Source organism: Streptomyces sp. NPDC086989 (assembly GCF_044745505.1).
Taxonomy (GTDB): domain Bacteria; phylum Actinomycetota; class Actinomycetes; order Streptomycetales; family Streptomycetaceae; genus Streptomyces.
Map to the genome: position 1 here is coordinate 219,490 of NZ_JBIVAL010000001.1, position 54,737 is coordinate 274,226.

Annotated in this window: 52 protein-coding genes and 2 pseudogenes (1 of these 54 running past the window's edge); 27 read left to right on the plus strand and 27 right to left on the minus strand. The window is 73.1% G+C overall.

Annotated features, from left to right (window positions below):
* Positions 1 to 23 carry the 3' end of a DoxX family membrane protein gene (locus ACIPK4_RS01080; RefSeq protein ID WP_376196563.1) on the plus strand. The gene continues 430 nt to the left of window position 1, outside the view, so the window shows 23 of its 453 coding nt (coding positions 431-453); its start codon lies beyond the left edge, outside the window; the stop codon is at positions 21 to 23.
* Positions 20 to 445: a Zn-ribbon domain-containing OB-fold protein gene (locus tag ACIPK4_RS01085; protein WP_402308231.1), complete on the plus strand. Its 426-nt coding sequence runs from the start codon at positions 20 to 22 to the stop codon at positions 443 to 445. Before ACIPK4_RS01080 ends, ACIPK4_RS01085 begins: the two co-directional genes overlap by 4 nt.
* An 889-nt stretch (positions 446 to 1,334) precedes the next feature.
* On the opposite strand, the gene ACIPK4_RS01090 is transcribed toward ACIPK4_RS01085, so the two are convergent.
* On the minus strand, positions 1,335 to 2,030 hold the full coding sequence (locus ACIPK4_RS01090; protein ID WP_402308234.1) for a pyridoxal 5'-phosphate synthase: 696 nt from the start codon (positions 2,028 to 2,030) through the stop codon (positions 1,335 to 1,337).
* 105 nt (positions 2,031 to 2,135) lie between these two features.
* Here ACIPK4_RS01090 and ACIPK4_RS01095 point away from each other — a divergent pair, with 105 nt between their 5' ends.
* A complete protein-coding gene (locus ACIPK4_RS01095; RefSeq protein ID WP_402308236.1) occupies positions 2,136 to 2,666 on the plus strand; it encodes a hypothetical protein in 531 nt (176 codons plus the stop codon).
* A gap of 128 nt (positions 2,667 to 2,794) precedes the next feature.
* Here the strand turns inward: ACIPK4_RS01095 and ACIPK4_RS01100 are convergent, their stop codons facing one another.
* Positions 2,795 to 3,988 carry a thiolase C-terminal domain-containing protein gene (locus tag ACIPK4_RS01100; protein ID WP_402308238.1) on the minus strand — a complete coding sequence of 398 codons (1,194 nt, stop codon included), beginning with the start codon at positions 3,986 to 3,988 and terminating at the stop codon, positions 2,795 to 2,797.
* Between the two features lie 169 nt (positions 3,989 to 4,157).
* On the opposite strand from ACIPK4_RS01100, the gene ACIPK4_RS01105 reads away from it, so the two are divergent.
* A complete protein-coding gene (locus ACIPK4_RS01105) occupies positions 4,158 to 5,390 on the plus strand; it encodes an acyl-CoA dehydrogenase family protein (RefSeq protein WP_402308240.1) in 1,233 nt (410 codons plus the stop codon).
* On the plus strand, positions 5,390 to 5,863 hold the full coding sequence (locus tag ACIPK4_RS01110; RefSeq protein ID WP_402308243.1) for a nitroreductase family deazaflavin-dependent oxidoreductase: 474 nt from the start codon (positions 5,390 to 5,392) through the stop codon (positions 5,861 to 5,863). The genes ACIPK4_RS01105 and ACIPK4_RS01110 overlap by 1 nt, the downstream gene beginning before the upstream one ends.
* A 63-nt stretch (positions 5,864 to 5,926) precedes the next feature.
* Here ACIPK4_RS01110 and ACIPK4_RS01115 read toward each other — a convergent pair whose 3' ends face one another.
* Positions 5,927 to 6,574 carry a TetR family transcriptional regulator gene (locus tag ACIPK4_RS01115; RefSeq protein WP_030873289.1) on the minus strand — a complete coding sequence of 216 codons (648 nt, stop codon included), beginning with the start codon at positions 6,572 to 6,574 and terminating at the stop codon, positions 5,927 to 5,929.
* 351 nt (positions 6,575 to 6,925) lie between these two features.
* Between ACIPK4_RS01115 and ACIPK4_RS01120 the strand changes: the two genes are divergently transcribed.
* From ACIPK4_RS01120 to ACIPK4_RS01130, 3 genes are all read left to right on the plus strand, one after another.
* On the plus strand, positions 6,926 to 7,726 hold the full coding sequence (locus ACIPK4_RS01120; RefSeq protein ID WP_376196569.1) for a VOC family protein: 801 nt from the start codon (positions 6,926 to 6,928) through the stop codon (positions 7,724 to 7,726).
* A gap of 209 nt (positions 7,727 to 7,935) precedes the next feature.
* Positions 7,936 to 10,341, plus strand: coding sequence for a PQQ-binding-like beta-propeller repeat protein (locus ACIPK4_RS01125; protein WP_402308247.1), 2,406 nt, complete (start codon positions 7,936 to 7,938; stop codon positions 10,339 to 10,341).
* A 56-nt stretch (positions 10,342 to 10,397) separates the two neighbouring features.
* Positions 10,398 to 10,892: a peptidylprolyl isomerase gene (locus tag ACIPK4_RS01130; protein WP_054222446.1), complete on the plus strand. Its 495-nt coding sequence runs from the start codon at positions 10,398 to 10,400 to the stop codon at positions 10,890 to 10,892.
* 124 nt (positions 10,893 to 11,016) lie between these two features.
* On the opposite strand, the gene ACIPK4_RS01135 is transcribed toward ACIPK4_RS01130, so the two are convergent.
* The 3 genes from ACIPK4_RS01135 to ACIPK4_RS01145 are packed head-to-tail and all read right to left on the minus strand — an operon-like array spanning position 11,017 to position 13,387.
* Positions 11,017 to 11,502, minus strand: a complete 486-nt coding sequence (locus ACIPK4_RS01135; protein WP_402308250.1) for a hypothetical protein — start codon at positions 11,500 to 11,502, stop codon at positions 11,017 to 11,019.
* A 26-nt stretch (positions 11,503 to 11,528) separates the two neighbouring features.
* Positions 11,529 to 12,029: a hypothetical protein gene (locus ACIPK4_RS01140; RefSeq protein WP_402308253.1), complete on the minus strand. Its 501-nt coding sequence runs from the start codon at positions 12,027 to 12,029 to the stop codon at positions 11,529 to 11,531.
* Between the two features lie 38 nt (positions 12,030 to 12,067).
* A complete protein-coding gene (locus ACIPK4_RS01145; protein WP_402308256.1) occupies positions 12,068 to 13,387 on the minus strand; it encodes a hypothetical protein in 1,320 nt (439 codons plus the stop codon).
* A 248-nt stretch (positions 13,388 to 13,635) separates the two neighbouring features.
* Between ACIPK4_RS01145 and ACIPK4_RS01150 the strand changes: the two genes are divergently transcribed.
* Complete coding sequence (locus tag ACIPK4_RS01150; RefSeq protein ID WP_402308259.1) at positions 13,636 to 14,124, plus strand: hypothetical protein; 489 nt, start codon at positions 13,636 to 13,638, stop codon at positions 14,122 to 14,124.
* Between the two features lie 77 nt (positions 14,125 to 14,201).
* Here ACIPK4_RS01150 and ACIPK4_RS01155 read toward each other — a convergent pair whose 3' ends face one another.
* The 3 genes from ACIPK4_RS01155 to ACIPK4_RS01165 all read right to left on the minus strand — a co-directional run bounded on the left by ACIPK4_RS01155 (position 14,202) and on the right by ACIPK4_RS01165 (position 16,658).
* A complete protein-coding gene (locus tag ACIPK4_RS01155; RefSeq protein ID WP_402308262.1) occupies positions 14,202 to 14,981 on the minus strand; it encodes an enoyl-CoA hydratase/isomerase family protein in 780 nt (259 codons plus the stop codon).
* The gene (locus ACIPK4_RS01160) at positions 14,978 to 15,403 is read right to left on the minus strand and encodes a Zn-ribbon domain-containing OB-fold protein (RefSeq protein WP_402309051.1); all 426 of its coding nucleotides are present in this window, start codon (positions 15,401 to 15,403) and stop codon (positions 14,978 to 14,980) included. The genes ACIPK4_RS01155 and ACIPK4_RS01160 overlap by 4 nt, the downstream gene beginning before the upstream one ends.
* 103 nt (positions 15,404 to 15,506) lie before the next feature.
* A complete protein-coding gene (locus tag ACIPK4_RS01165) occupies positions 15,507 to 16,658 on the minus strand; it encodes a lipid-transfer protein (protein WP_402308265.1) in 1,152 nt (383 codons plus the stop codon).
* A gap of 86 nt (positions 16,659 to 16,744) precedes the next feature.
* On the opposite strand from ACIPK4_RS01165, the gene ACIPK4_RS01170 reads away from it, so the two are divergent.
* Entirely contained in the window at positions 16,745 to 18,367 is a 1,623-nt protein-coding gene (locus ACIPK4_RS01170; protein ID WP_402308267.1) for a FadD3 family acyl-CoA ligase, read from the plus strand.
* On the opposite strand, the gene ACIPK4_RS01175 is transcribed toward ACIPK4_RS01170, so the two are convergent.
* The 4 genes from ACIPK4_RS01175 to ACIPK4_RS01190 all read right to left on the minus strand — a co-directional run bounded on the left by ACIPK4_RS01175 (position 18,357) and on the right by ACIPK4_RS01190 (position 23,813).
* On the minus strand, positions 18,357 to 18,929 hold the full coding sequence (locus ACIPK4_RS01175; protein ID WP_402308270.1) for a Uma2 family endonuclease: 573 nt from the start codon (positions 18,927 to 18,929) through the stop codon (positions 18,357 to 18,359). The genes ACIPK4_RS01170 and ACIPK4_RS01175 overlap by 11 nt on opposite strands.
* 28 nt (positions 18,930 to 18,957) lie before the next feature.
* Positions 18,958 to 19,716, minus strand: a complete 759-nt coding sequence (locus tag ACIPK4_RS01180; RefSeq protein WP_402308273.1) for a class I SAM-dependent methyltransferase — start codon at positions 19,714 to 19,716, stop codon at positions 18,958 to 18,960.
* 335 nt (positions 19,717 to 20,051) lie between these two features.
* A complete protein-coding gene (locus ACIPK4_RS01185; protein WP_054222436.1) occupies positions 20,052 to 20,291 on the minus strand; it encodes a hypothetical protein in 240 nt (79 codons plus the stop codon).
* Positions 20,292 to 20,483: 192 nt separating this feature from the next.
* A complete protein-coding gene (locus tag ACIPK4_RS01190) occupies positions 20,484 to 23,813 on the minus strand; it encodes a BTAD domain-containing putative transcriptional regulator (protein ID WP_402308275.1) in 3,330 nt (1,109 codons plus the stop codon).
* Between the two features lie 132 nt (positions 23,814 to 23,945).
* Here ACIPK4_RS01190 and ACIPK4_RS01195 point away from each other — a divergent pair, with 132 nt between their 5' ends.
* Both ACIPK4_RS01195 and ACIPK4_RS01200 read left to right on the plus strand, forming a co-directional pair.
* Entirely contained in the window at positions 23,946 to 25,166 is a 1,221-nt protein-coding gene (locus tag ACIPK4_RS01195; protein ID WP_402308278.1) for an amidohydrolase family protein, read from the plus strand.
* A gap of 69 nt (positions 25,167 to 25,235) precedes the next feature.
* Entirely contained in the window at positions 25,236 to 26,063 is an 828-nt protein-coding gene (locus tag ACIPK4_RS01200) for a trypsin-like serine peptidase (RefSeq protein ID WP_402308280.1), read from the plus strand.
* A 72-nt stretch (positions 26,064 to 26,135) separates the two neighbouring features.
* Here the strand turns inward: ACIPK4_RS01200 and ACIPK4_RS01205 are convergent, their stop codons facing one another.
* Positions 26,136 to 26,576, minus strand: coding sequence for an NUDIX domain-containing protein (locus ACIPK4_RS01205; protein WP_054225977.1), 441 nt, complete (start codon positions 26,574 to 26,576; stop codon positions 26,136 to 26,138).
* A gap of 103 nt (positions 26,577 to 26,679) precedes the next feature.
* Positions 26,680 to 26,942 (minus strand): annotated as a pseudogene (locus ACIPK4_RS01210) (FtsX-like permease family protein); the annotation flags it as partial.
* A 91-nt stretch (positions 26,943 to 27,033) separates the two neighbouring features.
* Between ACIPK4_RS01210 and ACIPK4_RS01215 the strand changes: the two are divergent.
* Complete coding sequence (locus ACIPK4_RS01215) at positions 27,034 to 27,495, plus strand: sensor histidine kinase (protein WP_402308282.1); 462 nt, start codon at positions 27,034 to 27,036, stop codon at positions 27,493 to 27,495.
* Complete coding sequence (locus tag ACIPK4_RS01220; RefSeq protein ID WP_402308285.1) at positions 27,492 to 28,427, plus strand: L,D-transpeptidase family protein; 936 nt, start codon at positions 27,492 to 27,494, stop codon at positions 28,425 to 28,427. The genes ACIPK4_RS01215 and ACIPK4_RS01220 overlap by 4 nt, the downstream gene beginning before the upstream one ends.
* Here ACIPK4_RS01220 and ACIPK4_RS01225 read toward each other — a convergent pair.
* The gene (locus tag ACIPK4_RS01225) at positions 28,399 to 29,061 is read right to left on the minus strand and encodes a hypothetical protein (protein WP_402308287.1); all 663 of its coding nucleotides are present in this window, start codon (positions 29,059 to 29,061) and stop codon (positions 28,399 to 28,401) included. The two genes, ACIPK4_RS01220 and ACIPK4_RS01225, sit on opposite strands and share 29 nt — an antisense overlap.
* 219 nt (positions 29,062 to 29,280) lie before the next feature.
* On the opposite strand from ACIPK4_RS01225, the gene ACIPK4_RS01230 reads away from it, so the two are divergent.
* The 9 genes and pseudogenes from ACIPK4_RS01230 (at position 29,281) to ACIPK4_RS01270 (ending at position 39,657) form a co-directional block, all read left to right on the plus strand.
* The gene (locus tag ACIPK4_RS01230) at positions 29,281 to 30,228 is read left to right on the plus strand and encodes an LLM class F420-dependent oxidoreductase (RefSeq protein ID WP_402308290.1); all 948 of its coding nucleotides are present in this window, start codon (positions 29,281 to 29,283) and stop codon (positions 30,226 to 30,228) included.
* Between the two features lie 18 nt (positions 30,229 to 30,246).
* Positions 30,247 to 31,032, plus strand: coding sequence for an SDR family NAD(P)-dependent oxidoreductase (locus ACIPK4_RS01235; protein WP_402308293.1), 786 nt, complete (start codon positions 30,247 to 30,249; stop codon positions 31,030 to 31,032).
* Between the two features lie 117 nt (positions 31,033 to 31,149).
* Positions 31,150 to 32,271, plus strand: coding sequence for an LLM class flavin-dependent oxidoreductase (locus ACIPK4_RS01240; protein WP_402308296.1), 1,122 nt, complete (start codon positions 31,150 to 31,152; stop codon positions 32,269 to 32,271).
* Positions 32,272 to 32,596: 325 nt separating this feature from the next.
* Positions 32,597 to 34,339: pseudogene (locus tag ACIPK4_RS01245) on the plus strand (amidohydrolase family protein); the annotation flags it as partial.
* Positions 34,336 to 35,808, plus strand: a complete 1,473-nt coding sequence (locus ACIPK4_RS01250; RefSeq protein WP_402308299.1) for an aldehyde dehydrogenase family protein — start codon at positions 34,336 to 34,338, stop codon at positions 35,806 to 35,808. The pseudogene ACIPK4_RS01245 and the gene ACIPK4_RS01250, both read left to right, overlap by 4 nt.
* A gap of 284 nt (positions 35,809 to 36,092) precedes the next feature.
* Positions 36,093 to 37,679 carry an APC family permease gene (locus tag ACIPK4_RS01255; RefSeq protein ID WP_402308302.1) on the plus strand — a complete coding sequence of 529 codons (1,587 nt, stop codon included), beginning with the start codon at positions 36,093 to 36,095 and terminating at the stop codon, positions 37,677 to 37,679.
* A 120-nt stretch (positions 37,680 to 37,799) separates the two neighbouring features.
* Positions 37,800 to 38,090, plus strand: coding sequence for a hypothetical protein (locus ACIPK4_RS01260; protein WP_402308303.1), 291 nt, complete (start codon positions 37,800 to 37,802; stop codon positions 38,088 to 38,090).
* Between the two features lie 61 nt (positions 38,091 to 38,151).
* The gene (locus tag ACIPK4_RS01265) at positions 38,152 to 38,946 is read left to right on the plus strand and encodes a DUF4239 domain-containing protein (RefSeq protein ID WP_402308305.1); all 795 of its coding nucleotides are present in this window, start codon (positions 38,152 to 38,154) and stop codon (positions 38,944 to 38,946) included.
* Positions 38,947 to 39,252: 306 nt separating this feature from the next.
* Positions 39,253 to 39,657, plus strand: coding sequence for a PIN domain nuclease (locus ACIPK4_RS01270; RefSeq protein WP_402308308.1), 405 nt, complete (start codon positions 39,253 to 39,255; stop codon positions 39,655 to 39,657).
* A gap of 20 nt (positions 39,658 to 39,677) precedes the next feature.
* On the opposite strand, the gene ACIPK4_RS01275 is transcribed toward ACIPK4_RS01270, so the two are convergent.
* The 4 genes from ACIPK4_RS01275 to ACIPK4_RS01290 all read right to left on the minus strand — a co-directional run bounded on the left by ACIPK4_RS01275 (position 39,678) and on the right by ACIPK4_RS01290 (position 42,850).
* Positions 39,678 to 40,214, minus strand: coding sequence for a hypothetical protein (locus ACIPK4_RS01275; RefSeq protein WP_402308311.1), 537 nt, complete (start codon positions 40,212 to 40,214; stop codon positions 39,678 to 39,680).
* Positions 40,211 to 40,453 carry a hypothetical protein gene (locus ACIPK4_RS01280; protein ID WP_402308314.1) on the minus strand — a complete coding sequence of 81 codons (243 nt, stop codon included), beginning with the start codon at positions 40,451 to 40,453 and terminating at the stop codon, positions 40,211 to 40,213. Before ACIPK4_RS01280 ends, ACIPK4_RS01275 begins: the two co-directional genes overlap by 4 nt.
* 78 nt (positions 40,454 to 40,531) lie before the next feature.
* Positions 40,532 to 41,392: an LLM class F420-dependent oxidoreductase gene (locus ACIPK4_RS01285; RefSeq protein WP_402308317.1), complete on the minus strand. Its 861-nt coding sequence runs from the start codon at positions 41,390 to 41,392 to the stop codon at positions 40,532 to 40,534.
* A gap of 78 nt (positions 41,393 to 41,470) precedes the next feature.
* A complete protein-coding gene (locus tag ACIPK4_RS01290; protein WP_402309052.1) occupies positions 41,471 to 42,850 on the minus strand; it encodes an ADP-ribosylglycohydrolase family protein in 1,380 nt (459 codons plus the stop codon).
* Between the two features lie 913 nt (positions 42,851 to 43,763).
* Here ACIPK4_RS01290 and ACIPK4_RS01295 point away from each other — a divergent pair.
* Positions 43,764 to 44,885, plus strand: a complete 1,122-nt coding sequence (locus tag ACIPK4_RS01295) for a tyrosine-protein phosphatase (protein WP_402308319.1) — start codon at positions 43,764 to 43,766, stop codon at positions 44,883 to 44,885.
* Between the two features lie 121 nt (positions 44,886 to 45,006).
* Here ACIPK4_RS01295 and ACIPK4_RS01300 read toward each other — a convergent pair whose 3' ends face one another.
* The 5 genes from ACIPK4_RS01300 to ACIPK4_RS01320 form a co-directional block, all read right to left on the minus strand.
* Positions 45,007 to 45,249: a hypothetical protein gene (locus tag ACIPK4_RS01300; RefSeq protein ID WP_402308322.1), complete on the minus strand. Its 243-nt coding sequence runs from the start codon at positions 45,247 to 45,249 to the stop codon at positions 45,007 to 45,009.
* Between the two features lie 166 nt (positions 45,250 to 45,415).
* Positions 45,416 to 47,980 carry a bifunctional FO biosynthesis protein CofGH gene (locus ACIPK4_RS01305; RefSeq protein WP_402308323.1) on the minus strand — a complete coding sequence of 855 codons (2,565 nt, stop codon included), beginning with the start codon at positions 47,978 to 47,980 and terminating at the stop codon, positions 45,416 to 45,418.
* Between the two features lie 49 nt (positions 47,981 to 48,029).
* Complete coding sequence (locus tag ACIPK4_RS01310; protein WP_402308325.1) at positions 48,030 to 48,812, minus strand: SDR family oxidoreductase; 783 nt, start codon at positions 48,810 to 48,812, stop codon at positions 48,030 to 48,032.
* Positions 48,813 to 48,920: 108 nt separating this feature from the next.
* On the minus strand, positions 48,921 to 49,163 hold the full coding sequence (locus tag ACIPK4_RS01315; RefSeq protein ID WP_402308328.1) for a DUF397 domain-containing protein: 243 nt from the start codon (positions 49,161 to 49,163) through the stop codon (positions 48,921 to 48,923).
* The gene (locus ACIPK4_RS01320) at positions 49,160 to 50,014 is read right to left on the minus strand and encodes a helix-turn-helix domain-containing protein (protein WP_402308329.1); all 855 of its coding nucleotides are present in this window, start codon (positions 50,012 to 50,014) and stop codon (positions 49,160 to 49,162) included. Before ACIPK4_RS01320 ends, ACIPK4_RS01315 begins: the two co-directional genes overlap by 4 nt.
* Positions 50,015 to 50,479: 465 nt before the next feature.
* On the opposite strand from ACIPK4_RS01320, the gene ACIPK4_RS01325 reads away from it, so the two are divergent.
* On the plus strand, positions 50,480 to 51,334 hold the full coding sequence (locus ACIPK4_RS01325) for a helix-turn-helix domain-containing protein (protein ID WP_402308332.1): 855 nt from the start codon (positions 50,480 to 50,482) through the stop codon (positions 51,332 to 51,334).
* Between the two features lie 46 nt (positions 51,335 to 51,380).
* The gene (locus ACIPK4_RS01330; protein WP_402308335.1) at positions 51,381 to 51,980 is read left to right on the plus strand and encodes a Uma2 family endonuclease; all 600 of its coding nucleotides are present in this window, start codon (positions 51,381 to 51,383) and stop codon (positions 51,978 to 51,980) included.
* On the opposite strand, the gene ACIPK4_RS01335 is transcribed toward ACIPK4_RS01330, so the two are convergent.
* Positions 51,959 to 53,173, minus strand: a complete 1,215-nt coding sequence (locus ACIPK4_RS01335; protein ID WP_402308337.1) for a PLP-dependent aminotransferase family protein — start codon at positions 53,171 to 53,173, stop codon at positions 51,959 to 51,961. The two genes, ACIPK4_RS01330 and ACIPK4_RS01335, sit on opposite strands and share 22 nt — an antisense overlap.
* A gap of 130 nt (positions 53,174 to 53,303) precedes the next feature.
* On the opposite strand from ACIPK4_RS01335, the gene ACIPK4_RS01340 reads away from it, so the two are divergent.
* The gene (locus ACIPK4_RS01340; protein ID WP_402308339.1) at positions 53,304 to 54,155 is read left to right on the plus strand and encodes a hypothetical protein; all 852 of its coding nucleotides are present in this window, start codon (positions 53,304 to 53,306) and stop codon (positions 54,153 to 54,155) included.
* A 175-nt stretch (positions 54,156 to 54,330) separates the two neighbouring features.
* Here ACIPK4_RS01340 and ACIPK4_RS01345 read toward each other — a convergent pair whose 3' ends face one another.
* Positions 54,331 to 54,543, minus strand: a complete 213-nt coding sequence (locus ACIPK4_RS01345) for a DUF397 domain-containing protein (RefSeq protein WP_054225973.1) — start codon at positions 54,541 to 54,543, stop codon at positions 54,331 to 54,333.
* Between the last annotated feature and the right edge of the window lie 194 nt (positions 54,544 to 54,737).

Sequence of the window (54,737 nt, forward strand, 5' to 3'; positions counted from 1 at the left end):
CGGCGATCGGACTGTTCCTGTGAGTGCCCGCCACGACCTCCCCGAGCCCGACGACTTCACCCGGCCCTACTGGGACGCGGCCGCCGAGGGCCGGCTCCTGCTGCGCCGCTGCGCGGACTGCGGGCGGGCCCACCACTACCCGCGCGAGTTCTGCCCGCACTGCTGGGCCGGTGAGGAGCGGGTGTCCTGGGAGCCGGCGAGCGGCCGCGCCACCCTCTACACGTGGTCGGTGATCCACCACAACGACCTCCCGCCGTTCGGGACGCGCGTCCCGTACGCGGCGGCCGTGGTCGACCTGGCCGAGGGCCCGCGCATGATGACGGAGGTCGTCGACTGCGACCCGGCGGACCTGCGGATCGGCCTGCCGCTGCGGGTGACGTTCCGCGAGGCGGCGGAGGGCGTCAGCATCGCGGTCTTCCGGCCGGACCGCGCGGACGCGGCCTGACCAGGCGCGGCGGGAGGGCTGTTCACGCAGCCACGCGGAATCGGGGTCGGTGTGCGGCTCACCCGCCACGACGAGGATCGGCGCGGTCTCGTCGCCGTCGTCGGCCGCCGCCCTCACCGCCGCCGGTCCGGCGGGGTCCCGCCAGTGTCGCCCCGGTGCATCCGGCGGGCGCTGCGGCCCGGCGGACGCCCGGCCGCATACAGCGGCTGCAGCCCGGCCGCGAGCCGACCGGCCGCGAGCCGTCCGGCCGCCAGTGGACCGGCCGCGAGCCGTCCGGCCGCCAGTGGACCGGCCGCGAGCCGCCCGGCCGCCAGTAGGCCGGCCCCCGCCAGTAGGCGACCGGTCGGCCGTCGGCCGCCCGCGGCGCCGGGCCACCAGCGCGCCGATCCACCTCGGGATGGCCGGAGGAGCGTGCGCCGCGGGGCCCGCGAAGGCCTGGGTGATGTCCAGCCGGCGGTCGGCGTCGGGGCCGGTCGCGGCCAGGCGAGGTCGGCGCGGTGGGCCCGCGGCACCCGTCCGGGGGCTGCACGCAGACCGGCAGGGGCGCCCGCAGCGGCGCCGGGGGCACCGCTGGACATCTGCCCGGCGGCAACGGCCGGGCCGCAGGACACCAGGGCCTGCCCTTCGGATCAGGCCGGATCAGCCCGCCGCGAGCCCGGCATGACCGGGGAGAGGGGCCGTGGCGGCACCGGCAGGAGATCCCAGCGCGTGTCAGGGTGACGCAGGCCAAGGGCCGTCCCGTGATCCCCGGTGGACCAGCGCGCGGCGTCGGATGCGGTGCACCGCACGGCGGAGGGTCGTCCGCATACGGGGCGTATCCGGGCGTCCCGACAACGCGGCGAGGTGCCGTAGCCGGCGTCGCGCGTCCGCCGGGGGTACGGGACGGCCCTCAGGGCCACAGCAGTTCGCGGATCCAGTCGCTGCCGTCTCCGGTGCGGCGGTAGCGCAGCCGTACGTGCCGGCGGGAGGCGTCGCCCTGGAAGAACTCGACCTCGGCCGGGTCCAGGACGTACCGGGTCCAGGTCGGGGCCGGGGCGTCGGGTTCCGTACCGGCCCGCTCCCAGGCAGCCTCGGAGACTCGCCGCAGCTCGTCCACACTGCCGAGCACCTCGCTCTGCCGGCCGGTCAGCGCCGCCGCGAGCGCTCCCCGTGAGCGGACCGCCAGGTCCGCCCGGCTCTCATGCGGCCCGCAGGCGGTGACCCGGCCGCGGATCCGGACCTGCCGGGCCACGGACGGCCAGTAGAAGCCGAGCGCGGCGTCCGGGTGCCCGGCGAGCTGGCGGCCCTTGGCGCTCGTGGCGTGCGAGGCGAAGTGCCAGCCGTGCCCGTCGGCGTCGTGCAGCATCAGGATCCGCACGTCGGGCCGCCCCTCGGCGTCCACCGTCGCCAGGCTCATCGTGTGCGGCTCGGGCTGCCCGGCCGCGGCGGCGTGCAGGAACCACTCCCGGAACAGCGCCAGCGGCTCGGCCGGCGCGGCCTCCGGATCGAAGGAGGGCAGCGGGCCGTCCCACACCCGCAGGGAATGCAGGGTGGCGTGGAACGCCTCGATCTCGGCCGTCTCGTCGCTCGTGATCTCGCGGGTCATGGCGTCCATCGAACACCATCGGAGCAGCTTCGGCGTTCGCCGGATTCCGAGCCTTTGCCGTTCCTATGATGTGCAGCCTTCAACGACTTGAGGTGGGGGCCCATCATGCGCAACGGCGGCAGCAGAACGAACCTGATACGCGGCGGGGCGCTCCGGCGCGCGGCGGTGGCCTTCCTGGTCGCCTGCGCGGCGGTGGCCTGCGGCCCCGCGGAGGGCGGCGGCCCGGCCGTGTCGCCGCCGCCGAGCCTGTCGGCGTCCGCGGCCCCGACGGCCACGCCGACCCCGGCCCCGACCCCGACGGACACGCCCGCACCGGCGCCCACGCCGTCCGCCGTCCCCACGGCCACCCCGACGCCCGCGGCCGCGCCCGCCCCGCCGGTCGTGCGGACGCCCGACGCGAAGCCCGCTCCCACCGGCGGGAGCGGCGGTGCGCCGCGCCCGGCCGCCACCGAGGCGCCGACGAAGGCACCGGCCGAGCCCGCGAGCGGCGGCTGCGAGATCGTCTCCAACGCCGGGAACTGCTACAAGGCGGGACAGTTCTGCCGCAAGGCCGACCTGGGAAGCACCACCCATGCCGAGAACGGCCGCCTGATCCACTGCCGCCTGGACGGCGCCCAGCCACGCTGGACCTACTGACCGCCAACCGGTCCGCGGGGGCAGTGATCCCACGCGCCGGGCGACGGCGGCGTGGCGGGTGACGGCGGCGTGGCGGGAGACGGCGTGCCGGGAGGGGCAGGCGGGAGGGACGGGCGGGCGCGCCCCTCTCAGCCCCGGCCCAGGATCACCGTGCCGGACGAGCAGAACCAGCCTCCCGTGCCCGAGGCCAGGGCGACCTCCGGGCGGCGGCCGCCCCGCTTCGTGACCTGCCGGTCCGGGCCCGCCTCGCCGCGGAGCTGGCGGACCGCCTCGACCAGCAGGAACAGGCCGCGCATGCCCGGGTGGCAGGCCGAGAGGCCACCGCCGTCGGTGTTGACCGGGAGCTCCCCGTCCCGCAGCAGACGGCCCTTCTCCACGAAGGCCCCGCCCTCGCCCTTCGCGCAGAAGCCCAGGTCCTCCAGGGTCACCAGGGTCATGTACGTGAAGGCGTCGTAGATCTGGGCGAGGTCCACGTCCGCCGGGGTGAGTCCGGCCCGCTCGAACGCCGTGCGGCCCGAGACCGCGGCCGGGGAGACCGTGAAGTCCTCCCACTCCGACATCGTCGTGTGGGAGACCGACGTGCCCGCGCCCAGGATCCAGACCGGCTCCTTCGCCGTGTCCGGTACGTAGTCCTCCGCCGCCAGCAGCACCGCGCAGCCGCCGTCCGAGCGGATGCAGCAGTGCAGCTTCGTGAAGGGGTCCGCGATCGTCTCGCCGGACAGCACGTCCTCCACCGTGATCGGATCGCGGAACATCGCGTCCGGGTTGGTCGCCGCGTTCGCCCGGGCCTGGACCGCCACCGAGGCGAGCTGCTCCAGCGTCGTCCCGTACTCGTGCATGTGGCGGCGCGCGGCCATCGCGTACTTCGAGACCAGCGTGTGCCCGTACGGGACCTCGAACTGCAGCGGTCCCCGCGCCCCGAACGAGAGGTTCGACGTGCGCCGCCGCGCCTTGATGTCCGCGCGGGCGGTGGAGCCGTAGACGAGCAGGACGGCGTTCGCGTGCCCGGCGGCGATCGCGTCCGCCGCGTGCGCCGCCATGACCTCCCAGGTGGAGCCGCCCACCGAGGTGGAATCGACCCAGGTGGGCCGCAGTCCCAGGTACTCGGCCACCTCGGCCGGCGCGAGGATGCCGAGGCCGGCCGAGGCGAAGCCGTCGATGACGGAACGGTCCAGGCCGGAGTCGGCCAGGGCGCGCCGGGCGGCCTGCGCGTGCAGGGCGTACGGGGTGGGGCCGTCCACCCGGCCGCAGTCCGAGAGGGCGACGCCGACGACGGCGACCCTGCGGCGTCCGTCACGGGGTGCAGGTGTGGGTCCAGGCATGGGGAGACGGTACATCTGACGCTCTGTCAGTTTCTAGTCCGCGTCCGGGGATCCCCTCCGCTCCCGGAGGTCCCCGACCCCTGTGCATCTGCCGTCCCCCCGCCTAACATGACGGCCCGTCAGATACCCCCGGCCACCGCCGGGAGGTGCCCCCGGGAGGAGCCAGACGATGGACGCCGCCTTCACCGCGGAGCAGGACGAGATGCGCCGCACCCTGCGCGAGATCCTGGGCAAACGCTGTGGTCCGGACGAGGTCAAGGCCGCCGTCCGCACCGCCGCCGGACACGACCGCGAGCTGTGGCGGCAGCTCGCGCAGCAGCTCGGCCTGCCCGGCATCGCCGTCGCCGAGGAGTACGGGGGCGTCGGCTGCACCCCCGCCGACCTTGTTCTGGCGTGCGAGGAGACCGGGCGGGTGCTGCTGCCCTCGCCGCTGCTGGCCACCGCCGCGCTCGCCGTACCGCTGATCACCGCCCTCGGCACGGACGCCCAGCGCTCCGCCCTGCTGCCGCCGCTCGCGGCCGGCGGGCTCACCGCGGCCCTCGCCGTCCCCGGCCCGGCGCTGTCCACGGCCCTCGCCCTGACCGGCGACAACGCCCCCGGCGACTGGGCCGGCGGGGGCCGGGCCGGCGGTGTGCAGGCCCGCGCGGGCGCGGACGGCGACGGCGGCTGGCGGCTGTACGGGGAGGTCGCCCAGGTGCTCGACGGGCACAGCGCCCCGCTCCTGCTGGTCGCCGCGCACACCGGCGGGTTCGCCCGCAGCCGGACCCTGCTGTTCCTCGTACGGGAGGACGCCCCGGGGCTGGTCCGGTCGCGGCAGACCACCCTGGACGAGACCCGCCCCCAGGCGCGCATCCAACTCCGCGACACCCCTGCCGAGTTGCTGGGCGCCGACGCCGGTGCCGACACCGGAGCCGACGCCCCCGGAGCCGACGCCGGCGCGGGCGTCCTCGCCGCCCTGGCCGCCACCGGTCGCACCGCCGCCGCGGTCCTCGCCGCCGAGGCGGCCGGCGCGGCCGGGCAGGCACTGGCCCGCACGGTGGAGTACGTACGCGGGCGCGAGCAGTTCGGCCGGCCCGTCGGCTCGTTCCAGGCGGTCAAGCACCGGCTCGCCGACCTCTACGTACAGGTGCAGGCGGCCCGCTCGGCGGCCTACTACGCCGCCTGGGACCCCCGGCAGGGCGGCCTCGCCCTCGCCCAGGCCCTGGAGGCCCTGCGGATCACGGCGGGCGAGGCGATCCAGCTGCACGGCGGCATCGGCTTCACCTGGGAGCACGACGCACACCTGTACTTCAAGCGGGCGGCGGCCGACGAGCTGCTGTTCGGCCCCGTCCACCGGCTCCGGGCGCACGCCGCCCACCACGCGGGCCTGTTCACCCCACCCCAGGAGAAGGCGGTCGTCTGATGGCTCCCGGCGTCAAGCTGATGCAGAAGGTCTCCTCGACCATGCTGTTCGCCAAGATCGCACCACACTTCATCCCCGCCATGGACAAGGCGGTGCACAAGCTGACCCGCGGCAAGGTCATGCTCAGCGCCCGGATGCTCCCCGGGGTGATCCTGACCGCCAAGGGCGCCAGGACGGGCGAACCGCGCACCACGCCGCTCGCCTGCATGCCGGAGGAGGGAGGCGCCAGCTGGATCCTGATCGGCTCCAACTTCGGCCGCCCGGGGCACCCGGCATGGACCGGGAACCTGCTCAAGCACCCTGATGCGGAGGTGAGTTGGGAGGGCCGGGACATCGCCGTACGGGCCCGGCTGCTGGAGGGCGAGGAACGCGCGGCGGTGTGGCGGGCCGTGCTGGGGTTCTGGCCGCCGTACGCGACGTACCAGGCACGCATCGAGCGGGAGATCCGGCTGTTCCGCCTGGAGCGTCGCTGATCGCGGCGGACGGCCGAGGGGCCGGCGACGGGGGAGGGCGGCGGACCCGGGGAGGGTCCGCCGTTACTTGGTCGGCTTCTTGCCGGTAACGCCCAGGTGGACGAGCAGCGCCAGGTTCGGCTTGAGCTCGGCCTGCTTGACGCCCCAGGTCTGGAAGCCCTTCTGGTGCGAGGCGACCGCGGCCAGCATCGCCACCAGCGACCCCGCCATCGCCGCCGGGCTGAGGTCCTTGTCGACCTTGCCCTTGGCCTGGAGCTCCTTCATCGACTCCGTGAGGGAGTTGGTGACGGAGTTCAGGATCTTCATGCGGATCTTGTAGAAGCGTTTGTCGCCCTCGGCCGCGCCGAGGTCGACGACCCGCAGGATCGCGTCGTTGCGCCGCCAGAAGTCCAGGAAGCCCTCGACGAGTTCCTCGGCGGCCTGCCAGCCGGCCTTGCCGACCCAGTTGCGGCCCTCGACGAGCGCGGTCAACTGCGCGCCCTCGGTGGCCATTTGCTCGGCGATCTCCAGGACGGCGCCCTCGACGTCCGGGAAGTACTGGTAGAAGGTCGCGGGGGAGGTGCCGGCCTTGCGGGCGACGTCGATCACCTTGACGTCGCGGTACGGCGAGGAGCTGAGCATCTCGCTGAGGCAGTCGAGCAGCTTCTGCCGCGTCGCCTGACCGCGCCGGCCGGCCACGCGGCCGTCGACGGTGCGTACTTGTCCTGTCATGCCGTCAGCTTACCGAGGGGTGATCCGCGCGCGATTCGGCCGCCTGCAAATGGGGTTACCCGACACCTGGCCTGGGCGAAGACCGCGCGCCGCACCGCCGCGGGCGGCCGGTTCCGGACAGCTCCCGTGCGGCCGGAGCGACTGGGAGCCGCCATGGAGGTGCCGATTCCGGGTACGCGCCGGGCGGGACCCGGGCGGATCGCGGGCGGATCCTGTGCGAAATCCAGCGGCCGCCGGCCCCGGCCGCCCCGCCCGCTTCCTCTCGAAATCCCCCGATTAGTCTTGTCAACAGGCTGTGGACAAGTTTTCGGGCAGATCATGGCCGAGGGGCACAACGGAAGGAAACGGGCCATGGCCGCATTCGCGGAGGGCACACCCTGCTGGGTGGACGCCTCGCTTCCGGACGTCGAGGCGGGCAAGCGCTTCTACGGTGAGCTCTTCGGGTGGACCTTCGGCGCCGGCGCCGGACCCGAGTACGGCGGCTACACCCAGGCCTACAGCCGCGGCCGCAACGTCGCCGCCCTCGCGCCCAAACCCGACGGCCGTATGCCCACCGTCTGGGGGATCTACCTCTACACCTCCGACGCCTACGCGTGCGCCGCCCGCATCCGCGCCTCCGGCGGCCAGATGGTCATGGACCCCCAGCCGGTGGGCCCGTACGGCGGCGCCGCGCTGGCAGCCGACCCCGGCGGCGCCGTCTTCGGCCTGTGGCAGCCGGGCACCCACCACGGCTTCGAGGCCCAGCAGGAGCCGTACACGTACTGCTGGAGCGAGCTCTACACACGGGCCCGCGACGCCGTCGACGTCTTCTACGCCAACGTCTTCGGCTACGTCCCCGAGGACCAGGACGACGCGGGATCGGGCGTCGAATACCGGCTGTGGTCCCCGCCCGGCAGCAGGCCGGGGGCGGAGACCGCCGTCCTGGGGCGCAGCCTGATCACCGACGCGTTCCCCGAGATCATGCCGGCGCACTTCCTCGTGTACTTCGCCGTCCCGGACTGCGACGAGTCCGTCGCGACGGTGAAGCGGCTCGGCGGCCGCGTCACCGCCGACCCCTTCGACACGCCGTACGGGCGCATTGCGGTCGTCGCCGACAACCAGGGCGCGGTGTTCGCACTGCTCTCCGAGGCGCGTACGGGGCCGACGCCGTAGGCGCCGCCGGGCCGCCCCGGCGGGTCCGCCCGTCCGGCCCCAGCGGACTGTGGCGACACGGCCCCGGCGCGGGCCTGACAGAATCGGGGTTGCGCGACCCCGGGCGGCGCCCGGGGTGAGACGCTGCACGGGGCCGACCGCCGTGCAGCGGCGCGTGCAGGTGGAACGGGCCAGGCAAGGGCCCGTACGGGGAGGTGTGGAGGCGAGTGGTGGAGCAGCTGACGCAGCACGACCCGAGACGGATCGGCCCCTTCGAGGTGCTGGGACGGCTCGGCGCCGGCGGCATGGGGCTGGTCTATCTCGCACGGTCGGCATCGGGACGCCGGGTGGCGATCAAGACGGTGCGCACCGAGCTCGCCGAGGACCAGCTGTTCCGGGTGCGCTTCACCCGTGAGGTGGAGGCGGCGCGCGCCGTCTCCGGGTTCTACACCGCGGCCGTGGTCGACGCCGACCCGCGGGCCGCCGTGCCGTGGCTGGCGACCGCGTACGTCCCGGCGCCCTCCCTGGAGGAGATCGTCAACGAGTGCGGGCCGATGCCCGCCCAGGCCGTACGGTGGCTCGCCGCCGGCATCGCCGAGGCCCTCCAGTCCATCCACGGCGCCGGCCTGGTCCACCGCGACCTGAAGCCGTCCAACGTGCTCGTCGTCGAGGACGGCCCGCGCGTGATCGACTTCGGCATCGCGAGCGGCGTCTCCAACACGCGCCTGACCATGACGAACGTCGCCGTCGGCACGCCCGCGTACATGTCACCCGAGCAGGCGAAGGACTCGCGCAGCGTCAAGGGCGCCAGCGACGTCTTCTCCCTCGGCTCGACGCTGGTCTTCGCCGCGACCGGGCATCCGCCGTACCACGGGGCCAACCCGGTGGAGACGGTGTTCATGCTGCTGCGCGACGAGCCCAACCTGGAGGGGCTCCCGGACGAGCTGCGGCCCCTGATCGACTCCTGCATGCAGATGGACGCCACCCAGCGCCCGACCCCCGCCGACCTCCAGGCGCAGCTCGCCCCGCACCTCTTCGACGGTGGCGACGACAGCGGCACCGCCTCGGCGTGGCTGCCGGGCCGGGCCGTCGCGATGATCGAGGCCCGGCGGGCGGGCCAGCGCACGCCCGCCGCACCGGTCCCCGCCCCCGGCCGTTCCGCGGGGCGCGGCGCCGAGGCCGCCACGCACCGCCGGGAGCCGCGCGGCGGCGCCGACCCCTGGGTCGACCCGCGGACCGGCCAGGCCCTGCCCCAGCGCCCGCAGCACCCGCCGCGGCCGGCGTCCCCGGCGCCGTCCGGGGAGCCCGTGCTGATCGGCGGCTCCCCCGTGCCGATCGGGCCCGGGCCGCGCGCGGGCGCCGCCTCCCCGCCCGCCGCGCACGCCTCCGCCGCGGACTCGGCGACGGGCTGGGTCCGCCCGCCCGGCGGCGGCGCGGTGGCCGGTCCGGCGTCCTCCCCGGCCTCCTCCGCCGTGGTGCCGAGCCCCGGCCCGGCCCCGGACAGCGGCCGCTGGCGGCCCTGGCGCTTCCGCATGTCGAACGAGGTCTGGGGCACCCCGACCGTCGCCGGAGACCTGCTGTACGTGACCTCCTTCGAGGTGCACGCCCTGGACGTGGCCAGCGGCCGCCGCCAGTTCAAGACCCGCGACGTCGCCTGGTCCATGGCCGTCGCGGACGGCCGCATCCACGCCTCCGACGGCCCGTCCCTCTACGCCCTCGACGCCGGCGACGGCTCCGAGCGGTGGCGGCTGAACACCGACGCCTGGGTGTACGCGCTGCGCGCCGAGCGGGGCACCGTCATCACCGCCACGCGCGGCGGCGGCGTCCAGGGCTGGGAGGCCTCGAACGGGCAGAAGCTGTGGGAGCTGACCGGCGCCCAGAGCGATTTCGAGACCCCGGAGGCGGCCCCCGTCCTGCACGACGGAACGGTCTACGTGTGGCAGGACGCGCGGCTGCGCGCACTGGACGCCCGCAGCGGCCTCGAGGCCTGGTCGTACCCGGTCGGCGACGCGGCCTCCTGCGGCAACGTCCCCGTACGGGTCAACCCGGCCCCCGACGGCAACGTCTACATCGCCGCCGGCACCCGCGTGCTGTCGGTGGACCGGGCCTCGGGCCGGGTCCGCTGGCACTTCGAGGCCCCGGCGGTGTTCCTGGCCGCCCCGGCGTTCGCGCCCGGCGCGGCGGTCACCGGCGGCGGGGTCTACCTCGCGGACTACCTGGGCACCGTGTACGCCCTGGACGCGGTCACCGGCACGGACCGCTGGCGCATCGCCACCGAGCCGCGGACCTCCTCGGACCCGGTGCTGGTCGCGAACGGCAACGTCCACCTGGGCGCGGGCAGCGCCCTGTACACGCTCGACGCGGTCACCGGCACCCCGAAGTGGCGGTTCGCCGCGGGCGGCGAGATCACCGGCCCGCCGGTGGTCGCGGACGGCCGGGTGCACTTCGGCTCCGCCGACCACTGCCTGTACACCCTGGACGCGGCGGGCGGCCAGCTGCGCTGGAAGCTGGCCACGGGCGGCGAGATCACCGGGGCCCCGGTAGCCGAGGCGGGCGTGGTCTACGCGTGCAGCAAGGACCGCTGCGTGTACGCCCTGGACGCGGCCAAGGGCACGGGGACGCGTACGGCCGGGTGAGGGGTTTCGGGCCCCTCCGGGTCGCGCGCAGCACCTGGAGTGACAGGATGGACCCCATGAGCAACGTTTACTTCGACATCAACATCGACGGCCAGCCCGCCGGCCGCATCGTCTTCAACCTCTTCGACGAGGTCGTCCCGAAGACGGCGCGCAACTTCCGCGAGCTGGCCACCGGCCAGAACGGCTTCGGCTACGCCGGTTCCGGTTTCCACCGCGTCATCCCCCAGTTCATGCTCCAGGGCGGTGACTTCACCAACCACAACGGCACCGGTGGCAAGAGCATCTACGGCGAGAAGTTCGAGGACGAGAACTTCACGCTGAAGCACGACCGCAAGTACCTGCTGTCGATGGCGAACGCCGGCCGCAACACCAACGGCTCGCAGTTCTTCATCACCACCGTCGTCACCCCGTGGCTGGACGGCAAGCACGTCGTCTTCGGCGAGGTCGTCGAGGGCTCGGAGATCGTGGACCAGATCGAGAAGCTCGGCACCCCCTCGGGCGCCACCCGCGCCAAGATCGAGATCGCGGCCTCGGGCGTCGTCGAGGCCTGATCCCCGCCTGCACGGGCCCGGCGGCCCCGCCCCCTCACCGGGGGTCGGGGCCGCCGCCGCGTGGTCACAGCTTGAGGAGCACCCCGCGCCAGGGCCGGCCTGCGGCGCTTCGGCGCCGCCTGCGTCAGAGCTTGAGGGCCCCGCGCCAGGTCCATCCGGCCCCGACGACCGTCTTGCGCAGCGGGTCCTTCAAGTCCCGGGTGTCCATGCGGAACGACTCGACCTTCCGCGTTCGCCCGTCGGCTCCGCGTTCGAGGGTCCACTGCACCTGCCGGTGGCGGATCGGCCCGCGGCCGCGTTCGCGCCGCACGGTGCGTCCGGGCGCGGCCCCGGCCCGGGTCACCGCCCAGTGCTCGTCCATGGCCCGTACCTCGCGCTCCTGCGGGAGCAGGCGCATCCAGATCTTGAAAGTCCGCTCCACCTGTTGGCGGTTCAGACCCCTCCCGGTGGCGGGTTCCAAGACCTTCCACTCCGCCACCAGGTCGGCGCTGCCGCCGCCTGCCTCACGGACGGTGAACACCACGTCCGTGTCGTTCAGCGCGAGCAGTGCGGCCCGCAGCTCCGTGGTGGGGATCGCGTCGGCGCCGGCGTCGGCGCGCCATGTGCCCATGAACCTGTCCCAGAGCCGTCCCATCGCTACGCCTCTGCCCCGGTGTCGAGGCTGACGGTGCGCAGGAACGCCTGGAAGTCGCCCAGGACGTCTTCCTCCTGCGCCGCGGTAGAGGTCAGGATCAGCCGGATCACCGCACGCCGGTGCGGGTCCTTCTCGTCGAGTACGGCGAGGTAGACCTGGGACTGGACGAGGTCGCGGCGCACACCGGCCCCGACGGCGGACAGGGTCAGCCGCTGGGCGAGGCCCGGGGAGGCCTCGGAGCCGAGATCGCGGCGGCTGGTCACCACCACCGACTCGGCGCCGGCCTCGCGCAGCCGGTCCAAGGACTCGTCGCCCATGTCGGCGAGCGTCGCCCCGTCCGGGCGGAAGTCGCCGTCGGCAGTGATGTTGGCGGTGAAGCCGTCGTCCGGATGTTCGTGCAGAGCGATGAACGCCACACCGGGTGCGCCCACCTCGTCCGGAGGGGCGGACCGCCAGCCTTCGGGCAGGCTGAACTCGATCGGCACGGGTAGGGTCGTGGGCATTTCTAGCCTTCCTTCCAAGAGGGGAGTACATCAGTCGATCAGTCGAACCAGCCGGTGACCTCGTCCTTGACGGAGCCGGCCGTGTCGCCCACCCAGTCGGCCGCGTCAACCGCCGCGTCCTTGACCTTGCCCGGATCGACCGTGAACTCGCCACCGACGGCGCCGCCGATACCGAGGGCGAGGCCCCCCTTGCCGCCGAAGTGGTATTTGCCGTCCTCCCCCTTGCCGAAGTCCCATTTGAATTCCGCGCCCACACCGGCCCAGCCCTCGGCCGTGGCACCGGCGCCGAGCCCGGCGACCTCCCCGCCCGTGGCGACGCTCCCCTTCTCACCGGCGAACGCCGCGAACTTGCCGTTGAAGCCGTCCTTGCCCAGTGTGGCTCCGGCGGAGGCTTCGCCGCCCGCGAACCCCTCGGCGCGTGCGTAGCCGCCCACGTACCCGTAGTTGGCGTGGCCCTCCAGCATCGCCCGGATGCCCACGGACGTCTCGGCCTTGGCGACGAGGCCCTTGTTGGTGAAGCCCCAGTTCGCGCTGGCCCTGGCTCCGAGGTACATGTCGTCGACGCCAGCGAGGGTCAGCGAGCCGTTGGTGTACTCGCCCTTGTAGGTCATGTGGGCCAGATCGGCGTAGAGCTTGAACGACCCCTCCTTGCCGTACTTGGTGCCGGTGAGCTTCATCCCGGCATCGGGCCCGGTGAACGTGAAGCCGTCGTCTTCCTTCGGCTTCTCCTCGGCTTCGGCGGCCTTCGCCGCCTTGGCGTCCTTCACGGCCTTGTCCAGGCTGCCCTCGGCGCCGGCGTTGAAGCCGTCGAGCGTCTCGTCGGCGCCCTTGCCGAGGGCGTCCTTGTTGCTGTCGACGACCTCGGCGCTCAGCGCGAGCTTCACGTTCTGGTCGAGTTCGTCGACCGCCTTCACGCGGTCGTCGATGTGCTTCTGCCACTTGCTGACGGCTTCGCTGATGGTCTTCTGGCCGTCGGGGTCGTGGTGGTACGCGCTGCGCTCGGCGGGAGTGAGCTTGCCCCAGTCGAAGGCGACGTTGCCCCCCTCGGAGACCGTCATGCCGGCGGCTATCGCGTCGTCGCGGGCGCTCTCCAGCTTCTTCTTCAGGTCGGCGAACTGCGTGTGAGCGTCCCGCAGAAGGCTCGCGATCGCCTTCGCCTGGGTCTGCGCGGCCGCGTACTCGTACCGGGTCGCCTGGAAGCGCGTGTGGGCGGCCCCGGCACTGACGCCGGACCAGGAGTCGCCCATGGTGATCTTCTGGACGGTCTCGCCGTAGCGGGTCTCGACCTTCTTGATCTCACCGGCCATCGACTCCCACTTGCCGGCGGCCGTCGTCAGCAGGCTCAGGTCCGTGGTCATGACTTCCGAGTAGGTCAGCACCGCATCCCCCTGTTACAGCATGATCAGCTTCTACTGCGCCACAAGGAACCGGACACGACACGCCTCCCCCGTTGGCCAGGTTTGATCATATGCATGGCAACTGTGCACGGGCCAAGCCCCGGGTGAGCCCTCACGTTTCCTGCACGAGGCGGGCCGCCGAGCCCCGTCCCCGGGCGCGCGAGCGGTGGTAGCGTGGCCCGCCGTTGTCCAGGGGAGGGAATCGGGCCATGGTGGCTGGACGTCGGATCAGGTTCACCGCGGTGCTGGTGGCCGTCGTCTTCGCGCTCACCGGATTCTCGTCACACGGGCACGGGAGCAAGAGCAGTGGCAGCGGCGGAGGCGGATGCTCCAGCTCCAAGAAGCGGAGCAGCTACGACAGCAACAACAGCAGCAGCAGCGGGAGCAACGGCAACGGCAACGGCAGCGGCAACTCGACGCCGTCGCCCAGCAAGAGCGCCGGCCCGCCCGCCCACGCCCAGGTCGTCACCTGCGCCGGCCCCGGCAGCCCGAAGGCCGTCCTCAAGGTGACCTCGGACGCGGACACCGCACGCCTCATCGACGTCCCCGTCGTCTTCCAGGGCGCGTCCGGCGTCGTCGAGCGGACCTCCGTCCGGGTCTCGCTGAAGGCGCGCGAAACCCGGACCGTCACCGCCGCGATGGTCCAGGAGGGCAAGGCGGCCGAGGTCACCGGCTGCGTCCTCGGCACGATCAACTAGGGCCTGACGTCAGACTGCCGTCTGCCCCGCCGGGCGATGCCGGGAGTGCCACGACAGGCGCTGGCGCACCCGCGGCCTCAGCGGATCCGCGGCTCGGGCGCCGCCGCCCGGCGGCCCGTGAACAGGTCCGCCTGCCGCTCCGGCGGCAGATTGCCCAGCGAGATCAGCGCCGGGGCCTGCGCCAGCGCCTGCGCCAGCGCGGCCTGCTTCGCCGACCACAGGGCCCGTACGGTGCCCTGCACGGCCTCCGTCGGATACCCGGCCAGCGTCCGCGCCGCCCGCACCGCCGTCGGCAGCAGCTCCTCCGGCGCCGACAGCTCCGACACCAGTCCGATCTCGTACGCCCGCTGCGCGGAGAGCCGTTCCGCCGTCCCCATCAGGGCCATCCGGGCGGCCTCCCCGAACGGCATCCGCTGCGCCATGTACACAGCCTCGTACGCGCTGACCATCCCGTACGTCGTGTGCGGGTCGAAGTACGTGGCGGTGCGCGAGGAGACGATGAACTCCGACTCGCCGAGCAGGTAGAAGGCGCCGCCGCACGCCATGCCGTTGACGGCGGCGACCACCGGCTTCCACAGGTCGTTCGCCTTCGGCCCGACGGACAGCAGCGGGTCGTCGACCGAGTACGGGGAGGCGGGCTGCGGGACGCGGACGCCCCGGTCGATGCCCGTACAGAAGGCGGCCGGGCCGGCCCCCGTCAGCACCACCGCGCGGACGTCCTCCGCATGGCGGAACCCCCGCCACGTGTCCGCCAGTTCGGCGGCGGTCGCCAGGTCGATCGCATTGTGCTTGCGCTCCCGGTCCAGGGTGACGACCGCGACCCCGCTCTCCTCGTCCCGCTCCACCCGCAGCGTCACGACTTCTCCAGCACCCAGCGCGGCACGGTGATCCCGCCGGTCCGCGTGAACACCACCTGGACCCGGGCGCCGATGCGCAGCCGGGCCGGGTCCACCGAGTTCAGCGGGGCGTCGGGAGAGGTGACCAGGTTCCCGGCGAGGCGGATGTGCGGGGCCTCGGCGAGCTCCACGAGGATCACGTTGTACGGGGCCTGCTCGGCGTACGCGGGGAGCAGCGGCGGGTGCGGCCGTACGTACGACCAGATGCGGCCGCGGCCGGACACGGGCCGCCACTCGGAGTCGAAGGACTGGCAGTGCGGGCAGCACGGTCTGGGCGGGAAGCGGAGCCGGCCGCACGCGGTGCAGGCCTGGACGCGGAGCTCGCCCCGGGCGGCGTACTCCCAGAACGGTGCGCCGTCCTCGTCGGGGACGGGCAGGAGCAGCCCCTCGGCGCGGGCCGCGTCGCCCACGGCGCCCACGGCGCCAGCGGTGTCGGCGGCGCCGACGGCGGCGGTGTCGGTGGTGTCGGCGGTCATCTTCGGCTCCTCAGGCTCGCAGCAGGATCGCGGACGTCGGGACACCCTCGCCCGCCGTCACCAGGCAGGTCGCGGCGTCCGGCACCTGGGCGGTGGAGATCCCCCGGAGCTGCTTGACGCCCTCGTTGATCAGGTTGAAGCCGTGCACGTACGCCTCGGACAGACCGCCGCCGCCCGTGTTGATCGGGAGACGCCCGCCCATCTCCAGGGCGCCGCCCTCGGTGAACGCGGCGCCCTCGCCCCGCCCGCAGAAGCCGTAGCCCTCCAGGGACAGCGGGATGAGCGGGGTGAAGGCGTCGTAGATCTGGGCCACGTCCACGTCCTGGGGCCCGAAGTCGGCGTGCTTCCACAGGTGCCGGGCGGCGGTCCAGGCGGGCCCGGACAGCGGGTCGTCGTTCCAGTAGTTGACCATGCCGTGGTGCTGGGCGGGCAGGCCCTGCGCGACGGAGTGCACGTACACGGGCTTCTGGCGGCAGTCCCGGGCGCGCTCGGCGGAGACGATCACGCAGGCCAGCGCGCCGTCCGTCTCCAGGCAGTTGTCGAAGAGGCAGAGCGGCTCGCTGATCATGCGGGAGGTCATGTACATCTCGCGGGTCAGGGGGCGCTCGTACATCATCGCGGCCGGGTTCTCGTTGGCCCGGTTGCGGCAGGCCATGGCGACGTTGAAGAGGTGGTCGCGGGTGGCGCCGTACTCGTGCATGTAGCGCCGGGCCAGCATCCCGATCTCGTCGGCCGGGCGCAGCAGCCCGAAGGGGCGCGTCCACTGGCCGGGGGTGGGCAGCTGGACGGCGGTGTTCTTCCAGGGGCGCGGGCCGGAGCCGCGTTTGCGCGAGCGCCAGGCGACGCCGACGCCGGCCTGCCCGGTGGCGACGGCGGCCGCGAGGTGGCCGACGGTGGCGCAGGAACCGCCGCCGCCGTAGCCGATCTTGGAGAAGAAGGTGACGTCGCCGGCCCCGATGGCCTTGGCGACCTCGACCTCGTCGGTCTCCTCCATCGTGTACGAGGAGAAGGCGTCGACTTCGGAGGGCGCTATTCCGGCGTCGGCGAGCGCGGCGAGGATGGCGCGGCAGGCCAGTTCCTTCTCGGACTCGGGGAGCCGTTTGGCAAAGGCGGTCTGGCCGATCCCGACTATCGCCGTAGCGTCCTTGAGTGTTGCCGCCATCGCCACCTCCGGGGCTGCACCAGTACTGACAGCCGCGAAGGCTACAGCTAATCTGACGGATAGTCAGCTACTGGGAGGGCAGAGCCATGAGCGAAGACGCGCGGGGGGACCTGCGCTGGGGCAGCATCGCGGGACTGGTGCGCGCGGCGGCCGGCCGCCACGCCGACCGCGAGGCCGTCGTCGACGGGCGCGTCCGCATCACCTATGCGCAGCTCGGCGAGCGCGTCGAACGCGCCGCGGCCGCCGCCCTCGCCGCCGGGATCGAACCGGGGGACCGGGTGGCCGTCTGGGCCCCCAACACCCTGGAATGGATCGTCTCCGCGCTCGGCGCCGTCTCGGCGGGCGCCGTCCTCGTCCCCCTCAACACCCGTTTCAAGGGCTCCGAGGCCGCATACGTCCTGCGGCGGAGCCGGGCCAGGCTCCTCTTCGTCACCGGAACCTTCCTCGGCACCTCGTACGTGGCCTCCCTGCGCCGCGCCGCGGCCGAAGGGGAGGGCCGCGGGCCGCTGCCCGGGCTGCCGCACCTCGAGCAGGTCGTCGTCCTCGCCGACGACGCCCCCGAGTCCTTCAGCACCTGGAAGGAGTTCCTGGCCGGCGGGGACGGGATCGGTGCCGAGGCCGTCCGCGAGCGCGCCGAGTCGATCCGCCCCGACGCCCCCTCCGACATCATCTTCACCTCGGGCACCACCGGCAGCCCCAAGGGCGCCGTCATCACCCACGCCCAGTCCCTGCGCTGCTACGACGTCTGGAGCGAACTCGCCGGCCTGCGCGAGGGCGACCGCTACCTGATCGTGAACCCCTTCTTCCACACCTTCGGCTACAAGGCCGGCATCATCGCCTGCCTGATGCGCGGCGCCACGATGGTCCCCCAGCCCGTCTTCGACGTCGACACCGTCCTCGCCAACATCGCCGCCGAGCGGATCTCCGTACTCCCCGGCCCGCCCACCCTCCACCAGTCCCTCCTCGACCACCCCCAGCGCGACCACCACGACCTGACCGCCCTGCGCCTGGTCGTCACCGGCGCCGCCGTCGTCCCGCTCCAGCTCGTCGAACGGCTCCGCGGCGAACTGCACATCTCCACCGTCCTCACCGCGTACGGGCTCTCCGAGGCCAGCGGCATCGTGACCATGTGCCGCCGCGGTGACGCGGCCGAGGTCATCGCCTCGACCTCCGGACGGGCGATACCCGGAACCCGCGTCAAGATCGTCGACCGGCACGGCCACGACCGGCCCGTCGGCACCGCGGGAGAGGTGTGGGTCCACGGCCACCACGTCATGCAGGGCTACTTCGAGGACCCGGCCGAAACCGCCGCGGCCATCACCCCCGAAGGCTGGCTGCGCACCGGCGACGTCGGAGTCCTCGACGCCGAAGGCAACCTGCGGATCACCGACCGGATCAAGGACATGTTCATCGTCGGCGGGTTCAACGCCTACCCCGCCGAGATCGAACAGCTCCTCGGCCTGCACCCGGACATCGCGGACGTCGCCGTCGTCGGTGTCCCCGACCCCCGCCTCGGCGAGGTCGGCAAGGCGTACGCGGTGCGCCGCCCCGGCTCCACCCTCACCGCAGACGACCTGATCGCCTGGTCCCGCCGTGAGATGGCCAACTACAAGGTCCCGCGCACGGTCGAGTTCGTCCGCGAACTCCCGCGCAACGCCAGCGGCAAGGTCCTCAAACGCGAACTCCGCACCCGCCCGCTCAGGGCGTGAGCGTACTCAGGTCGACGTCCGCTCGGAACGGGACCGCCACCTTGAGCCGGTCGCGATGGATGCCGGTCGGGACGTAGGTCCGGGTGACCGTGTCCAGCTCGTAGACGTGCACGACGGGCTCGCCCTCCTCGTCCTCGACCCGCCAGAAGTGGAGGATCCCGGCCTGGGCGTACTTGAAGGGCTTGATGGACCGGTCGCGGTCGGCCGACTCCTCGGACACCACCTCGATCACCAGGGCGACCTCCTCGGGGAGGTAGCAGGTGCGGTCGGGGTCGTAGACGGCCGTCGCGGCCAGGATGTCCGGTTCGGGGCGGCTCCGCTTGTCGAGGCGGACGGTCATCTCCCGCTCGACCTCCATGCCCTCGGGGGCGGACTGCCGCAGGACGAAGGTCAGGTTCTCCACGAGCCGTGAGTGCCAGGACCGCTGCGGGGACATCATGAAGATCAGCGCTCCGTCGATGAGCTCGGTGTGCCGGGGTGCCTCGGGCAGGTGGTCGAGGTCGTCCGCTTCCCAGCCGCTCGGGCGGGGCGGGAACATCCATTCGGGGAGCTCCGCTGCCATGGTGTCCTCCAGAGGGTGCCGGGCCAGCCTACTCGGCCGCGTGCTTCCCTACCGGCGATCCAGCCGGTTTCCGGGCCAGGAGGAGGCGCCAGCGGGGGGTGCCGTCCGGGCGGCGGCCGAAGGGCTCCAGCGGCAGGGTCTCCACCGTGAACCCGGCCGCCAGCAGGTCGGCGCGGACCCCGCCCAGCGGGAAGGTCCGGTAGTACATCACGAACGGCGGCCGCCACACCGCGTTCCGCACCCGCATCGCCGCGTCGAAGCCCGCCACCGCCCACCACACGGGCGAGGCCGGCGGGATCGGCGCCCCGATCGGGAACGCGAACACCCCGCCCGGGCGCAGGGCCGCGTGGACCCCGGAGAACAGGGCGGGCCGCTCGGCCGGCAGGAAATGCCCGAAGGCCCCGAAGCTGACGGCCAGGTCGTACGAGCCCGCCAGCCCGGACGGCAGCGCCCGCGCGTCGGCCCGTACGAGGTCGACCCGCTCGTCGGGATGCGCCCGCGCGGCCTCGGCCAGCATGCCCGCGCTCAGGTCCACCCCCGTCACCCGGTCCCGGCACAGCCGCAGCAGCATCCCGAGCCCCGCGCCGGTCCCGCAGCACACGTCGAGCCCGGCGCCGAAGGAGCCCTCGTGACCGGCCAGCGCCTCCTCGACGGCGTCGAGCATCCGGTCGGGGGTGCGGAACGGGGTCTGGTCGAACTTGGGCGAGAGCAGGTCGTACCCGCGTTCGACGGACGAGAGGGCCTGGACGGCGAGCTCGCGGACGGTCGGTCCCTGTGAGGTGAACACGGACCCAGCCTAGGGTGCGCCCGCGCCCGGACGCGGGCATGCGACGGCGGCCGCGGTGGCTCCCCCTCCGGGCCACCGCGGCCGCCGTCCCTGTGGTGCGTCGTGCAGGTGGTGCGTCGTGCTCCCCCGCGTCCCCCCGTGTTCCCCCGCGTCCCCCCGTGTTCCCCCGTGTTCCCCCGTGTTCCCCCGTGTTCCCCCGTAGTCCCCCGCGGGTCCCCCGTGACCCCCGTTGGGTTCCCCCGTATCCCCCGTGGTCCCCCCGGTTGGTCCCGGCCCCCGTCATCCCCCGTGGGACCCCCCCGTGGAACCGTCCCCCGTTTCCCCCGTGGGACGTCTTACGGACGCGGACCGGACGCGTGGTTGTCCAGCGTCACGATCTCCTCGTCCGAAGCGTGGTTGTCCTGCGGCTTGTCGAGCGGCTTGATCTCGATGCCGGAGGCGTGGTTGTCCATCGGCGTGATGTCGACGCCCGGTGCAAGCGTGCCGTCGAGCGGCTTGATCTCGATACCCGACGCGTGATTGTCGAGCGGCCTGATGTCGCCGTCGTTCGGCAGGATGTTCTCGTTCGTCGTCATCGGTTCTCCTGATGGTGGGTCGGGCCCGTTCGGCGATTCCCCCGCGGACCGCCGAACGGGTGGTCCTCCAGCCGACTCCCGCGCCCCCCGACGCGGTGAGTCGATGTACCCATCGTGGCCGACGGCGATAAACGAACGATGAATGCCGCGTTCACCCCGCGATCGGTGCAGCTCAGGCCACTGTCCGGCGGTCTAGGCCGCAATCTCGGCAGCCAGCAGGGCCTGCACCTCGGCCAGTTCCGCCGATTTCAGCTGCTTGAAGACGACCTCGGCATCCCGCCAGCACACCCGCGCCCGGTCCCGCTGCCCCAGCCTGCGCAGCGCCTTCCCCAGCACCGTCAGCACCGTCGCCCGGCGCCACTCCCCGCCGATCCCGCGCAGCGCGATGGCCTGTTCGGCGTGGGCGGCCGCCAGCGTGGGCCGGTGCGCCGCCAGATGGGCCTCGGCCAGCCGGAAGTGCGTCACGCCCTCCCACAGCGGCTGCCGGTTGTCGTGGAACAGCGACAGCGCCTCGGTGAGCTGCGTCTGCGCCTCACCGAGGCGGCCGGCCTGGGTGAGCGCGATGCCGAGCGCGTAGCGGCCGTTGGCCAGGCGCAGGGTCAGGCCCATCCGGTCGTATATGGCGATGCCCTGCTCGGCGAGCTCGATGGCGCTCGTCAGCCGTCCCAGGCCGACGTGGATCCGGGACAGGTTGCACAGGGCGCTCGCCTCGCCGATGTGGTTGCCGTCGGCCCGGAAGTTCTCGATGGCCTCCAGCAGGTACCGCTCGCCGTCGGCCCACCGGGCCTGGTAGAGGGCGATGATCCCGCGGTCGTTGGGCGCCCAGCAGCTGGGCAGCGGGTCGCCGGCCTCGCGGGCGAGGTCCATCGCCTGGCGGGCCTCGTCGTCGGCCTCGGCGAAGCGGCCCGCGACCAGGTGCACGTTGGTGAGGGTGGTCCGGGCCCGGCCCTCGGCGTGCGGGTCCTTCGCCGCGTGCGCGGCGTCGCGCAGGGCCACGGCGGCGGACTCGTACTGCTTGGAGTTCGCGCCCGACTCGGCGAGGTCCTTCGCCGCCCAGAGCAGGTCCACGGCCCGGCGCAGCACGTCACCGTGCCCGGTCGGGCGTACGGAGGCCTGCCGGACGCAGGCCAGCAGCGGGTCGGCCTCGGCGTACAGCCAGTCGAGGGCCGCCCGCGGCTCGGCGAAGCGCAGCCCGGGGTAGTGCGTGGCGGACAGGTGCGCGGGCAGCCGGTCGCCGGGCCGCTCCACCGCGTACACCGCGGAGGCGGTGGCCAGGTAGAAGTCCAGCAGCCGGTCCAGGGCGGCGTCCCGCCCGCTCGGCGGCTGCTCGTCGCGTTCGGCGCAGGCGCGCGCGTACAGGCGTACGAGGTCGTGGAAGCGGTAGCGGCCGGGAGCGGCCGATTCGAGGAGGGAGCAGTCCACTAAGGCTTCGAGGAGGTCCTCGGTGTCGTGCTCGGCCCGGTCGAGTACGGCGGCTGCGGCGGCGAGCGAGATGTCGGGCCCGTCGGCGAGGCCGAGGAGGCGGAACGCGCGCTGCTGGGCGGGCTCCAGCTGCCCGTAGCCGAGCTCGAAGGTGGCCTTGACGGCGAGGTCGCCGGCCTGGAGCTCGTCGAGGCGGCGGCGTTCGTCGGCGAGCTTCGCGGCGAGGACGGACACCGTCCAGGTGCGGCGGGCGGCGAGCCGGGAGGCCGCGATGCGGATGGCGAGCGGCAGGAAGCCGCAGGCGCCGACCACGTCGAGGGCGGCCTGGCGTTCGGCACCGACCCGCTCCGCACCCACGATCCGGGTGAAGAGCTGGAGGGCCTCCTCGGGACTCATCACGTCCAGGTCGACGAGATGGGCCCCGGCGAGGCCCGCCATGCGGACCCGGCTCGTGACGAGGGCGGCGCAGCCCGCGGTGCCCGGCAGGAGGGGGCGGACCTGGGCGGCGTCGCGGGCGTTGTCGAGCAGGACCAGGACGCGGCGGCCGTCGAGCGTGGAGCGGTACAGCGCGGCCCGCTCGGCGGCACTGTCCGGAATGGCCGTGTCGGGGGTGCCGAGGGCGCGCAGGAACGAGCCGAGGACGGCGACGGGCTCGGCGGGCCGCGGCTCGGTGCCCTGGAGGTCGACGTACAGCTGGCCGTCGGGGAAGTGCGGGCGGGCGGCGTGCGCGACGTGCACGGCGAGGGTGGTCTTGCCGACACCGCCGATGCCGGCGAGCGCGGAGACGGCCATCACCTGGCCGCCGACACCGGCCAGGATCTCGCCGAGCTCGTTGACGAAGGTGGTACGGCCGGTGAAGTCGGCCACGGTGGCGGGCAATTGGGCAGGCCTCACGAGTGCGGGCGCGGCGGCCGGGGCCGGGTCTTCGGCGCAGGCGAGTTCGGCGTCCGCGCGCAGGATGCGCTGTTGCAGTGCGGACAGCTCGGGGCGGGGGTCGACGCCGAGTTCGTCGGCGAGGAGCCGGCGGGTGTCCGCGTACACGGCGAGCGCCTCGGCCTGCCGGCCGCTGCGGTACAGGGCGAGCATCAGCAGCTCGCGCAGCCGCTCGCGCAGCGGGTGGGCGGCGGTCAGCGCGGTCAGCTCGGAGACGGCCTCGGCGTGCTGGCCGACCTCCAGGTCGAGGTCGAGACGGGTCTCCAGCAGCTGCAGCCGCCATTCCGCGAGCCGGGTCCGCTCGGTCTCGGCGTGCGGGCCGGGCACACCGGCGAGCGGTTCGCCGTCCCACAGGTCCAGGGCGCGGCCGAGCAGCGTGCGGGCGAGGCTGCGGTCGCCGGCGCTGCGCGCCTGGTCGGCGTCGGCGGCGATGCTGCGCGCGACCGCGAGGTCGAGGGCTCCGGCGGGGGTGTGGATGGCGTAGCCGCCGGACTCGCTGACGAGCATGCCGGGCGGGAGGACCTTGCGCAGGCGGGAGGCATACGTACGGATCGTGGCCAGGGCCTGCTGCGGCGGGTCCTCGCCCCAGATGGCGTCGATCAGCTCGGGCGCGGTGGCGGTCCGGCCGCCGCGCAGCAGGAGCGCGGCGAGCAGGGCGCGCTGCTGCGGGGTCCCGGAGGGCAGCGTCTCGCCGCCGCGCCAGGCCCGGATCGGCCCGAGCACGGCGAACCGCGTCCCGTCGGCGCACCCGTCGGCCTCGGCGCCGGCCGCCCCGACGGCCCGCGCGGGCGAGGGCACCCCGGGCAGGGCCCCGGTGGGATCGGCAGCCGGCGCGGCGGTCCCGGCGCCGGCCTCCGTCTTGGCACCGGCCGTGGTCCCTGCGTCGGCCGTGGTCCCTGCGCCGGCCTCCGTACCGGCGTCGGCCTCCGTACCGGCGTCGGCCGCGGTCCCTGCGCCGGCCGCGGTCCCTGCGCCGGGCGCGAGGCCGGACGCCAGGCCGGCCGCGGGCTCGGGCGTGACGGCGGGGTCGGAGCCGTGCGTACCGGCCGCGGGGTCGGGCGAGTTGGCGGGCCGGGCCTCGGTCGTGGCGTCCGGCGCGGCAGCGGAGTGGCGCCGGGCTGCCTCGGGGTGGTTCCGCTGGTGCGGGATGGCCGGTATGCCGTCCATCTGTCGTCCCCCCTGCCTTCCGTCGGTGTAAGGGCCAGTCTGCCCTGTCTTGCGCTTACCCGTCAGCCCGTGTCGGACCGATCACCCGCCAACTAGCTGACGGTTCGTCAGATCGACGCTACCGTAGTCCGCATGGAGACCTTCCCGAAGATCATCTCGGTGGACGACCACACGGTTGAGCCTCCCCACGTCTGGCGGGACCGGCTCCCGTCCAGATACCGGGACTCCGGCCCCCGGATCGTCCGCGCCCCCCTGAAGGAAATGACCTTCCTCGGTGGCAAGTTCGCCCCCGTGATGGGTGCCAAGGGCGACGACGGGCCGATCGGGGACTGGTGGGTCTACGAAGACCTGCACCGCCCCCTCACCCGGCTCGACACCGCCGTCGGCTACGACCGCGACGAGATCAGGCTGGAGGTGATCACGTACGAGCAGATGCGCCCGGGGTCGTTCTCGGTTCCCGACCGCCTCGCGGACATGGACGCCAACCACGTCCAGTCCGCCCTCTGCTTCCCCACCTTCCCCCGCTTCTGCGGCCAGACCTTCACCGAGGCCAAGGACCGCGAGCTCGGGCTGCTCGGCGTCCGCGCCTACAACGACTGGATGGTGGAGGAGTGGTGCGGCCCCGACGCCGGCGGCCGGCTGATCCCCCTCACCCTCATCCCGCTCTGGGACGCCCGCCTGGCCGCCGCCGAGGTCCGCCGCAACGCGGCACGCGGCGTCCGCGCCGTCGCCTTCTCCGAGATACCGCCCCACCTCGGACTCCCCTCCGTCCACACCGATGAGTGGGACCCCTTCCTGGAGGCGTGCAACGAGACCGGCACGGTCATCGCCATGCACATCGGCTCGTCCTCGCGGATGCCGTCCACCTCGGCGGACGCCCCGCCCGCGGTCGGCTCCACCATCACGTTCGCCAACTGCTGCTTCTCGATGGTCGACTGGCTGATGAGCGGCAAGTTCGAACGCTTCCCCAACCTCAGGATCATGTACGCGGAGGGTCAGATCGGCTGGATCCCGTACATCCTGGAACGCGCCGACGTGGTCTGGGAGGAGAACCGCGCCTGGGGCGGCGTCGCGGACAAAGTGCTGCGCCCGCCGTCGGAACTCTTCGCGGAACACGTCTTCGGCTGCTTCTTCGACGACCCCTTCGGACTGAAGAACCTCGACTCCATCGGAGTCGCCAACGTCCTCTACGAGACGGACTACCCGCACTCGGACTCGACCTGGCCCAAGTCCCGCGAGGTCGGTGAGGCCCAGATGGGGCACCTCACACCCGACGTCGTCGAGCGCATCGTCCGCGGCAACGCCATCGACCTGCTCGGTCTGACCCCGGAAGGGCTGTGGCCGGGGGCATAGTGGTCCCCTTGCGGCGAGGGCGGACGACAAGGCATGCTTCGCCGTAGCAAAGTGGGAGGGGTGGTGGCGGTGGACAAGCGGACCGTGGTGACCGGGGTGTTGTGCGCGGTGGCGGCGCTGGGCGCGTCCGCTGCCATGACGAAGGTGGTGCCGGCTGCGGAGGGCCGTTCGGCCCCGCAGGTGAAGGCGGCGGCTCCGGCGAAGCCGTCATCGAGCCCGTCTTCGCGATCGCAAGCGGGGAAGGAGCCGCAGCTGAACACCTCGGGCACCCCCCGGCCGGGTAGCCCCGCCGCCTTCACCGGCGCCCTCTTCGAGGGCGGTGTGCAGGGTGATCACTTCTGCACCGCCACCGTCGTGCACAGCCCGGGCAAGAACCTGATCGTCACCGCTGGCCACTGCCTGCTCGCCGGGAAGCACGACGGCGGCGGAGCCGTCTTCGCACCCGCGTACGCCAACGGCGGCGCCCCGTACGGCGCATGGACGATCCAGGAGGTCTACGAGGACCCCCGCTGGTCCGAGGACTCCGACGACGACTACGACCTCGCCTTCGCCCGGCTCGCCCCGGACGCCTCCGGCCGCAACATCGAGGACGTCACGGGCGCCGCGACCCTGGACACCACGAGCCGCTCCGGCGAGGAGATCACCGTCACCGGCTACCCGGCGGACCGCAAGGTGCCCCGGACGTGCACGGCGTCGGCGATCCGCGAGACCCCGACGGAACAGCGCTTCGACTGCGCGGACTTCCCGGGCGGCACGAGCGGCAGCGCCTGGCTCGCCCGCGACGGGAAGATCATCGGCATCCTGACGGGCGGCGACACGGACGACGTCTCGACCAGCACCATCCTGGGCGACTACGCGGCGGCGCTGTACGCGAAGGCGACCACCGCCGCCCGCTAGTCGTGTCGTCAAAGGCCCTCCGGCCGGCGGGGCCTGGTCGGCACTCCCCGGAGGCGGGGCGCACGGGGCGGGTCAGACCACCAGTCCGAGGTGGACCGGCCCGGCCGGCGCGTCGGCCAGCAGGTCCGCGAGCCGCGGCGGCCACAGGGGCTCCCCGAGCGTGGCCAGCGCCTGCTGCGAGAGCCACCGCCAGTGCGCGTCGGGCGACTCGGGCACGGGGTCGCGCCGCGGGCCGGTGGTCACGTAGATGTGCTCGTGCTGGCGGACGGGGATCCCCTGGTGGGTGAAGTCGTGCTCCCAGGTGCACAGCAACCGCTGCGGTTCGAGATCGGTCCACCCGGTCTCCTCCCGCAACTCCCGCCGCACGCACTCCTCGGGAGTCTCCCCGGGATCGATCCCGCCGCCGGGCGGCAGCCAGTGGATGCCGACCTCGATGTTGTTCTCACGGAAGAGGAACACCGACCCGCTGGGCGAGAGAATCACAATGCGGGCTGCCTGCCTGGGAGTTCTCATCAACTCAGCGTACGACGCCCGGCCCGCGGGAGCGATGGCGCCGACGGTCCGAGGCCCGGCGGTGGAGCGCCGGCCGCTCGTTGCGCCCGGTGCCCTCCGTCCCTCACGCCGCCCGGAGGGCCGGGGCGGGGGAGAGGCGGGCTGCGCGGACCGCTGGTAGAGGCCTGCCGGGGTGCCTGTGGCCAGGGTTGATGCGAAGCCGCCGGTCACCGCCCACAGGGGGACCACCCGGGGGAGGTCGCCCGCGGGGCGTAGACCGCCGTGGCCGCCGCGCCGAGCGTGATGCCCCCCAGGCCGCCGAGCCCCGGCAGGAGCAGGGACTCCGTGACGAACGGGATTGCGCACCTGGCCCTTCGTCGCACCCACCGGCGCAGAGGGAAGTGGCTACAGACGGAACCGGCGGAGGCGGCGACCGGCGCGGACGCGGTGGCCGGGCCCGGCCGGGAGAGCAGGACCGATGCCGGGACCGGGCCCGGGACCGGTCATCGTGCGGCGCCTGGTCCCGGCGGCCGTGCCGGGGGACCGTGCCCTGCTCGGGCACCGGGTGCGGAACCTGCTGGTCAATGCCGTACGGCACGACCGGCCCGGCGGCCGGATCGCCGTGGCCCCCTCCGCCGACGGGGTGCTGACGGTGTCCCACCCGGGCCCGGTCATCGACCCCGCCGACGTGCCGCGGCTGCTGGAGCCGTTCCGGCGGCGCGCCGGGCGTCGGCACACCGCGGGGGAGGGCGCCGGGCCGGGACTGTCGATCGTCGCCCCGATCGCGCGGGCGCACGGCGCGAAGCCGGTGGTGCGGGCCGATCGGGGACCCGGGCGCCGGGCTGACGGTCCGGGTGCGCCTTCCGGGGAGACCCGCGCCGCACCGGACGGCGTCGTCTCAGGAATCCTGATGACCGCGTGTGTACCGTCGGAGGCATGAGCAAGCACCCCCGAGCCGGCTCCCGCATTCCCCACACCTTCCGCAGCCTCCGGTTGCCCCGACGCGGCGCCGTCGCCGTCGCAGCCGCCGTGGGCCTGCTGGCCCTCGGAGCCGGCTGGGCCTACACCGTCCAGGACGGTGATTCCGGCGCCACGGTCCAGGCCAGGACCGGGGACCGCCCCGGGGACGGGGCCGGCGCCCCACGCCCGGCCGGTACCGCCGACGCCGCCCCCGCCGATTCCGCCCGAGCCACCCGCGGGACGCGCGGCGCCCCGGGGGCGCCCGGGGCCCCCGCGGTTCCGGGCGCCCCCGGGACCGCCGCTGCGTCCCCCGACGCCGACCGGGGGCTCCCCGACGTCAGCGACGAGACCCGGGCGAAGATCCCGGCCACCGCCCGCCAGCTCCTCCTCGTCACCGGAAAGGGGACGGACTCCTCGGAGTCCACGGCGGCCCTCTACACCCGGCCGTCGGCCGGCGCGGACTGGGTCCGGAGCAGCGAGAGGTGGCCCGCGCACAACGGTGCCAGCGGCTGGAACGCCGCCGAACGCGAGGACGGGGACCTCACCACCCCCGTGGGCGTGTTCACCCTCTCCGACGCCGGCGGTCTGCTGGAGAAGCCCCCGGGCACGAAGCTCCCGTACGACCACAACCGGCTCTTCGTCCCCACCGGCCGGGGCGTGAACGGGGAGTCCCTCGCGGGCGCCTTCGAGTACGTCGTCGCGATCGACTACAACCGCCGGACGGGGTTCTCCCCGCTGGACCTCGTCAAACCGGAGGGTGAGGACAAGGGCGGCGGCATCTGGCTCCACGTCGACCACGACGGACCCTCACAGGGCTGCATCGGCATCCCGAAGGAGGCCATGAAGAAGCTCCTGGGCACCCTGGACCCGGCGGCGAAGCCGGTCATCGTGATGGGCCCGGCCGGCTTCTGACCTCCCGGTCCCGGGCCGGGTGCGGGCCGGACGCCGGATCGCGCAGGAGCAGTCCGATGTACGCCAGGTCGAAGAGGCTGCACATGACGCCCAGCCCGAGGACGAAGGCAGAGCCCTCGACGACCCCGAACAGCAGGGTCGGGGCGAGCGTCCCCAGCCACTTGGCGACGGCGATCACGAGGGACTGCCCGCGCGGCCCGCGCCGGCCGGCGTACAGGGCGACGAACAGGCCGGACATCAGCAGGTTCTGCAGGAACGCGGCGTACCGGGTGGCGTCGTGCGTTCCGAAGTGCGCGAGGAACAGCCACTGCACGGCGAAGCCGCTGCCGAACACGAGGACGCTCCACGCCGCGAACAGCGGGCGGGTGACGAAGCCGGGCAGCTCGGCGCGCCCGAACCGCAGATACGTCCAGATGATCGCGATGTCGGCGGCCGCCCACACGACGTTGACGACGCCCTGAGCGCTGACCCCGCCCGTGAACTCGCTCACGGCGTAGGTCGCCTCCCACGCGAAGTTCAGGGCGAGCGCGGCGACCGGCATCGCGTACGTCCGGTCCCGCAGCCCGACCCGGATCGCCTCCACGTACACGACGGTCCAGGCAACCCCGCTGACCAGGGTGAGGAACAGATCCACGGCATCTCCCCCGCTCGTACCAGAGGGGGAGGGTACCGGGCGGGCGGGCCGGGCGCAGCGGTGTGCGGCGCCGCGGCGGCCGGGTCCGCGGGGCGGTCCGCCCGGCCGTGAGCGACGTCGTCCCTATTGCCTGACGGACCGTCAGCTACGACGATGGCCCCGGCGCCGACGGCAACGCCGGAGGCGGCGGCACGGGGCGGACGACGAAGCGGAGGCGCCATGGCGCGCGTGTTTGCGGAAGGCCGGCTGGTCTACGGGATGCAGCTCCCGGTCCAGTCGCAGAGCACCATCTACGCCGAGCCCTGGGAGGCCTCGGCGACCGCCCTCGACCTCGCAGAAGTGGCGCGGGCCGCCGACCGGGCCGGCTTCGGGTACCTCGCCACCTGCGACCACGTGGCCATCCCGCGCCGACTGGCCGGAGCCATGAGCACCGTCTGGTACGACCCCGTGGCCACCCTCGCCTTCCTCGCCGGGATCACCGAGCGCGTCCGGCTGCTGAGCCACGTCGCGATCCTGGGCCTGCGCCACCCCCTGCTCAGCGCCAAGCAGTACGCCACCGTCGACCACCTCTCGGGTGGCCGGCTCATCCTCGGCGTCGGTGCGGGCCACGTGCAGGAGGAGTTCGACGTCCTCGGCGCCGACTTCGCCGGGCGCGGGGCCGTCCTCGACGAGACCCTGGACGCGCTGCGCGCCGCCCTCGGGCCCGAGGAGTACCCCGAGTTCGAGGGCGAGCGGTTCGCCTTCAAGGACCTCGGGCAGTTGCCGCGCCCCGTCCAGTCCCGCGTCCCCGTCTGGGTCGGCGGCTCCTCGCCGGCCGCCGTCCGCCGGGCCGCGCTCCGCGGCGACGGCTGGCTCCCGCAGGGCGACCCGCGGGACCGGCTCCCGGCGCAGATCGCCCGGATCAGGGAACTGCGCGCGAAGGCCGGGATCGCCGACCCCGTCGAGTTCGGTGCGATCACCGAGGCGCTGTACGTCGGCGAGCCCGGCTGGGACACCGGCCGGCGCACCCTCACGGGCAAGGCGGAGGCGCTCGCCGCGTCCCTCCGCGAGTACCGCGCGCTCGGCGTGGACCAGATCCAGGTCCGCTTCCGCAGCCGTGACCGGGCCGAACTGACCGACCAGATCACCGCTTTCGGGGCCGAGGTCGGCCCCCTCCTCAACGACTAGGCCTTCAGGGGGCACCGCATGGGCAAGCTGGACGGGCGCGTCGTCGTCATCACGGGCGCGGCGCGCGGCCAGGGCGAGCAGGAGGCCCGGCTGTTCGCCGCCGAGGGCGCCAAGGTGCTCCTCGGTGACGTGCTGGACGAGCAGGGCGCCGCCGTGGCCAAGGAGCTGGGCGAGGACCGCGCCCGGTACGTACGGATGGACGTGAGCCGGGAGGAGGACTGGGCGGCGGCCGTCGCGGCGGCCAAGGAGGCGTTCGGCCGGATCGACGGGCTGGTCAACAACGCGGGCATCCTGCGCTTCAACGAGCTGGTCTCGACGCCGCTGGAGGAGTTCCAGCAGCTGGTCCAGGTCAACCAGGTCGGCGCGTTCCTCGGCATCAAGACGGTCGCCCCCGAGATCGAGGCGGCCGGCGGCGGCACGATCGTCAACACGTCTTCGTACACGGGCCTGACGGGGATGGCGTACGTCGGCTCGTACGCGGCCACCAAGGCGGCGATCGTCGGCCTGACGCGGGTGGCGGCGCTGGAGCTGGCCGCCAAGGGGATACGGGTCAACGCGATGTGCCCGGGCGCCGTGGACACCCCGATGGCCAATCCCGGGCTGCTGGACCCGGAGAACACGAGCGACGAGGCGCGGGAGGCGATGGCGGAGCTCTACCGGCGGGTCGTGCCGATGGGGCGGGTGGGCCGGCCCGACGAGGTCGCCAGGCTGGCCCTGTTCCTGAGCAGCGAGGACTCCTCGTACATCACCGGGCAGCCGTTCGTCATCGACGGCGGCTGGATGGCGGGCGTCAGCATCCTCTAGGTGTCCTCCGAAGCGTATCTGATGAGGCGTCAGGTATTGACGCTGCCGCTTCCGCGGTGGAACAGTCGATCCATCAAATCTGACGACGCGTCAGAAATCAAAGGACGGTGAACCCCCTTGGAATTCGGGCTCTTCGTGCAGGGATACGTGCCTGAGGCGCGGTCCAAGGTCGACCCCGAGGCGGAGCACAAGGCGCTGATCGAGGAGACCGAGTACGTCATCCAGGCCGACAAGTCCGGCTTCAAGTACGCCTGGGCCTCCGAGCACCACTTCCTGGAGGAGTACTCGCACCTGTCGGCGAACGAGGTGTTCCTCGCCTACCTCGCCCACGCCACCGAGCGCATCCACCTCGGCTCCGGCATCTTCAACCCGCTGGCCCCGGTGAACCACCCGGTCAAGGTGGCCGAGAAGGTCGCCATGCTGGACCACCTCTCCAAGGGGCGCTTCGAGTTCGGCACCGGCCGCGGCGCGGGCAGCCACGAGATCCTCGGGTTCCTGCCCGGCATCACGGACATGAACCACACCAAGGAGATCTGGGAGGAGACCATCGCCGAGTTCCCCAAGATGTTCCTCCAGGAGGAATACGAGGGGTTCCAGGGCAAGCACTGGTCGCTGCCCCCGCGGAAGATCTTCCCCAAGCCGTACGGCAAGGCCCACCCGGCCATGTGGTACGCCGCCGGCTCCCCCTCCTCGTACGCGATGGCCGCGAAGAAGGGCCTCGGCGTCCTCGGGTTCAGCGTCCAGAAGGTCTCCGACATGGAGTGGGTGCTGGAGCAGTACAAGACGGCCATCCAGGAGGCCAAGGCCATCGGCGCGTTCGTCAACGACAACGTGATGGTCACCTCCACCGCGATATGCGCCGAGACGCACGACAAGGCGGTGGAGATCGCGGTCAACGCGAACATGAACCGCTTCCAGTCACTGGTCTTCCGCTACCACGACACCTTCCCGCGACCCGAGGCGATCCCGCAGTGGCCCGAGACGCTGCCCGAGTACAACGCGGAGATCATCGAGCTGCTGATCGCCGAGGAGCTGCTGATCTGCGGGGACCCGTCCGAGGTGCTCGCGCAGTGCAAGCGGTGGGAGCAGGCGGGCGCCGACCAGCTGTCCTTCGGCCTGCCGACTGGCGTCTCGTACGAGGACACGATGATCACCGTCAAGCTCATCGGCGAGCACGTCATCCCCAAGATCGACACGGACCCGGTCCACCGCACGACGCGCTTCCGCCAGGCCGCGTAGCAGCCCTGCGGGCCCCCGTACGGGGACGGCGTCTTCCCGGACCGCCGCCCCTGCCGTGCCCCGACCGGGCGGCCACCGGCCGGGGCACGGAGGCTCCGTCCATCGGCTGCGGCGCCGCCGTCGGGGGCTCGGCCCCCGAACCCCCGCGCCTCAAACGCCGGCGGGGCTGGAAATGCCCCGTCGGGGCCAGAGCCAGCCTCGCCGGCGTTTGAGGCGCGGGTCCGGGGCGGAGCCCCGGGACGCGGCGCGCAGCGTGAACACCGGCCGCAGCCAAAACCAGCCCCGCCGGCGCTCGAGGCACGGAGGTCCGGGGCGGAGCCCCGAGAGAAGGGACGTCATGCTCGACCACGTCATCAAGGGCGCGACCGTCGTCGACGGCACCGGCGCCCCCGCACGCGTCGCGGACGTCGGCATCCGCGACGGCCGCATCGTCGCCATCGGCACCCTCACGGAGGAGGCTCGCACCAGCGAGGACGCCACCGGTCTGGTCCTGACCCCCGGCTTCGTCGACCCCCACACGCACTACGACGCCCAGCTGTTCTGGGACCCGTACGCGACCCCCTCCATGAACCACGGCGTCACCACCGTCGCCGGAGGCAACTGCGGGTTCACCCTGGCCCCGCTGCACCCCGACCGCCCCGAGGACGCCGACTACACGCGCCGCATGATGAGCAAGGTCGAGGGCATGGCCCTCAAGGCCCTGGAGGAGGGCGTCGACTGGACCTGGTCCACCTTCGGCGAGTACCTCGACGCCCTGGAGGGCCGGATCGCCGTCAACGCCGGCTTCATGGTCGGCCACTGCGCCCTGCGCCGGTACGTCATGGGCGCGGACGCCGTCGGCGGACAGCCCACCCCCGAGCAGATGCAGCAGATGCTCGGCCTCTTCCACGACGCCATGGACGCAGGCGCCTGGGGCCTGTCCACCACCCAGTCCGCCACCCACTCCGACGGGGACGGCGCCCCCGTGGCCTCCCGGCACGCCAAACCGGCCGAGCTGATCGCGCTGTCGAAGGCCGTCTCCGAACACGAGGGCACCCAGCTCGAAGCGATCGTCGCGGGCTGCCTCGACCAGTTCGCCGACGAGGAGATCGACCTCTTCGTCGAGATGAGCGCCGCCGCCGGACGCCCCCTGAACTGGAACGTCCTCACCATCGACGCCGCCGTTCCCGAACGGGTCCCGCGCCAGCTCGTACCGAGCGAACGCGCCCGCAAGGCCGGCGGCCGCATCGTCGCGCTCACCATGCCGATCCTCACCCCCATGAACATGTCCCTCGGCACGTTCTGCGCCCTGAACCTGATCCCCGGCTGGGGCGAGGTCCTCGGACTGCCCGTGCCCGAACGGATCGAGAAGCTGCGCGACCCCGAGGTACGGGCCGAGATGCTGCGCCGCGCCGACAGCAAGGAGGCCGGTGTCTTCCGGCGCCTGGCGAACTTCGGCCGCTACGTCATCGGGGACACGTACAGCGAGGAGAACGAGGGCCTGTCCGGACGGGTCGTGAACGACATCGCCGCCGAGCGCGGCCAGGACCCCTTCCGGTGCCTGGTCGAGATCTGCGCCAACGACGGGCTGTGCACGGTGCTCTGGCCCATGCCCACCGACAACGACCCGGCGAGCTGGGCGCTGCGCGCCGAGACGTGGCAGCACGAGGACGTCATGCTCGGCGGCTCCGACGCCGGCGCGCACCTGGACCGGATGTGCGGGGCCCCGTACACGACCCGTTTCCTCGGGGACTGCCTGCGCGGCCGCAAGCTGGTGCCGCTGGAACGGGCGGTGAAGATGCTCACGGACGATCCGGCGCAGCTGTTCGGGCTGCGCGAGCGCGGCCGGATCGCCGAGGGGTTCCACGCGGACCTGGTCCTCTTCGACCCGGAGCGGATCGAGGCCGGCCCGGCCACCCTCGTCCACGATCTGCCGGGCGACAGCCCGAGGCTGGACGCCCGCGCGATCGGCATCGTGTCCGTACGCGTCAACGGCGTCGAGACCATACGGGACGACCGGATCACGGGGGCGGTCCCCGGGACCGTGCTCCGCTCGGGCCGCGACACGAGGACGGTGAGCACGCGATGAGCGGCACCCCGCAGCAGAAGCTGTACATCGCAGGCGAGTGGGTGGAGCCGGCCGGCGGTCACTACGACGTGGTCAACCCGGCGGACGAGACGGTGGTCGGGCTCGCGCCCGAGGCCTCGCGCGGTCAGGTCGAGGAGGCGGCGCGGGCGGCGGCGGAGGCCTTCGAGGGCTGGTCCCGTACGGCCCCGGAGGAGCGGGCGGCGGTCCTGGACCGGGCCGCGGACATCATGCAGCGCGAGTACGAGCCGTGGTCGGCCCTCGCCCGGGCGGAGACGGGCGCGCCGACCGCGATCGCGCGCGGCATGCAGGTCGGGGTGGGGGTCGCCCGCTTCCGGCGGTACGCGAAGGGAGCCCTCGAACCGGTCGAGCGCGGGCTGCCACCGCAGGTCACCGAGGCCGGCCCGATGGGCAGGGCGAGCGTCCTGGGGGCGTTGGAGGTGCGCCAGCCCGTCGGTGTGGTCACCTGCATCACCTCGTACAACAACCCGTGGGCGAACCCGGCGGGCAAGGTGGCCCCGGCCCTGGCCATGGGCAACACGGTGGTGGTCAAGCCGGCGCCGCAGGACCCGCTGTCGGTGTTCAAGATGGCCGAGGCCCTGCACGAGGCGGGCGCCCCGGCTGGTGTGGTCAACGTGGTCTGCGGCGCCTCGGTCGAGGTCGGCGAGGCCGCGGTGGACTCCCCGTACGTGGACATGGTGTCGTTCACCGGCTCCACGGGTGTCGGGCAGCGCATCGCGGAGGTCTGCGGCCGCTCGATGAAGCGGCAGCTGATGGAGCTCGGCGGCAAGGGCGCGGCGATCGTCTTCGAGGACGCCGACCTGGACGCGGCGGTGACGGGGATCGGCACCACCTTCTCCTTCTACAGCGGGCAGATCTGCACGGCACCGACGCGGGTGATCGTCCACCGGGCGGTCTACGAGCGGCTGGTCGAGAAGCTGACCGGCTACCTGGCCTTCATGAAGGTCGGCGACCCGGCGGCGGCGGGCACCGTGGTCGGCCCGGTGATCTCCGCGGCGCACCGGGACCGGGTGGAGTCGTACGTCGAGCTCGGCCGCAAGGAGGGTGCGCGGATCGCGTACGGCGGCGAGCGTCCGGTGGTCGGGGAGGGCCGCGGCTTCTACGTGGCGCCGACGCTGCTGGTGGACTGCACGAACGACATGAGGGTGGTCCGGGAGGAGATCTTCGGCCCGGTGGTGGTGGTCGTGCCGTTCGACGGGGACGAGGACGAGGCGGTCCGGCTGGCCAACGACAGCGATTTCGGCCTCCTGAGCTACGTGTGGTCCGGGGACTCGGCCCGCGCGTTCCGGGTGGCGCGCCGGCTGCGGGCGGGCGGGGTCGGCGTGAACACGATCGGCCGGAACATGGAGGCGCCGTTCGGCGGCTTCAAGCGCTCGGGAGTCGGGCGGGACGTGGGCACGTACGCACTGCACGCGTACAGCGAGATGCAGTCGATCGTCTGGACGGCCTGAGGTGCAGCGGCCTGAGTGCAGACGACCTGAGGTGCCGAGCGCGACGCGCTGAGACCCAGGTCACACGGGAAAGTTCAAACGCGTACAAAAGGGATACGGCTGCGGTTTCCGCATTCCGGAACGCGGTGTCCGCCCCCTGGCGCACAGGGGGCGGACTGGTGTGTGAACCTTTCATTACATGCTGGTGAAGGGAGTGGGGTGTCGATTCGAAGGTGTTCCCGTCGGTAGCCGCTCGGAGTCAAGGCCTCCGGATATGGAAAACGCAGCCTCTAACGTCCTGACCCATGACACAGCTGGACGAGCGGCCCCGGGTCGCGGACACGATGAACGGCGTCGCCGGCGGCGGGGCCGGCGAGGCCGCCGACGACGCGGGGGTGCGCGGCAAGGGGCTGGGCAAAGGCTCCGTGGGCCTGGTGGGAAGCGCCGTCATCGGCATCTCCACCGTCGCCCCCGTCTACTGCCTGACCTCGACCCTCGGCTCCACCGCGGGCGAGGTCGGCGTCCAGATGCCCGCGGTCTTCCTGGCCGGGTTCCTGCCCATGCTGCTCGTCGCCTTCGCGTACCGCGAGCTCAACAAGGCCGTCCCCGACTGCGGCACCTCCTTCACCTGGACGGTGAAGGCGTTCGGCCCGCGGATCGGCTGGATGTGCGGCTGGGGCCTGGTGATCGCCACGATCATCGTGCTGTCCAACCTGGCGGGCGTCGCGACCTCCTACTTCTGGCTGCTGGCCGGCGAGATCACCGGCAACCCGTCGATCGCCGCCCTGGACGACGGCAAACTCGTCCACATCGCCACCTGCCTCACCCTCATCGCCGCCGCGACCGCCGTCAGCTACCGCGGCATGACCGCCACCAAGGGCGTCCAGTACACCCTGGTCGGCCTCCAGCTCGCGGTCCTCGCGCTCTTCGTCGCGATGGCCCTCCAGAAGGCCTCGGCCGGCGGCTTCGGCACCGGCGTGGACTTCTCCTGGCAGTGGATGAACCCCTTCGCGGTCGAGTCCATGGGCGCCTTCACCGCCGGGCTCTCCCTCTCCATCTTCATGTACTGGGGCTGGGACACCTGTCTGACGGCCAACGAGGAGACGATCGGCTCCGCCAAGACCCCCGGCCGCGCCTCCCTCATCGCGATGGTCGTCCTGGTCGGCTCGTACCTGGCCACCGGCGTCGCCGCCCAGATGGCCGTCGGCTCCGGCACCACCGGCCTCGGCCTCGGCAACCCGGAGACCTCCGGCAACGTCTTCGCCGCCCTCGCCGGTCCGGTCATGGGCCCGGTGCTCGGCATCCTGCTCTTCGTCGCCGTCCTCGCCTCGGCGACCGCCTCGCTCCAGACCACGTTCATCCCGGTCGCCCGCACCGTCCTGGCCATGTCCACGTACGAAGCCCTCCCGGCCTCCTACGCCAAGGTCCACCCCCGCTTCAAGACCCCCGGCCGGGCCACCGTCATGGCGGGCGCCGCGACCGCCGCCTTCTACACCGTGATGACCCTGGTCAGCGAGAACGTCCTGACCGACACGATCTTCGCGCTCGGCCTGATGATCTGCTTCTACTACTCGCTGACGGCCTTCGCCTGCGCCTGGTACTTCCGCGGCGACCTCCGCCGCTCCGCCCGCGACCTGTTCTTCAAGGGCGTCTTCCCGGTGCTCGGCGGGCTCCTCCTCGCCGGCGTCTTCCTCAAGACCCTCGTCGACATGTGGAACCCGTCGTACGGCTCCGGGTCCACCGTCCTCGGCGTCGGCGGCGTCTTCGTCATCGGCGTCGGCCTGCTCGCCCTTGGCCTGGTGATCATGCTGGTCACCGAACGCCGCAGCCCGGCCTTCTTTCGCGGCGGGATCCTGACGAAGTCCACCCCGGCCCTGGTCGTCGAGGACTGACCCGGCGGTCCGGGGCGCTCCGGGCGGTCCCGGCGGTTCCGGCGGACCCGGCGGTCCCGGCGGTCACCCGAAGTGGGACGGGGCGGTGACCCGTGAGGCCCGCGGGTCGTTCTGCACGGCATGAACGCCATGAAGCGCCGCCTCGCCGCCCTGGTCCTCACCAGTGGCGCCGCCCTCGCCCTGACCCCCGTCGCCGCCCACGCCGACGGGCCGACCATCGAGGGGCAGCCCGTCACCAAGCGCATCGGCCAGATCGCCAACCACCCCGGCCAGGCCGTGGACGACACGAAGACCGCCCTCGCCGTGACCGCCTCCGCCGCCGGCTCCGCCACCAAGGCCACCGACGCCTCCCTCACCGGCGCGGGCAGCGCCCTGAGCAGCGGTCTCCCCAAGCCCCCGGCGGTCCGCTGACCGACCGGGAGGTGACGGTCCACGGCCGGGCCCTTGGGGGGAGTCGATCGTTGAGCAGCCCATGATCCTCTGGTTGCTCAACACCTTCAGCACCTTCACCCTCGGCATCCTCCTCGTCGGCGGCTTCGTCGCGCTCGCCGCGGGCGGCAGCGTCGCCGCCCGCCGCCGCTTCCCGCACCTGGCCGGCGGCGAACACAACGAGATGGTCGGGGTGGCCCTCGGCATGTTCGGCGCGATCTACGGCATCATCCTCGCCTTCGTCGTCGTCACGCTCTGGACGCAGCTGGAGAACACCGAGACCGTCGTCGCGACCGAGGCGACCGACCTGGCCCTCGTGGTGCGCAGCGCCGAGGCCTTCCCGCCGGCCGAACGCGCCGGCGTGGAGCGCGCGGTGGGCGACTACGTCCACGCCGTCGTCGAAGTGCAGTGGCCCAGGATGCGCGACGGCCGCCCCAGCTACGACGCGACCGCCGAGCAGACGCACGGCCTCTACCGGGCGTTGCAGTCGTACGAGCCCAGCGGCACCCGCAGCGAGACCTTCTACGAGGAGGCCGTCGGCCGCATCAACGACGTCGCCGCCCAACGCCGAGCCCGCATCTCGATGGCCGAAACGTCCCTGCCGGTGCTGCTCCAGGTCCTGGTGTACGGGGGCGCGCTCGTGATCCTCCCGCTCACCTTCCTGTTCGGCCTGCGCAGCCTGAAGATGCAGCTGCTGTTCGTCTCCGCGGTGGCCGGGCTGATCGGCTTCAGCCTGCTGCTGGTGATGGCGCTGGACCGGCCGTTCGCGGGCGACCTGAGCGTGAGCCCGGCCCCGTACAAAGAAGCGGCGCTCGCCCAGTTCTGGCCGGCGCGGTAGCGGCTCAGCCCCAGGTGCGGGAGCACAGGTGTCCCGCTTGGTCGTGGTGCCGAGGTGCCGGGCCGCCTCCGCCAGGGCCTCGTCGTCCAGGTCGATCACGAGGCGGTAGCCGTCGGGGTCGGCGACGGTGACCCCGTACGCGTCCCCGTACGCGGCACCGTGAACGCCGCCCTGCGGGACCGACCGGCGCCGCAGAGCGGCCGCGGTCGAGCGCATGCGGCAGATGGTCGCCGATGGCGAGATCGACTTCTCGGCCATCGACGGCGGCGACGCGGGCGCGCGGGAGCAGGGAAGGCAATCCGCCGCGTGAGCGAGGGCTTCCTGATCGATACGAGCGCACTCGTCCGCTTCTACCGCCGGCAAGCCGCGCCCGCATGGGACGAGGTGGTCACCTCGGGAGTCGTGGGGCTGTGCGAACCGGTGCGCCAGGAGTTCCTGCGCGCCGTCGGGGGCCGCCCGGCCTACTACGAGGCCGACGGCCTGCTGCGGGAGACCTTCCCGTACTTCGTGGCCCGCGACTCCGTCTGGGAGGACGCCTCGGCACTCCAGCAGAGGATGGCCGACGAAGGCCGCCACCAGTGCGCGAGCCCGGTGGACCTGCTCGTCGCCGTCACCGCGCAGCACCACAAGCTGACCGTCCTCCACCAGGACGCGGACTTCGAGACCATCGCCCGCATCACGGGCCAGCCCGTGCGACGCATCGCGGACTGAGCGCGCCGCACCGCCCGAGGTCAGGGCTGCCAGCGGGGGGCGTTGTCGTTCGGGGTGTCGGGGCTGGCGAAGTGGAAGGGGACGCCCAGGTGGGTCGCCAGGGCGGTGCCGGCGCGGGTGGCCACCGTGGCGGACGGTTCGGGGCCCGTCGCGGTGTCGCCGAGGGAGCGCAGGGCCGCGTCCCGGTAGACGGTGGCCAGGGAGTGCTCGCCGGGCGGGTCTGCGGTGACGGCCAGCAGGATCACGAACCAGTCGTGGACCGTGTCCCCGTCCCAGACGGCCTCGACCGCCACCACGCGTCCGGGCAGCCCGGCGGCGCGGGCCGTCAGGGACTCGAGGTCGACCGGGCAGTCGGGGGTGCGGGCGATCCGGTCGCCGAAGTGCCGGTATCGGTCGCCGACGAGGAACTGGGCGTGCGCGAGGCCGAGGCCGCCCGCGCGGCCGGCCTCCCAGGCGGTCCGGACCGCCTGCATGAAGTGGTCCTGCAGCACGTACCCGTCGACCTGCGTGCGGACGCCCGCCGGCAGCCGCTCCCACCAGTGGCCCCACTCGCTCATGCCGCTCCCTCCGGGACGAAGACGCTGACCCGGTGCGGGGTCGGATGGGTGAGGCGGCCGCAGAACATGTCGATGCGCACGTACTCCGGGTCGGTGACCCCGCCCTCCGCATGGAGGCGGCGGAGGTACTCCTTCAGCTCCCCCTGGTCCCGGGTCGAGAACAGCGGTTCCCAACGGCCCGGTACGTCCCGCAGCCGGCGCTGGGCCCGCTCCCTGCTCTGCTTGCGCTGGCCCGGCATGTGGATCAGCCCCCTCCCGGGGCCATGGTCGGGCCTCGGCCTCGCCCGCGTCGACCGAATTTGGAACCGGTCCGCAGGTCAGAGGTACTGCGCGTAGTCGTCCAGCACCCGCAGGATCTCGGCTTCCCTGGCCGGCGGGAGCTGCAGGACGACCTCCTCGATGCCCAGGTCGGCGTAGTGGCCGAGCTTGCCCGGGTTGGGCTGGACCGCGTACGGGACCACCTGGAGGTCCTTCGGGTCGCGGCCCGCGGTCTCCCAGACCTGGCGCAGCACCGGCATCGACTCGGAGAGGCCGCCGCCGCCGATCGGGAGCCAGCCGTCGGCGTGGTCGGCGATGGCGGCGAACAGCTTCGGGCCGGCGGCGCCGCCGATCAGGGTGCGGGGGCCGTACAGGGGGTGGCCGGGACCGAGTTCACGCGGCGGCTGGACCGGCTTGGGGTGGGCCGCACTGGCCTGGACCGTGCAGAACTCACCCACGTGGGCGGTGGGTTCCGGAGCCCACAGGGCACGCATCAGGGCCATCCGGTCCCTGACGAGTTCGCGGCGGGTGCCCCAGTCGACGCCGTGGTCGGCGGCCTCCTCGACGTTCCAGCCGTAGCCGATCCCGAGGGTGAAGCGGCCGCCGGAGAGGTGGTCCAGCGTGGCGATCTGCTTCGCGAGGTCGATCGGGTCGTGCTGCGCGACGAGGGTGATGCCGGTGCCGAGGGCGAGGCGCTCGGTCACGGCTGCTGCCTGGCCGAGGGCGACGAACGGGTCGAGGGTGCGCCCGTACACCTCGGGGAGGTCGCCGCCCATCGGCGCGGAGGTGTCGCGGGAGACCGGGATGTGCGTGTGCTCGGGGAGGTAGAGCCCCGCGAACCCGCGCTCTTCGAGGGCGCGGGCGAGACGGACGGGGGAGACGGTCTGGTCGGTCAGGAAGATGGTCGTGGCGATCCGCATGGCTGAGGGCACCTCCGTGGTTCCCGGGGTCGGCGAAGGGCCACGCTACGGCCTGCCGGGCGCAATGTTGAGGGGACGTCAGCAGACGGGGTAGCGGGCCGTCCAGCCGGAGCCGCTGCCGGAGGCGGCCGGGCCGTGCAGGGAGGGGCCCTGGGTCATTTCGAGGGCGAAGTCGTCGGCGAGTTCCAGCAGGGTGGCGCGGCCTTCGAGGACGGCGAGCCATCCGCCCGGGAGGGCGGTCTCGCCGTGCAGGGCGCCGAGCAGTGCGCCGCAGAGGGCGCTGGCGGAGGCGGGGTCGCCCTCGTGCGTGACGGCGAGGCGCAGGCCGTGCGGGACGTCTTCGGCGACGAGCGCGCAGTAGACCGCGACGGCGAGGGCGTCCTCGGCGTGGCCCTCGGCGTGGCCCTCGGGGTGGCCCTCGCCCCCGGCGGAGGCGAGGGCGGCAACGGATTCGGGGGAGGGCGGGCCCTGCGGGACGGCCGCGACGGCACGCTGGAGGGCGTCGGTGACGCCCTGGTGGCCGGCGCGGGACCCGAGCAGGCCGAGGGTGCGCTGGATGGCGGCGTCGAGGGAGTCGCCACGGGTCAGGCCGTGGACGATGACGGCGAACGCTCCGGCGGTGAGGTACGCGCCGGGGTGGCCGTGGCTCTGCGCGGCGCACTCGGTGGCGAGTTGGAGGACCAGTGCGGGCTCCCAGCCGACCAGCAGGCCGAACGGGGCCGAACGGGCGGCGGCCGCCGCGCCGCGGGCGGTGGGGTTCTTCGGCCGGTCGAGGGTGCCGAGGATGTCGTCGGCGAAGCCGGTCAGGGAGGCGCGGTCCGGGCTGCGGCGGGCGTAGAGCCACTCCTGCGCACCGAGCCAGCCGTTGTCCCGACGGCGCTCGTCGGGGCCCCAGTCGCGCTGGGTGGCGGCCCAGCGCAGGTAAGCGCGGTGGATGTCGGTGGGCGGGTGCCAGGCGCCGGTGTCCCGGCGCACGTGAGCCCGTATGAGCCCGTCGGCGGTGAACAGGCTCAACTGCGTGCCGGCGGTGACCAACCGGCCGGGGCCGACGGTCCGGGCCGGTCCCCCGTGCGCCGGGACACCGCCGACGCCGCTGACCGGGGCGACGGGGTGTGCCGGGCCCTGTGGGCCCACGAGGCCGTCGGGACCGGCGGCGCTGACCGGGCCGACCGGGCTGGCGAGGCCAACGCCGCTGGTCGGGTCGGCGGGGTGGGTCGAGCCGTACGGGCCCACGAGGCCGTCGGCACCGGCGGGGCCGACCGGGCCGACGCCGGTGATCGGGCCGACCGGGCCGGCGGCGTCGGTCCGGTCCTGCGGGCCGGTCCGGCCGTGTGGGCCGTGCGTTTCGCGGGCCGCGGGGGCGCCGAGGGCGTCACCGAGGGCGGCACCGAGCAGGGTCCCGCGGACGCGGCTCCGGAAGTCCTGCTGCTCGGCCCGGCCCCAGAGCCCAAGCCCCAGCCCCCTCCCGTGGGTTCCGGCCCGGGCCGCGATCCCGGCCGCCCGCCCGGCAGCCCCGGCTCCCGCCAAGATCCGCCCCTCGCCCCGACCGCCGGTCCCGGCCCCCGGGCCGATCCCGGTGCCGGGCGCACCCGCACCCCCGGCTCCCGTCCCGGCCCCGGCATCGGCCGCGGTCCGGGCTCCGGGCGCAGCGGCGCCCCCGGCCCCCGGGCCGAACTCGGCCGAGGCCCCGGCTCCCGCCGCAGCCCGGACTTCGGGCGCGGAGCCAGGCCCGGTTTCCACGGCGGTCCCGCCTCCGGCCCCTGCGCCTTCGGCCCCTGCGCTTCCGGCCCCTGGGCCGGTCCCGTCCCCTGACCCTCCGGCCCCTGGGCTCATGCCGCCGCCTGGGCCGGTCCCGGCCCCGGGCGCCGGGCTGGGCCCGGCCGTGGCTGCCGCCGTCCGGAGGGCTTCCAGGGCGTCCAGGGCGCCGAGGGCGGTGGGCCGGGGCGTGGTGCGGGAGCCGGCGTCCGGGGCGTTCCCGGGCGGGGGTGCGGGGGTCGACGGGCCCCCGGTGGCGGGGCCCGGGCTCGGTGTTGGTTCGAGTGCCCTTGCGGCCGTCGTGTCGTCCATCGCGATCCCCCTGCCCCGCCCGCCCCGGCATGCTCCGGCAAGCTCTGGCGCGCACTGTAATGGACACGCCCAACCTAATCCGGAGGTAGGCGGTCCACTAGCTCGCACGCGAGTCGAGAACGGCTGGAATCCGTACCGCGGTGAGGAGGCGTCTCGTTTCCGAGATGCACGAAGGGGGCGGCATCCGTGCAGGCAGTGAACCTCGGTCGACAAGTGGCACGTTTTGCCGCTCGCCTTGGAGTCGGTCGGTTTCGGCCATGTCTCGTTCATCCAGAGTTCTTGGACGGCCAACAGCCTCGACGGCATGAAGAAGGCCCTTCTCGCCGCGACCGCCGTCGCCTCCGCGCTCACCGCCTCATTGGTCGCGGCCCCCGCCGCCACCGCCGCCGCGCCCTCCACCGGGTGGGACCTGCCCTGGACCACCCACCACCACAGCCGGACCTCCGTCCCCTTCACCGAGGCCACCGTCACCGCCGCCCCCGCCGCCCCCGGCGCAACCGCCGGTACGGGCGGCACGTTCACCCTGAAGTGGAAGGCCCCGGGCACCAAGCGGGTCGAGATCAAGGCGAACGGCAAGGTCGTCGCCCAGGGCGGCCCCGAGGGCACCGCCACCGTGTCGGCGCTGCCCGCCGCCGACCGGCAGTGGTTCGACTTCACGCCCGACCGCGGCGTCGGCCTGCACCTCGCCGACCGGCTGGTCAAGCTGGAGGGCACGGCCAACCTCCGTGACGCGGGCGGCTACCGCACCACCACCGGCCAGTGGGTCAAGATGGGCGAGGTCTACCGATCCGACGCCCTCAGCAAGCTCACCGCCGCCGACCTCGCCAAGCTCCAGCGGCTGCGCGTGAGGACGGTCTTCGACCTCCGCATGGAGAGCGAGCGCACCACCGACCCCGACAAGGTCCCGGCCGGCGCCACGTACACCGTCGCCGACGTCTTCGCGGGTTCCGGTTCCTTCCAGGCCATGCCGAAGTCGCCCGACGAGGCCGTCAAGGCCATGGTCGACGCCGAGAAGGCGATGGTCTCCGGTGACGGCGGGAAGAAGGCCTACACCCAGGTCTTCGAGGGCCTGGAACGCGACCGCGACCGTACGGTGCTCTTCCACTGCACCGCCGGCAAGGACCGCACCGGCTGGGCGAACGCCGCCCTCCTGACCGCCCTCGGCGTGCCGGGCGACACCGTCATGGCGGACTACCTGGCCAGCAACGACTACCGCAAGGCCGCCAACGACGCGATCCTGTCGCACCTGCCGGCCGCGCAGGCCGCCGTCTACAAGCCGATGCTCGACGTGCGCCCCGAGTACCTGAACTCCGGCTACGACGAGGTCAAGGCGGAGTACGGCACCTTCGACCGCTACCTGAAGGACGGGCTCGGCATCGACGCCCGCGAGCTGAAGCAGCTCAAGAAGGATCTCCTGGTCGGCTGAACCGGTCCGCCGGTCCGCCGGTCCGCCGGTCCGTCAGGACGTCAGGACGTACGGAAGGGCCCGGCCGGGGTCGCTCCCGGCGGGCCCTCCCGCGTGGCCGCCGTGCGGCGGGCTCAGGACCTCAGTGGGCGCCGAGGTGGCTGTAGTTCGCCCACTCCTTCTCCTTCTCCTTCTGGCAGCTGTCGGTGTACAGCGGGCCGACGGCCTTCGGGACACCGGCGAAGTGGGAGCAGTTGGACGCGGCGGCCGCGTGACCGGCCTTGAAGGCGTCGATGTCGACGCCGTCGGCCAGGGCGGCACCCGCGGCACCCAGCAGGATGCCGGCGGCCAGGGCGGAAGCGGTGAGGGCGGTACGGAAACGCATGACTCTCCCGGAGATCTCTTCGAGGGCGCGCCAGCTCATCTGCGCGTCGGCCGGTGCAACAGCCCGCACCGACCCCGGGGAACGGCCATTCACCCCAATGGCCCGGGCAGTATCGTTTCGACAGCGCCCATTGGCGGGACACGGGAGCGCGGTCCCGCCGGCACCCCTACTCCAGTACCGGCAGCAGCTCCGGCAGGTGCCCGTCCGAGGCGAGGGCCGCCCGCCGCCGTTCCTCCGGCACCTCCCCGTACAGCGTCGTACGCGGCTTCGCGGGCCGCCCCGCGGCCTCCGCGACGGCGATCAGGTCCCGTACGGACTTGTACGAGCCGTAACTCGATCCGGCCATCCGGGAAATGGTCTCCTCCATCAGCGTGCCGCCGAGGTCGTTGGCCCCCGACCGCAGCATCTCGGCCGCGCCCTCCGTGCCCAGCTTCACCCAGCTCGTCTGGATGTTGGTGATGTACGGGTGCAGCAGCAGCCGCGCCATCGCCGTCACCGCCCGGTTGTCGCGGACCGTCGGGCCGGGCCGGGCGATGCCCGCCAGGTACACGGGGGCGTTGGTGTGGATGAACGGCAGCGTCACGAACTCGGTGAAGCCACCGGTCTGCTGCTGGATCCGGGCCAGCGTGCGGAAGTGCCCGAGCCAGTGCCGCGGCTGGTCCACGTGCCCGTACATCATGGTCGACGAGGACCGGATGCCCAGCTCGTGCGCCGTGGTGACGACGTCGATCCAGTCCGCCGTCGGCAGCTTGCCCTTGGTCAGCACCCAGCGGACCTCGTCGTCCAGGATCTCCGCCGCCGTGCCCGGGATGGAGTCCAGGCCGGCCTCCTTGGCCGCCGTCAGCCACTCCCGTACGGACATCCCGGTCCGCGTCGCGCCGTTGACGACCTCCATCGGGGAGAACGCGTGCACGTGCATCCCCGGCACCCGCGCCTTCACCGCGCGCGCGATGTCGAAGTACGCCGTGCCCGGCAGGTCCGGGTGGATGCCGCCCTGCATGCAGACCTCGACCGCGCCCACGTCCCAGGCCTGGGCCGCCCGGTCGGCGACCTGGTCCAGCGACAGCGTGTAGGCGTCGGCGTCCGTCCGGCGCTGCGCGAAGGCGCAGAACCGGCAGCCGGTGTAGCAGACGTTCGTGAAGTTGATGTTCCGCGTGACGATGTACGTGACGTCGTCGCCCACCACCGACTTGCGCAGGTCGTCCGCGATCCGGCACAGCGCGTCCAGCGCCGGGCCGTCCGCGTGCAGCAGGGCGAGGGCCTGGTCGTCGGTGAGCTTCACCGGGTCGTCGGCGGCCTGCGCGAGCGCCGCCCGCACGTCGGTGTCGATGCGCTCGGGGACCATGCCGGGCGCCGCCGCCTCGCGCAGTGCCTCCCAGTCGCCGTACACCTCGTCGAAGTCGGCGCGCCGGTCGCCCGTGCGGCCCTCCGAGTCGATCGCGGTGTGCAGGTCGGTGCGCCCCACGGAGGTGAACGCCTCCTCCGGCTCCTGCCACGGGTGCCCGGTGACCACGGCGTCCGGGTTCGCGAGCCCCGTCTGCGGATCGGCCAGTGCCCGTACGTGCGGCAGCAGCCGCGGGTCCAGCCAGGGCTCGCCGCGCTGCACGAACTCCGGGTACACGCACAGCCGCTCGCGCAGCTCGAAGCCGGCCGCGGCGGACTGTTCGGCCAGTACGTCGATCTGCGGCCAGGGCCGCTCGGGGTTCACGTGGTCGGGGGTCAGGGGCGAGACGCCGCCCCAGTCGTCGATACCGGCCCGGATGAGCCGCGCGTACTCCCCGTCGACCAGGTTGGGCGGCGCCTGCAGACAGCCCGAGGGCCCCATGATGTGCCGGGCGACGGCGACCGTCGCGACGAGGTCGTCCAGCTCGGCGTCGGGCATGCCGCGCATCGCCGTGTCCGGCTTGGCGCGGAAGTTCTGGATGATCAGCTCCTGCACGCCGTGGTACGAGCGTGCGACCCGGCGCAGCGCGAACAGTGACTCGGCGCGCTCCTCGTAGGTCTCCCCGATGCCGATGAGCAGCCCTGAGGTGAACGGGACGGAGGACCGTCCGGCGTCCTCCAGCACCCGCAGGCGTACGGCCGGCTCCTTGTCGGGGGAGCCGTGGTGCGGGCCGCCGGGCTCGGACCACAGCCGGGTGGCGGTGGTCTCCAGCATCATGCCCATCGAGGGCGCCACCGGCTTGAGCCGCTGGAAGTCGGCCCACGACATCACACCCGGGTTGAGGTGGGGCAGCAGGCCCGTCTCCTCCAGGATCAGGATGGAGACGGCCCGCACGTAGGAGATGGTGTCGCCGTACCCCTGGGACTCGAGCCACTCCCGTGCCTCGGGCCAGCGGTCCTCGGGCTTGTCGCCGAGGGTGATCAGCGCTTCCTTGCAGCCCAGCGCGGCGCCCTTGCGGGCAACGTCGAGGACCTCGTCGGGGGACATGAACATCCCGTGCCCGGCCCGGCGGAGCTTGCCGGGGACGGTGGCGAAGGTGCAGTAGTGGCACTTGTCGCGGCACAGGCGGGTGAGGGGGATGAAGACGCTCTTCGAGTACGTGATGACGCCGGGCCGCCCGGCGGCCGCGAGGCCGGCGTCGCGGACCCGGGCGGCGGAGGCGGCGAGGTCTTCGAGGTCCGCGCCGCGCGCCTGGAGGAGTACGGCCGCCTCGGTCGCGTCGAGCGCGACGCCGTCGCGGGCCCGCCTGAGTGCGCGGCGCATCGCGTTTTCGGTCGGAGTCGTCATGCGGTGAGCATACGATCCGGCGTCCCCGCCGCGAGCGGGCTCCTCGTCCTCATCGCATCAGCTCACCGGCGTTGACCAGGAGGGATTGGCCGGTTATCGCCCGCGCACGGTCGGAGGCCAGGAACACGGCGGCGTCCGCCACGTCCCCGTCGGTGGCCAGGTCGGGCAGCGCCATGCGCTGCGTGAGCCGGGCGTGCACCTCGGCCTCGGGGACGCCCTCGGTGTGCGCGGTGAAGGTGACGAAGGCCTGGACGGGCGGCCCCCACATCCAGCCGGGCAGCACGGTGTTGACCCGGATCCGGTGCGGGCCGAGCTCGCGGGCCATCGAGTACATGGCCGAGGTCAGCGCCCCCTTGGAGGCGGCGTACGCGGCCTGCTGCACCTCGTTGGGTGCGGCCACGGCGGACTGCGTCCCGATGATGACGACGGACCCGCCCCGCTCCTTGAGCGCGGGCAGACAGGCGCGGGTCATGCGCAGCGTGCCCAGCAGGTTCACGTCGATGATCTGCTGCCAGGTCCCGAAGTCGGCGTCTTCGAGCCCGCCGAAGTAGGAGTCCCAGGCGGCGACGTGCACGACGGCGTCGATGCCGCCGAACCGCTCGCGGGCGAGGGCGGCGAGGGCCGCGCACTGGGCCTCGTCGGATATGTCGGTGGGCAGGTGGGCGGTGTGCCGGCCGTCGGGGTCGATCTCGGCTGCGGACTTGACCAGATTGGCCTCGGTCCGCGCGCCGAGCACGGCGTTCCCGCCGTCGCGTACGACGGCGGCGGCCACCTGGTGCCCGAGCCCGGCCCCGACGCCGGAGACGATGACGGTCTTCCCTTGCAGCAGCATGCGTGTGCCTCCCCGGCGCCGGACCTGTATGTGACGGCGCGTCAGATTAAGGGTGTGGCGCCGAGGAGGGAAGGGGGTGGTCCTGATGTGCGGCGAATCGTTGCGCCGTCAGCCCGTGTACGCGATGAAGCCGACCCAGGCGGCCGCCCCGAAGGAGACGTGCGGCCGGGCGGTGTCCTTGGAGTCCCGGACGAGCACGGCGGTAGGAGTGGTGCCGACTTCGACGCAGTCGTTGACATCCCCGCTGTCGCTGTAGCTGCTCTTCCGCCAGGCCACTTCGACGCAGTCGTTGATGTTGTTGGAGCTGCTGTAGCTGCTCTTGAACCATTCGAGCTCGGGCTTGCCGTTCATGTCTCTCCCAGCACTTGCTCGATGAAGGCCAGTGACTCCCTCGGGGTGAGAGCCTGGGCCCGGATCATTCCATAGCGCAGCTCAAGAATCCGAAGGTGTTTTGGGGCGGTGATCGGACGGCCGCCGGCCTGGTCTTCGTCGCGTCCGACGCCGGAGCCGTCCGGAAGCCTCAGCGATTCCGCGTAGCCGGCCATTCCCGCGTGGCCACCTCGCTCCGTCGGCATGACCTGGATCGAGACATGCCGGAGCTGCCCCACCTCTAACAGGTGTTCCAGCTGTCCACGCATGACGTCTGCACTGCCGATCCGTCTGCGGAGGGCCACCTCTTCCTGCACGAACGTGAGGGCGGGGGCGGGCGACCGGCCGAAGATTTCCTGCCTCGCTATCCGCGCTGCTACGCCCCGTTCCACCGCCTCCGGCGTGTACGCCGGCCAACGTGTCTCGAACAGTGCCTGTGCGTACTCCGCCGTCTGCAGCAGCCCATGGACAGTGTGGATGCTGTACGCGCCGATCTCCACGGCCCGGGCTTCCAGCTTGGCCAGGTCCCGCACCCGTTTCGGGTAGCGGGCCTGTTCCACGTCGTTCTTCATCGCGGCCACACGGCCCCCGGCCGACAAGACCTCGTCCACTTTGTCCAGGTACTCGGAGCGGGGGATGCGTGTTCCCGCTTCGACCTTGCGGATCAGGTCCTCGCCATAGCCCATGCGGGACGCGAACTCCGCCACGCGCAGGCCGGCGGCCTCCCGCCAGACCCTGAGGTTGCGGCCCACGGCGGCCACGACCGCCGCGCCCTGCTCGTCCTCGGGGTCGATGTCCCAGCCGGACTCGTCCCTGTCCTCGGCCTCGCTCATCCGTCCAGGCTATGGACGGCCCGACGTGGCGGAGACATGAATGACGAAAGTGTCAACTCCCCTGTTCGGACCGCGTGGTGGGAATGTGCGTGGCGGTGGCGTAAGGGACGGTTCGGCTCGTGGCCAAAGACCAAAGAACTGGGGAAAGAGCCAGACCGAACCCCTCCAGCCTCCCCGTTCGACGCAATCGCTCGGTCGGGTGAATCTGCCAACTGGGCTGGATTCGAGCGGGGTTGGCTGGCATATGCTCGCCGCGACAACTCCAGACATGAGACGGCCCCCGGCGGGACGGCAATCCCGGCCGAGGGCCTGATCCAGCGAGGAAGCGAAACCTTCCCGATGGCCTTTCAGAAGCTTAACGCGGTCATGCCCGCATCACCCCGTGTCCCGCGCGGAACCCCCCGATCCGGTGGCGTTTTCGGCGTCCGGCACTCCAATGTCCCGCTCACGGGCCACTTCACCGTCGTGAGCAACCTGCTCGCCCAGAGCCGGGAGCTGTCGCTGCTCGCGATGGGCGTCGGCCTGCACATCCAGTCGCTGCCCGAGGGCGCCCGGGTCAGTATCCGGGTGCTGGCCGAGCGCTTCCCCGAGACCGAGTACCGCATCGGCCGGGCCCTGGGGGAGCTGGAGGCCGCCGGATTCCTGCGCCGCACGCGGCTGAGGATGCCCGGCGGCAGCATCGTCACCCGCACCGTGTCCTACAACCTCCCGCTGTCCGAGACCCCGCCGGACCCGGAACCCGACCCGGACCGGGGCCCGGACCAGAACCAGGCCCCGGACCAGGACCCGGAGTCCGACCCGGACCAGGACCCACAGCCGCCGAGCCCCGCCCCCGAACCGCCCTCGCCCGCGCCGGAGCCCGAGCCCGCGCCCGAGCAGGTGACCGGTGCCGAGCCGCCGGGTGATCCCGTACGGGACCCGCGGCCCGCCCGGCCGGTCCTGCGGGTGGCCTCGGAGCTGCTGGCCGGGCTGCGGATCCGCGAACCCCGCCTGCTGCTCGCCGAGCGGGACGTCGAGCGACTCGTGCCCGGGGTCGTCGAGTGGCTGGAACGCGGGGCCGCCTACGAGGCCGTACGGCGTGCCCTCACCGCCGACGTACCGTCCGACCTGCGCAATCCGGCCGGGCTGCTCGCGTACCGGCTGCGCGCCGCCATCCCGCCCCCACTGCCCGAACGCGACCGGGGGTCCGCCTCCACCCCGCCCCCCGACCGGGTGATCCACCCCTTCCGGACTTGCGACGGCTGTGAACGCGCCTTCCGCTCCCCGACCCCCGCCACACACTGCGGCGACTGCACGGCCCACGGCCGGAAGGCTGCCTAGCATGAAGGTGATGATTCGGCCCCCTGGGCACGGACGAGGAGCCACCATGACCATCACTCACGACGGCGAGCGACGGCCGAACTTTCAGTACCGGGTTCTGCGCGACGTCATCGAGCAGGTCGAGGACACCGTGCCGGGGAAGCTTGAGATCACCAAAGAAGGGATCGTGCACGACATGATGTCCCCGGGGCGCCCGCACGAGCTGACCGCCGGGCTGGTGAGCAGGCGGCTGGAGAAGGTCGCTCCGGAGGGCGTCTGGGCGCACCTGGGCACTCCTGACGTCGAGGACGAACCAGAGGGGATCATGCGGCATCCCGACATCATGGTGATCGCCCGCGAGGACATGGAGGGACAAGGGGCGTTCGACCCCCGCACCATCATCGCCGCCGTCGAGATCGTTTCCCGTTCCAACCCCGACAACGACTGGATCGGCAAGGTCCGGGACTACCCACTCCTCGGCATCCCCGTCTACGCCGTCTTCGACCCCCGCACCGGCACGGGCGCCGTCATGTCCGACGTCCACGCGACGCCGGTAGGCCCCCGCTACGCGACCCGCAAGGACTTCGTCTACGGCGAGGACGTCACCATCGCCGACTGGACCATCTCCACCGACGGCCTGCCCCGCTACGCGGAGCCGGGGGAGTAGGCCGCCACCGCCCCCGCCAGGCGGGTCAGGCCCTCCGCGACCTCGGCCGGGGTGTGCGTCGTGAAGGACAGGCGCAGGGTGCGGGGGTCCGGGGTGCCCGTATGGAAGGGGGCACCGGGGACGTACGCCACGTCGCGGGCGATCGCCGCCCGCAGCAGTGCGCCCGCGTCATGGCCCTCCGGCAGGCGGGCCCACACGAACATGCCCCCCTCCGGGCGGTTCCAGGACGAGCCCGCCGGAAGGGCCGCGCCCAGGCCCGCCAGCAGCGCGTCGCGCCGTTCCCGGTAGGCCGTCCGGACCGTGGCGATGTGCGCGTCGAGGTTCACCGCGCGCAGGTAGTGGGCGGCCGCCAGCTGGTCCACCGTCGAGGTGTGCAGGTCCGCCGCCTGCTTGGCCACCACCGCCGCCCGCCGCAGCGCTGCGGGTGCACGGAGCCAGCCCAGCCGCAGCCCCGGGGCCATGACCTTGGAGAAGCTCCCGAGCAACGCCGTGCGGTCCTCCGCCCCGGGGTGCGCGGCGAGCCATGGGACCTCCGCCCCCTCGAACCGGAGCTCCCCGTACGGGTCGTCCTCCACGAGCCACAGCCCGCGCCGCGCCGCGGTCTCCGCCACCGCCGCCCGCCGGGCGGCGGGCAGGGTGCGCCCCGTCGGGTTCTGGAACGTGGGCACCGTGTACAGGAGCTTGGGCCGCTCCCGGGCCACGACCTCCTCCAGCGCGTCGGGCCGGATGCCCCGCTCGTCGCAGGGGACCGGTATCACGCGCGCCCCCGCCTGCCCGAAGCACTGGAGCGCCGCGAGGTAGGTGGGGTTCTCGACGAGGACGGCGTCGCCGGGTTCGACGAGCGTCGCGGTGATCAGCGCGAGGGCCTGCTGCGAGCCGGTGGTGATCAGTACGTCGTCCGCGCCCGTCTCCAGGCCCCGGGCCGAGGCCCGCGCGGCCACGGCCTCCCGCAGTTCCGGTGCGCCCTCGGTGGTCGAGTACTGGAGCGCCCGGCCGCCCGATGCCGTGAGCGCGGCGTCGTACGCGGCCCGCAGTCCCTCGGTGTCGAAGAGCTCCGGTGCGGGCAGGCCGCCGGCGAAGGAGATCACCCCGGGGCGCGCGGTGAGCGCGAGGATCTCGCGGACGGGCGAGCCGGCGGCGGCGACGGCGCGGGCGGCGAACGCGGGCGGCGGGAGGGTGACGGTCGCGGGCATGGTTCTCCTTCGGCGGAGGCGGGTGCGCGCATCCTAGACACGGAAGTGTGTAGACGGCACCTATGTGTCAGGGAGTGGAACGCGGCTTCGGGTCTCGTCATCTGACGCCACATCAGCTAGACCGTTGGGCATGACGACACACGAGCACCGCGAGGACACCCGGGCCGGGGACTACGCCGAGCTGGCGGCCGTCGGACCGTACGGGGTCCGCCCCGGCCATGCGCTGATCACCATGGTCGAACCGCACCCGGGCCACGAGTACGCGTACAACCGCTGGTACGAGGACGACCACTACTACGCCGGCGCCATGGCCATGCCCTGGATGTACGCGGGCCGCCGTTGGGTCGCCACCCGCGAGCTCCAGGAACTGCGGTACCCCGAGAAGTCGGCCGTCGCCCAGCCCGTCACCGCCGGGTGCTACATCTCCACGTACTGGGTCACCGAGGGCCGCTACGACGAGCACATGAAGTGGACCGTCGGCATCAACAAGCGCCTCAACCGGGACGGCCGCGTCTACCAGGACCGCACCCACGTGTTCACGTCCTTCCAGGACCACGAGGCCACGGTCTACCGCGACGGGGCCGCCGGACCCCGGGACTTCCACGCACTCGACCACCCGTACGCCGGCCTGGTCGTCCAGGTCGTCGACGCCGACGGCCCCGAGCAGCGGGCCGAGCTGCTGGAGTGGTTGCGCTCGCGCGCCCTGCCGAAGCGGCTGCACGGCTCACCGGCCGCGATGGTGACGGTCTTCCGGCCGACTCCGCTGCCCGGTGACCGGATGACGTACGTCAAGCAGGTCGAAGGGGTCCACACCCGGTTGACGCTGCTGTGGTTCCTGGAGGCCGATCCGCGCGCCTGCTGGGACCGGTTCGCAGGGCTGGACACCGAGGTCGCGGAGGCCGGACTGGGGCGGGTGGAGCTGGTGGCGCCGTTCATCCCGACGGTGCCGGGCACGGACCGGTACGTCGACCAGCTCCGCTAGACGGAACGCGGGGCGGAACGTCGGGGCGCGGAACCGCGGGGCCGGGGGGGCCGGACATGGCCGAGCCCCCTCGGCCGGGACGGCGGGCCAGTCGAGAGGGCTTCAGTCAGTGGTGCAGGTGGTGCAGGTGGTGCGAGTGGTGCAGAGGGGACGGTGGCGTCGTGCGCCGAAACGTTCAGGCCAGGCGTCCCAGTCGGCCTTCGGTGACGTCCGCGACGAACGAGGTCCAAGAGCCCGGCGCGAAGGTGAGGGAGGGGCCGTCCTGCACCTTCGAGTCGCGGACCGCGATGGCCTCCATGACGGGGGACTTGACCTCGACGCAAGCGCCGTTCCCGCCGGAGTAGGAGGACTTGATCCAGTTGGCCGTGGCGCCCTGACGAATAGCCATGTTTCTCTCCGGTTCAGCGAGTTGTGCCAGTGAGGCGTCGGCCATTCCGGTTTCCCTGACCGACGTGATCGACGCTACCGGCACCTCCCGACGGGTGAAGAGGTCATTCACCCGACCGGGTGGCATATTCCATTCAGGCCTTCTGTGGCCGGGGAGCGACGGTGTACCGTACCGGCCCCCCTCGCCACCTGCCC

Excerpts from the sequence above, each read along its gene's own strand:
- ACIPK4_RS01090 (WP_402308234.1), bottom strand. The coding sequence starts at position 2,030 with ATGACCCGCGAGATCACGAGCGACGAGACGGCCGAGATCGAGGCGTTC.
- ACIPK4_RS01095 (WP_402308236.1), top strand. The coding sequence starts at position 2,136 with ATGCGCAACGGCGGCAGCAGAACGAACCTGATACGCGGCGGGGCGCTC.
- ACIPK4_RS01100 (WP_402308238.1), bottom strand. The coding sequence starts at position 3,988 with ATGCCTGGACCCACACCTGCACCCCGTGACGGACGCCGCAGGGTCGCC.
- ACIPK4_RS01105 (WP_402308240.1), top strand. The coding sequence starts at position 4,158 with ATGGACGCCGCCTTCACCGCGGAGCAGGACGAGATGCGCCGCACCCTG.
- ACIPK4_RS01110 (WP_402308243.1), top strand. The coding sequence starts at position 5,390 with ATGGCTCCCGGCGTCAAGCTGATGCAGAAGGTCTCCTCGACCATGCTG.
- ACIPK4_RS01115 (WP_030873289.1), bottom strand. The coding sequence starts at position 6,574 with ATGACAGGACAAGTACGCACCGTCGACGGCCGCGTGGCCGGCCGGCGC.
- ACIPK4_RS01120 (WP_376196569.1), top strand. The coding sequence starts at position 6,926 with ATGGCCGCATTCGCGGAGGGCACACCCTGCTGGGTGGACGCCTCGCTT.
- ACIPK4_RS01130 (WP_054222446.1), top strand. The coding sequence starts at position 10,398 with ATGAGCAACGTTTACTTCGACATCAACATCGACGGCCAGCCCGCCGGC.
- ACIPK4_RS01135 (WP_402308250.1), bottom strand. The coding sequence starts at position 11,502 with ATGGGCACATGGCGCGCCGACGCCGGCGCCGACGCGATCCCCACCACG.
- ACIPK4_RS01140 (WP_402308253.1), bottom strand. The coding sequence starts at position 12,029 with ATGCCCACGACCCTACCCGTGCCGATCGAGTTCAGCCTGCCCGAAGGC.
- ACIPK4_RS01145 (WP_402308256.1), bottom strand. The coding sequence starts at position 13,387 with ATGACCACGGACCTGAGCCTGCTGACGACGGCCGCCGGCAAGTGGGAG.
- ACIPK4_RS01150 (WP_402308259.1), top strand. The coding sequence starts at position 13,636 with ATGGTGGCTGGACGTCGGATCAGGTTCACCGCGGTGCTGGTGGCCGTC.
- ACIPK4_RS01165 (WP_402308265.1), bottom strand. The coding sequence starts at position 16,658 with ATGGCGGCAACACTCAAGGACGCTACGGCGATAGTCGGGATCGGCCAG.
- ACIPK4_RS01170 (WP_402308267.1), top strand. The coding sequence starts at position 16,745 with ATGAGCGAAGACGCGCGGGGGGACCTGCGCTGGGGCAGCATCGCGGGA.
- ACIPK4_RS01175 (WP_402308270.1), bottom strand. The coding sequence starts at position 18,929 with ATGGCAGCGGAGCTCCCCGAATGGATGTTCCCGCCCCGCCCGAGCGGC.
- ACIPK4_RS01185 (WP_054222436.1), bottom strand. The coding sequence starts at position 20,291 with ATGACGACGAACGAGAACATCCTGCCGAACGACGGCGACATCAGGCCG.
- ACIPK4_RS01190 (WP_402308275.1), bottom strand. The coding sequence starts at position 23,813 with ATGGACGGCATACCGGCCATCCCGCACCAGCGGAACCACCCCGAGGCA.
- ACIPK4_RS01195 (WP_402308278.1), top strand. The coding sequence starts at position 23,946 with ATGGAGACCTTCCCGAAGATCATCTCGGTGGACGACCACACGGTTGAG.
- ACIPK4_RS01205 (WP_054225977.1), bottom strand. The coding sequence starts at position 26,576 with ATGAGAACTCCCAGGCAGGCAGCCCGCATTGTGATTCTCTCGCCCAGC.
- ACIPK4_RS01215 (WP_402308282.1), top strand. The coding sequence starts at position 27,034 with ATGCCGGGACCGGGCCCGGGACCGGTCATCGTGCGGCGCCTGGTCCCG.
- ACIPK4_RS01220 (WP_402308285.1), top strand. The coding sequence starts at position 27,492 with ATGAGCAAGCACCCCCGAGCCGGCTCCCGCATTCCCCACACCTTCCGC.
- ACIPK4_RS01230 (WP_402308290.1), top strand. The coding sequence starts at position 29,281 with ATGGCGCGCGTGTTTGCGGAAGGCCGGCTGGTCTACGGGATGCAGCTC.
- ACIPK4_RS01235 (WP_402308293.1), top strand. The coding sequence starts at position 30,247 with ATGGGCAAGCTGGACGGGCGCGTCGTCGTCATCACGGGCGCGGCGCGC.
- ACIPK4_RS01250 (WP_402308299.1), top strand. The coding sequence starts at position 34,336 with ATGAGCGGCACCCCGCAGCAGAAGCTGTACATCGCAGGCGAGTGGGTG.
- ACIPK4_RS01255 (WP_402308302.1), top strand. The coding sequence starts at position 36,093 with ATGACACAGCTGGACGAGCGGCCCCGGGTCGCGGACACGATGAACGGC.
- ACIPK4_RS01260 (WP_402308303.1), top strand. The coding sequence starts at position 37,800 with ATGAACGCCATGAAGCGCCGCCTCGCCGCCCTGGTCCTCACCAGTGGC.
- ACIPK4_RS01265 (WP_402308305.1), top strand. The coding sequence starts at position 38,152 with ATGATCCTCTGGTTGCTCAACACCTTCAGCACCTTCACCCTCGGCATC.
- ACIPK4_RS01275 (WP_402308311.1), bottom strand. The coding sequence starts at position 40,214 with ATGAGCGAGTGGGGCCACTGGTGGGAGCGGCTGCCGGCGGGCGTCCGC.
- ACIPK4_RS01280 (WP_402308314.1), bottom strand. The coding sequence starts at position 40,453 with ATGCCGGGCCAGCGCAAGCAGAGCAGGGAGCGGGCCCAGCGCCGGCTG.
- ACIPK4_RS01285 (WP_402308317.1), bottom strand. The coding sequence starts at position 41,392 with ATGCGGATCGCCACGACCATCTTCCTGACCGACCAGACCGTCTCCCCC.
- ACIPK4_RS01295 (WP_402308319.1), top strand. The coding sequence starts at position 43,764 with ATGAAGAAGGCCCTTCTCGCCGCGACCGCCGTCGCCTCCGCGCTCACC.
- ACIPK4_RS01300 (WP_402308322.1), bottom strand. The coding sequence starts at position 45,249 with ATGCGTTTCCGTACCGCCCTCACCGCTTCCGCCCTGGCCGCCGGCATC.
- ACIPK4_RS01305 (WP_402308323.1), bottom strand. The coding sequence starts at position 47,980 with ATGACGACTCCGACCGAAAACGCGATGCGCCGCGCACTCAGGCGGGCC.
- ACIPK4_RS01310 (WP_402308325.1), bottom strand. The coding sequence starts at position 48,812 with ATGCTGCTGCAAGGGAAGACCGTCATCGTCTCCGGCGTCGGGGCCGGG.
- ACIPK4_RS01315 (WP_402308328.1), bottom strand. The coding sequence starts at position 49,163 with ATGAACGGCAAGCCCGAGCTCGAATGGTTCAAGAGCAGCTACAGCAGC.
- ACIPK4_RS01320 (WP_402308329.1), bottom strand. The coding sequence starts at position 50,014 with ATGAGCGAGGCCGAGGACAGGGACGAGTCCGGCTGGGACATCGACCCC.
- ACIPK4_RS01330 (WP_402308335.1), top strand. The coding sequence starts at position 51,381 with ATGACCATCACTCACGACGGCGAGCGACGGCCGAACTTTCAGTACCGG.
- ACIPK4_RS01335 (WP_402308337.1), bottom strand. The coding sequence starts at position 53,173 with ATGCCCGCGACCGTCACCCTCCCGCCGCCCGCGTTCGCCGCCCGCGCC.
- ACIPK4_RS01340 (WP_402308339.1), top strand. The coding sequence starts at position 53,304 with ATGACGACACACGAGCACCGCGAGGACACCCGGGCCGGGGACTACGCC.
- ACIPK4_RS01345 (WP_054225973.1), bottom strand. The coding sequence starts at position 54,543 with ATGGCTATTCGTCAGGGCGCCACGGCCAACTGGATCAAGTCCTCCTAC.